Genomic DNA, 57,538 nt, shown 5'->3' with positions numbered 1-57,538 from the left:
CCTGCCCTCGACCTCCAGGTCGCGCTCGGCGGCCCCGGTCACCCACTCGTAATAGCCGTCGGCGGGCACGATGCAGCGCCGCGCGGCGAAGGCCTGCTTGAAGGACGGCTTCTCATGGAGCGTCTCCGCGCGGGCGTTGATCATGCGGGCCGCGCCCTCGGGCGTCTTGGCCCACGACGGCACGAGCCCCCACTTCAGCTTGCGCAGCTGGCGAACCGGCCGGCGGTCCGCGGCGTCTTTGAGGGGACGGTCGAGCACCACGTGGACCTCCTTGGTGGGGGCCACGTTGTAGTCGGGCTCGAGAGCCTCCTCCGGCTCCCACCGCTCGATCTCAAAGACTTCTGCGAGATCCTCGGGCCCACGACTGGATGCATACCGTCCGCACATACGTGCCACAGTGCCAGAACGCCGCAGACGAACGGGAGCCCCACCGAACATGGACGCCAGCCTCTGGGACCGGATCACCGGGACCCAGTCCGACCCGCAGGAGTGGGTGGTGATCGCCGCCGGTGTCCTCGCCCTCGCCGCGATCGTCCCGCACGCCGTGTGGCGCCTGTCCCGCAACGCGATCACGATCGCCCACGAGGGCGGCCACGGCCTGGTCGCGCTTTTGATGGGCCGCCGCCTCGACGGCATCCGGCTGCACTCGGACACCAGCGGCCTCACCGTCAGCCGGGGCAAGCCGACCGGCATCGGCATGGTCCTGACGGCCGCCGCGGGCTACACGGCCCCGCCGCTGCTCGGCCTCGGCGGCGCCGCGCTGCTGGGCGAGGGCCACATCACGCTGCTGCTGTGGCTGGCGACAGCCCTGCTCCTCGTGATGCTGGTGATGATCAGGAACGCGTACGGGGTGCTCACGGTGGTGGTCACCGGCGGCGCGTTCCTGCTGGTGTCCTGGCTGACGGGCCCGCAGGTGCAGGCGGCGTTCGCGTACGTGGTGGTCTGGTTCCTGCTGCTCGGCGGGGTGCGGCCGGCCTTCGAGCTGCAGTCGAAGCGGCGCCGAGGCGGGGCCGGGGACTCGGACGCGGACCAGCTCTCCCGGCTCACGCACGTACCGGCGGCGATGTGGTTCTTCTTCTTCCACGCGGTGTCGCTGTGCTCGCTGCTCGGCGGCGGTCGCTGGCTGCTCGGCCTGTGAACAGGTGGGTCCACGCGGGCCCACTAAAGTAAAGGCATGACGTCGAACCCCGCGCACACCGCCCTGTGGCCCGCCCCTCTCGCGAGCGGAGCCGTCGACGCGACGGTCCAGGTGCCGGGATCCAAATCCGTCACCAACCGCGCGCTGGTGCTGGCCGCGCTCGCCGCCGAGCCGGGCTGGCTGCGCCGCCCGCTGCGCTCGCGCGACACGGTGCTGATGGCGGGCGCGCTGCGCGCGATGGGCGTCGGCATCGAGGAGGGCGTGGGCCCGGACGGCTCCGGTGAGGCCTGGCGGGTCATCCCCGGCCGCCTCCAGGGCCCGGCCACCGTCGACGTGGGCAACGCGGGCACGGTCATGCGCTTCCTGCCCCCGGTCGCCACGCTCGCCGACGGGCCGATCCGCTTCGACGGCGACCCCCGTTCGTACGAGCGTCCGCTGCACGGCGTGATCGACGCGCTGCGCGCGCTCGGCGCCCGGATCGAGGACGAGGGGCGCGGGGCGCTGCCGCTCACCGTGCAGGGCGGCGGGGCGCTCGACGGCGGCACGGTCGAGATCGACGCGTCGTCGTCCTCCCAGTTCGTCTCCGCGCTGCTCCTCTCGGCCCCGCGCTTCAACCAGGGCGTGGAGGTCCGGCACACCGGTTCGACGCTGCCGTCGATGCCGCACATCCGGATGACGGTCGACATGCTGCGCGCGGTCGGCGCCCAGGTCGACACCCCGGAGTCGGGCGGCGAGGCGAACGTGTGGCGGGTCACGCCGGGCGCCCTGCTCGGCCGGGACATCACGATCGAGCCGGACCTGTCGAACGCGCAGCCGTTCCTGGCGGCGGCGCTGATCACCGGCGGCAAGGTCACGATCCCCGACTGGCCCGCGCACACCACGCAGCCCGGCGACGCGCTGCGCGACATCTTCACGCAGATGGGCGGGTCCTGCGAACTGACCGCTCGGGGCCTGGAGTTCACCGGCTCGGGCACGATCCACGGCATCGACGTGGACCTGGGCGAGGTCGGCGAGCTGACCCCGGGCATCGCGGCGGTCGCGGCGCTGGCCGACGGCCCGTCCACGCTGCGCGGTGTCGCCCACCTGCGCCTGCACGAGACGGACCGCCTGGCCGCGCTCACCAAGGAGATCAACGAGCTGGGCGGTGACGTCACCGAGACCGCCGACGGCCTGCACATCCGCCCGCGCCGGCTGCACGGCGGCATCTTCCACACGTACGACGACCACCGCATGGCGACGGCGGGCGCGATCATCGGCCTGGCCGTGGAAGGGGTGCAGATCGAGAACGTGGCGACGACCGCGAAGACGCTGCCCGACTTCCCCGACATGTGGACCGCCATGCTCGGGTCGGACGGCCTCGGGGCCTAGGGACCACTGCGATGCGCCGCTACAGCAAGCACACCGACGAGGACGACATCCGCCAGCGCCCCAACCGCAAGGGGAACCGGCCGCGGACGAACATCCGGCCCAAGCACGAGGACGCGGCCGAGGGCATGGTCCTCACCGTGGACCGGGGGCGGCTCACCGTCCTCATCGACGACATCCCCGTGACCGCGATGAAGGCCCGTGAGCTGGGCCGCAAGGCCGCGGTCGTCGGGGACCGGGTCTCGGTCGTCGGCGATCTGTCCGGCAAGAAGGACACGCTCGCGCGCATCGTGCGCATCGAGAAGCGCAGCTCGGTGCTGCGCCGCACCGCGGACGACGACGACCCCTACGAGCGCGTCGTCGTGGCCAACGCGGACCAGCTCGCCATCGTCACCGCGCTCGCCGACCCCGAGCCGCGCCCGCGCATGATCGACCGCTGTCTCGTCGCGGCGTACGACGGCGGCCTCACGCCGCTGCTCGTCCTGACCAAGTCCGACCTGGCCCCGCCGGACAAGATGCTCGACCTGTACGGCGACCTCGACATCCCGTACGTGGTGACGAGCCGGGCCGAGCTGGAGGACGGGACCGCCGTGGCGCGGGTGCGCGAGCAGCTCGACGGGAAGGTGACGGCGTTCGTCGGGCACTCCGGCGTGGGCAAGACGACGCTGGTCAACGCGCTGGTGCCGGACGACCGGCGGCGTACGACGGGTCATGTCAACGCGGTCACGGGCCGCGGCCGGCACACAACGACCTCGGCGCTCGCGCTGCCGCTGTCGGGCGACGCGGGCTGGGTGGTCGACACTCCGGGTGTGCGGTCGTTCGGCCTGCACCACGTGGACCCCTCGCGCGTCATCCACGCGTTCCCGGACCTGGAGCCGGGCACCGCCGACTGCCCGCGCGCGTGCAGCCACGACGAGCCGGACTGCGCGCTCGACGCGTGGGTGGAGGCGGGGCACGCCGATCCGGCGCGCCTGTACTCGCTGCGCCGGCTGCTCGCGACGCGTGAGCGCCGCGAGGGCGACTGACCTCGCCGTTGTTTGCCGCCCGGCCCGGCCGGTGAAGGCATAATCCCCGTACGGGATCGATCGCCGTACCGGATCAGCGGGACACGGGAGGAAGACTCACATGGCGTGGCTGCTGGTCATCGTGGCGGGGATCCTGGAGACCGGTTTCGCCGTGTGCCTCAAGCTCTCGCACGGCTTCACCCGGCTGTGGCCGACGGTCGCGTTCGCCTCGTTCGCCCTGGGCAGCTTCGGTCTGCTGACGCTCTCCCTGAAGAAGCTCGACGTGGGGCCCGCGTACGCCGTGTGGACGGGTATCGGCGCGGCGGGCACGGCGATCTACGGGATGATCTTCCTCGGTGACGTCGTCTCCACGCTCAAGATCGTGTCCATCAGCCTGGTGATCGCCGGGGTCATCGGCCTCCAGCTCTCGGGCTCGGCGCACTGATCCCCCGTTCCGGGAGCTTCAGGCCACTCTGAAGCGCAGCAGGCGGGCCAGGTCCGCGTCGCCCGCCGGTGCCACCACCCACGACAGCGCGACCCGCACGGCGAGCTCGCACTCGCCCGCGGGTCTGCCGAGCACGGCGGCGGCCCGGTCCCGTACGGCGGCGACGAGATCGGCGGGGCCCGGCAGCGGGCCGTCGGCGCGGCGCTGTGCGGGGACCCCGGAGAGGTGCGGGGCGGCGGCGAGGTCGACCGCGGGCAGCCGCTCGCTCCAGCAGCCGGTGAGCAGGGCCCGTGCCAGGGGGTTGCGCCGGGTCGTCTCGGAGGTCCATGCGGCGAGCGCCTCGAAGCCGCCCTCGCGCAGGGCCCGGTCGGCGCCGGCGAGGTAGAGGTCGGTCTCGCGCCGCACCAGGGCGCGGGCCAGGCCGTCCTTGCTGCCGAACTCGTTGTAGAGGGTCTGGCGCGACACCGAGGCGGCGGCCGCCACGTCCACCATCCGTATCGCCGACCAGGGCCGCCGCCCGAGCGCCGCGCAGGCCGCTTCCAACAGTGATTCCCTGGCTGCGGGCATCGTCGCCTCCCCGGGGCCGCCGGGTCCGTACGGTTCGTTTCGCCAGAGTTGACGGGCTTGTCCGCCCTGTCAAGGGGTTGCGCCCCTTATGTCTGGTACGGGGAGGGGGGCGAGCGCACGTGCGGACCGGGCGCTGTGGCCGGGGGCGCACCTCGATCGATACTGTGCACCCATGCCCGACTACCTCGATGATCTGCGTCTCGCCCACGTCCTCGCCGACGTCGCCGACGCCGCGACGATGGACCGGTTCAAGGCTCTCGACCTGAAGGTGGAGACCAAGCCGGACATGACGCCGGTGAGCGAGGCCGACAAGGCCGCCGAGGAGCTGATCCGCGGCAACCTCCAGCGGGCCAGGCCACGCGACGCGGTCCTCGGAGAGGAGTACGGCATCGAGGGCACGGGTCCGCGCCGCTGGGTGATCGACCCGATCGACGGCACCAAGAACTATGTGCGCGGCGTCCCGGTGTGGGCGACGCTGATCTCCCTGATGGAGGCCGGCGAGGGCGGCTACCAGCCGGTCGTCGGCGTCGTGTCGGCCCCCGCGCTCGGCCGCCGCTGGTGGGCGGCGAAGGGCGCGGGCGCGTACAGCGGCCGCAGCCTGACCTCGGCGTCCCGGCTGCACGTGTCGAAGGTGGGCCGCATGGCCGACGCCTCGTTCGCGTACTCCTCGCTGTCGGGCTGGGAGGAGCAGGGCCGGCTCAACGGGTTCCTGGACCTGACCCGCACGGTGTGGCGCACGCGCGGCTACGGCGACTTCTGGCCGTACATGATGGTCGCCGAGGGCTCGGTGGACCTGTGCGCGGAGCCGGAGCTCTCCCTGTGGGACATGGCGGCGAACTCGATCATCGTGACCGAGGCGGGCGGCTCGTTCACCGGCCTCGACGGCCGTCCGGGCCCGCACAGCGGCAACGCGGCGGCGTCGAACGGACTGCTCCACGACGAGATGCTCAGCTACCTGCGCTGAGCCGGTCCCGCTCCCCGTGCGCCGGAAGTCGCTTCCCGCGCCCCCTTGTTGACTCTCCCTTTACCTGCCACATTGAGAGTCCCCCCACTTGTGAACTTGTGAATCGCTTCTCGTAGCCGCCCCGGACCCCGGCCGGCGGCGCGGGGGCGATGCCGCAGGTGGCTCACACAGGAAGGCGGCTCTCTCCATGCTCGTCCGTGACGCCATGAGCACGATGGTCCTCACCATCGGCCCCACCCACACCCTGCGCCAGGCGGCCCGGCTGATGTCCGCGCGCCGCGTCGGCGCCGCCGTGGTCCTCGATCCCGACGGCTGCGGCATCGGCATCCTCACCGAGCGCGACGTCCTCAACTCCCTCGGCCTCGACCAGAACCCCGACCACGAGACCGCGGGCACCCACACCACCACCGACGTCGTCTTCGCCACCCCGGCGTGGACCCTGGAGGACGCCGCCGAGGCGATGGCGCACGGCGGTTTCCGGCATCTGATCGTGCTCGACGGGCGTGAGCCGGTCGGCATCGTCTCCGTCCGCGACATCATCCGCTGCTGGGCCCCGGCCCGGCGCCTGGCCCACGACCTGGCCTGATCCGCCAAGGCCTCCGGCATGACAAAGAGGGCCGGCTCCCCGTAGGGAACCGGCCCTCCCGTCTCTCGGCGGGCGCCCGGGGGTTCAGCCGCGAAGGGCCATGACCACGGCCTTCACCGGGCGCCTGCCGAAGCGTTCACCCCCGTGGGGGCGGCACGGAGGCGGCGATCAGACCTCGAACCGGTCCAGGTCCATGACCTTGGTCCAGGCGGCCGCGAAGTCCTTCACGAACTTCTCCTTGGCGTCGTCGCTCGCGTAGACCTCGGCGACGGCGCGCAGCTCCGAGTTCGACCCGAAGACCAGGTCGGCGCGGGTGCCGGTCCACTTGACCGCACCGGAGGCGTCGCGGCCCTCGAACTCGTCCTGCGCCTCGGACGTGGACTTCCACTGGGTGTCGAGGTCGAGCAGGTTGACGAAGAAGTCGTTCGTCAGGGTGCCCGGGCGCTCCGTGAGGACGCCGTGCTTCGACTGCCCGTGGTTGTTCCCCAGGACGCGCAGGCCGCCGACGAGGACGGTCAGCTCGGGGGCGCTCAGGGTCAGCAGGTTCGCCTTGTCGAGCAGCAGGAACTCGGCGGGCAGGCGGTTGCCCTTGCCCACGTAGTTGCGGAAGCCGTCGGCGGAGGGCTCGAGCGCGGAGAAGGACTCCACGTCCGTCTGCTCCTGTGTCGCGTCGACACGGCCCGGCGTGAAGCCGACCTCGACCTCGACGCCGCCGTCCTTGGCCGCCTTCTCGACGGCCGCGGTGCCCGCGAGCACGATCAGGTCGGCCAGGGAGACCTGCTTGCCGCCCTTGGCGTTGAACGCCTGCTGGATGCCCTCGAGCTTGCTGAGGACCTGGGACAGCTCGGCCGGGTTGTTGACCTCCCAGTTGCGCTGCGGCTCCAGGCGGATGCGGGCGCCGTTGGCACCGCCGCGCTTGTCGCTGCCGCGGAAGGAGGACGCCGAGGCCCAGGCGGTGGAGACCAGCTGCGCGACCGAGAGACCGGAGCCGAGCACCTCCTCCTTGAGCGCGGCGACGTCGGCGGCGCCGAGCAGCTCGCCCTCGCGCGCCGGCAGCGGGTCCTGCCACAGCAGCACCTCGGAGGGGACCTCCGCGCCCAGGTAGCGGACGACCGGACCCATGTCACGGTGCGTCAGCTTGTACCAGGCACGGGCGAAGGCGTCCGCGAACTCCTCCGGGTTCTCGTAGAAGCGGCGCGAGATCGGCCCGTAGATCGGGTCGAGGCGCAGCGAGAGGTCCGTGGTGAGCATCGTCGGGAGGTGCTTCTTCGACGGGTCGAAGGCGTCCGGGACGGTCGCCTCGGCGTCCTTGGCCACCCACTGGTTGGCACCGGCCGGGCTCTGGGTGAGCTCGTACTCGTACTCGAACAGGTTCTTGAAGAACCCGTTGCTCCACTGGGTCGGGGTGGTGGTCCAGGTGACCTCCAGGCCGGACGTGATCGCGTCCTTGCCGACACCCGTGCCGTAGCTGCTCTTCCAGCCGAGGCCCAGCTGCTCCATGGGAGCGGCCTCGGGGTCGGCGGACACCGCGTCGGCCGGGCCGGCGCCGTGGGTCTTGCCGAAGGTGTGACCACCGGCGATCAGGGCGACGGTCTCCTCGTCGTTCATCGCCATGCGGCGGAACGTCTCGCGGATGTCGCGGGCGGCGGCGATCGGGTCCGGGTTCCCGTTCGGCCCCTCGGGGTTCACGTAGATGAGACCCATCTGGACCGCGGCGAGCGGGTTCTCCAGCTCACGGTCGCCCGTGTAGCGCTCGTCGCCCAGCCACTCGGTCTCGGGGCCCCAGTAGACGTCCTCGTCCGGCTCCCACTCGTCCACGCGGCCGCCGGCGAAGCCGAAGGTCTTGAAGCCCATCGTCTCCAGCGCCACGTTGCCCGTGAGGATCATGAGGTCGGCCCACGAGATGGCCTTGCCGTACTTCTTCTTGACCGGCCACAGCAGACGGCGGGCCTTGTCCAGGGACGCGTTGTCCGGCCAGCTGTTCAGCGGAGCGAAGCGCTGCTGACCGGCACCGGCGCCACCGCGGCCGTCGCTGATGCGGTACGTGCCGGCGCTGTGCCAGGCCATACGGATCATCAGCGGGCCGTAGTTGCCGAAGTCGGCCGGCCACCAGTCCTGGGAGGTGGTGAGCACCTCGGCGATGTCCCGCTTGACCGCCGGGAGGTCGAGGGCCTTGAAGGCCTCTGCGTAGTCGAAGTCCTCACCCAGCGGGTTCGCCACCGCGGGGTTCTTCGCGAGGATCTTGAGATTGAGCCGCTCCGGCCACCACTGACGGTTTCCGCCGCCCTGGGTCGGGTGGGCCGCTCGCCCGTGCGCAACGGGGCAACCACCCGTGCCCTCAGTCTTCGGGTCGGTCACGATCGCTTCATGGTTCTCGGACATTGCGGGCCCTTCCGGAGTTGTCCTGTCGCTTGGCCTGAGCCGAGGTTGATCCTACAATGGACAATGTCTAAGTCAAGCAATACTCCAAGGTTACGCCCGTTCGGGACCTGGTCCCCCGACTGTTAGGCTGGTCTACATGAGTGACCTGTTGGAACGACTGCGCGGACGCGGCTGGCGGATGACCGCGCAGCGGCGCGTCGTGGCCGAGGTCCTCGACGGGGATCACGTGCATCTGACGGCCGACGAGGTGCACTCGCGCGCCGTCGCCAGGCTGCCCGAGATCTCGCGTGCCACGGTCTATAACACCCTGGGCGAGATGGTTTCGCTCGGCGAGGTCATCGAGGTCGCCACGGACAAGCGCGCGAAGCGCTACGACCCGAACGCGCACCGCCCCCACCAGCACCTGGTCTGCGCCCAGTGCGGCCAGATCCGCGACGTCCACCCCAGCGGGAATCCCCTGACCGACCTCCCCGACTCGGAGCGCTTCGGCTTCACGATCTCGGACGTAGAGGTCACGTACCGGGGCCTGTGCCCGTCCTGCACGACGGCGTAACGCTTCACCAGAAAGGGCCCGCACCAACAGGTGCGGGCCTTTTTTGACGCGCCCCGCCAGGGGCACGGGGCCGCATCCATCAGCGACTCCGCCCCCAAGGCCGCACGAAGTGCGCCTCCAGGGGCGCGGGGAACTGCGCGACCAGCCACGACGGCGCGGCAGTCGGGATCGAACCGACCCAGCAACGGCGCGACCGCCCCCGCGCCCCAGCAGACGCACCCCCTTCCGCAATCTGACACCCCGTCATATTCTCGCGGCGCCCACCACAATCCAGCCGCACCCCCGGAGGGCCCCGTGCAACACAAACTCCGCGCCCGAGAACTGACCCGCACCTTCGGCGAGACCCGAGCCCTGGGCCCCGTAGACCTCCAACTGACCCCCGGCGAGTTCGTCTGCGTCGTAGGCCCGTCCGGCTGCGGCAAGTCCACCCTGCTCCGGATAGCCGCCGGCCTGACCCGCCCCTCCACCGGCACCCTGGAGATCAGCACCTCCAGCCCCCGCCCGGCCGCGATGATCTTCCAGGACTACGGCATCTACGACTGGAAGACCGTGCTGGCCAACGTCCGCTTCGGCCTGGACATCCAGAAGGTCCCGCGCCGCGAGGCGAACACCCGGGCCCGCGACTGGCTCGCCCGCATGGGCCTCGCCGACTTCGCGGACGCCTACCCCTCCGCTTTGTCCGGCGGCATGCGCCAGCGCGTCGCGATCGCCCGCGCCCTGGCCGTGGAGCCGGAGATCCTGCTCATGGACGAGCCGTTCGCCGCGCTGGACGCCCAGCTGCGCACGATCCTCCAGGACGAACTGCTCGCCCTCACCCAGTCCACGCGCACCACCACGCTGTTCATCACGCACAGCCTGGAGGAGGCGATCGTGCTCGGCGACCGTGTCCTGGTGATGTCGGCGCGGCCGGGCCGGGTGATCGCCGAGCGCCGCCCGCCGTTCGCCCGCCCGCGCACCGGCGACATCCGCAGCACCCCGGAGTTCACCGCCCTGAAGGGCGAGCTCTGGGACCTGCTGCGCGGCGAGGTGTCCCAGGAACAGCACACCGCGGCGGTGCCCGCATGACGACGACCGTCCCCGAGAAGGGCGACACCGCCGGCCTCCTGGTCCGCGCCCCGGGCCCCCGCGAGCTCCACCCGGTCCGCACCCGGCGCCGCCGCCGCGCCCTGGAACTCTCCCTCGCCGTCGCGGTACCGCTCGCCCTGGTCCTGCTCTGGCAGCTCGCGGCCGCGCAGGAGTGGATCGACGCCCGCGTCTACCCGGCCCCTTCCACGATCCTGGCCGACGGCTGGGACCGGGCCGCGGAGGGCGAGCTGTGGCCCGACGTGTGGGCCACCCTGAAGCGCGTCCTCGCGGGCTATGTGATCGGCACGGTCTCCGGCTACCTCCTCGGCCTCCTCATGGGCTCGGTCGCCCTGGTCAGGGCCGCGCTCGAACCTCTCCTCGACGCCCTCTACGTGGTGCCCAAACTGGCCCTGCTGCCGGTCTTCCTGAACATGTTCGGGCTGGGCGAGGGGCCGCAGGTCGCGCTCGTCGCGGCGACGGTGTTCTTCTTCGTCTGGATCTCGACGATGGCGGCGGTCGTCGCCGTCCCCGCCGGGCACCGCGACGCGGGACAGGTCTTCGGCGCGTCCTCCTGGCAGATGTTCCGCCACGTCCTGCTGCCGGCCTCGCTGCCCGCCGTCCTGGTGGGCGCCCGGATCGCGGCCGGCGTCGCGGTGCTCGTCATCGTCGCCTCCGAGCAGATCGCGGCGACGAACGGCCTCGGCCACCTCATCTTCGACGCGCGCGCCCTCTTCCAGAACGACGTCATGTTCGTCGGCATCGTCTGCGTGGCCGTGCTCGGCGTCGTCTTCTCCGAGCTGGTCCGCCTCGCCGGCCGCCTGCTCACCCCGTGGGCCCCGCGCGACCGCGGCCGCGGCCAGTCGTGACGCCGAATTCGTGACGCCGCCCCCCATCCCCTGAGTCCCTTCCCGGTTACGTGTTACGTATGACGCTGTACGGAGGCTCCCCTTGCGCACGCGCTCCCTCGCACTGCCCCTGCTGCTCACCGGCGCCCTGCTGACCGGCACGGCCGCCTGCGCCAAGAACGACACCGCGTCCGACGCGGCCGCGAAGCCGCGCACGATCAAGGCGGTGGCGGGCTGCGGCAAGGCCGGCTGGACCGATCCCGCCGACCGCGCGCCGGACCGGAAACCGGCCCGCTGCTCCCCCGGCTCCCCCGCCCCGGTCAAGCTCGCCAAGACCCGCAAGCTGACCATCGCGACGGGCACCCTGGCCGCCGAGTACGTGGCCCCGCTCGAAATGGCCGTCAAGAAGGGCGAGTTCGAGAAGGAGGGCCTGGACGTCACCTTGAAGGTGCTGCCCACGCCCGACGCACTGCCTCTGCTCGCCAAGGGCGACATCGACGCCCAGTGGGCGGCCCCCGAGGCCGCGGTCATGAACGGCATCCTCGGCGGCTTCGACATCAAGTGGGTCGCCGGGAACTTCTCCCCCGACCCCGCCTCCAAGAGCGGCCTGTGGGTGCGCCTCAAGAAGGGCGAGAGCCCGGACCACGTCACCATGGCCGGCCGCAAGCTCGGCACGATGATCGGCAAGGGTTCCGTCATCTCGTACCCGATGAACACGGCCCTGAAGAAGCACGGCGGCGGCCTCGACAAGATCCAGTTCCAGCAGCTCGGCTCGGCGGACGTGCTGACCGCGCTGCAGAACGGCGGCGTCGACTCGGCCTGGCTGCTCGACCCGGTGTGGCGCAAGATCGACGGCGACCGGCGCTTCGCGTTCCTCGGCGGCCAGCCCCAGGGCGAGCCACTGGGCGGCATGCTCTTCGGCCCGAAGCTCCTGAAGGACGACCCCGACGCGGGCGTCGCCCTGCTGCGCGCGTACATCCGCACGGTGAACACGTACTTCCCGGGCGACTACAAGACGGACCCCGCGTTCGTGAAGGAACTCGCGGACCTGCTCAAGATCGACCAGGGCGTCCTGGAGTCGACCCCGTCGCTGCGCATGGACTGGGAGATCAGGTCCGGCTCGACCGACCGGCTGCAGGCCGCGTACAAGGCGGCGGGCGTCTCCGAGGGCGATCCGCTGCCCGAGTCGCGGACGGTGGACCGCAAGCTCTACGAGGAGGCCGTGGGGCACAAGTCCTGACCGGCCCCACACATGCGCCGAGGCCCGGAGCTCAATGGCTCCGGGCCTCGGACTTTCAGTAGCGGGGACAGGATTTGAACCTGCGACCTCTGGGTTATGAGCCCAGCGAGCTACCGAGCTGCTCCACCCCGCGTCGGTGAACCCAACCTTACGGGATGCCCCCGACCAGCGCAAATTCCTTTCAGCAGCCCCCGCGCAGCCCCGGCAGAGCCCTTGCGGCGCCTACGCGGAGAGCTCCTGGCGGAGCGCGTCGCGCAGCCGCGCGGCCCGCTCGGCGACCTCCGCCGGGCCGAGCTCCACGGCTCGCGAGGCCCACTTCTGGCCCTCGACGAGGTCGCCGCGACGGGTGCGCAGCAGGGCGAGCCGGAGCGCGGCCCGGCCGTGCCCGGCGTCCGCGGCGCGGCGCCACCACAGGGCGGCCTCCGGCTCGCTGCCCTCACGCGCGAGCAGCAGGCCGAGGTTGAAGGCGCCGTTGCGGGACCCCGCCTCGGCGGCCTCGCGGTACCAGCGCGCCGCCTCCACGACGTCCCCGCGCGCGGCGGCGAGCATGCCGACCCGCACCTGGGCGCGCCGGTGCCCGTGCTCGGCGGCCCGCTCGTACCACTCCTCGCACTCGCTGCGCTGGATCACGGGCTCGCCCAGCTCGTGCCGGGTCTCGGGCGGGCGCCGCACGTCGAGCAGCGAGGCGAGCCGGTACGCCGCCTCCGGGCTGCCGCCGCCGGCCGCGCACCGCAGATGCCGCTCGGCGCTCTGCTCGTCGCCGTCGCGCAGCCGGGCGATGCCGGCCTGCAGCGCGGCCTCGGTGTGCCCGCCGGAGGCGGCCCGCTCGTACCACTCCAGCGCCTTGGCCTCGGCCTCCTCACCGGTGCGACCCGCGTAGAGGATGCCGAGGTTGAAGGCCGCGTCGACGCTTCCGGCCTCCGCCGCCTTGGAGAACCAGGGCTCGGCGCCGGTCGCGTCGCCGTGCTGGAGGAGCAGCACCGCCAGCGCGTTGGCCGCCTCGCGGTGGCCCGCGTAGGCGGCGCGGCGGTACCAGCTCTCGGCCTGCTGGGTGCGCTTCTGCTCGGCGCACAGCAGCCCCAGGTTGTACGCGCCGTTGTTGTCGCCCGCGTCCATGGCGGCGCGGTACCAGCGCTCGGCGGTCTGCGTCTCGCCGCGCTGGGCGTGCAGGGCGCCCAGCGCGTTCGCCGCGTTCCCGTCGCCGTCCTGGGCGGCGCGCAGCCACCACACGGCGGCGCTCTCCTCGTCGCCCGCGTCGCGCAGCAGGAAGGCGAGGGCGCACGCGGCGCGCGGCTCGCCGTCCTTCGCGGACGTCAGGTACCAGCGGCCGGCCTCCTTGAGGTCGCCGCGCTTCTCCAGGATGGAGCCAAGATGCAGGGCGGCCCTGCGGTGTCCGCGCGCGGCGGCCTGGCGGTACCACTGCTCGGCCTCGGCGGCGGGCGTGCGCTCCTCCTCGGCCGCGAGGATGTCGGCGGCGCCCTTGCGGTCGAGGGCGCGCGCGAGCCGGTAGGCGGCCTCGCGGTGCCCGCGCTCGGCGGCGACCCGCATCCAGCGCTCGGCGCCGACGTCGGTGCGGTGCTCGAGGAGGTCGGCGAGCGCGTACGCGCCCAGGGTGTGGCCCTGCTCGGCGGACTGGCGCAGCCAGTACTCGGCGGCGGGCTCGTCGCCGCGCTCGCGGTGGTGGCGGCCGAGCGCGTGGGCGGCCGGGGCGGATCCGGCGACGGCGGCGATGCGCCACCAGCCGGCGGCCTCTTCCGCGTAGCCCCGCTGGTGGAGCAGGACGCCCAGGTTGTTGGCGGCGGCCCGGTCACCCTCACCGGTGGCGGCGCGCAGCAGGGGCTCGGCCCCGTCGAGGTCTCCGCGGCGCAGCAGCATCGCGCCGAGGACGCTCATCGCCTCGACGTCGCCGGCCTCCGCGGCCAGCCGTCGGCGTGCTTCTTCTGCGGCCTCAGCCGGCTCCCCCATGTCCTCGGGACCGGAAGGCTGCACAAACCGCCCTGTCTCCAACAGAGTTGCCTTGTCCCCCATAACGTCCATCGTCGCACCACCTGCAACCTGGGTACACCTGGAATACCGCAGCCCGTGAGGTCACTTCAGCGTTTTGTCGACATGCCCACAGAGAGATAAGTGAAACACAGTTTTGCCAACTGGCCCCGGGCGACGCAGCCTTCGCACAGTCTTCGCACATGCCAGCGGCTCTTGACGTCCTGGGTCATGACGCACCGAAGGCCCGGAAGCTGATGCTTCCGAGCCTTCGATCATCAGTAGCGGGGACAGGATTTGAACCTGCGACCTCTGGGTTATGAGCCCAGCGAGCTACCGAGCTGCTCCACCCCGCGCCGTTGTGTTCACAACCTTAGCACGGCGCGGGAGGGGCTCCGGTCACCCGGCGGTCTGGCCCCCGTCCTTCGCGGTGTCCTTCGCCGTGTCCTTCGCGGAGGCCTTGTCGGCGTTCTTGCCGCCGCCCTTCTCGGTGCCGGCCGCCTTGTCGGCCGCGTCCTGGGCCTTCTCGGCGCGCTCCAGGGCGTCCTGCAGCTTGCCCTGCGCCTCGCCGTAGGCGGACCAGTCGCCTTCCTTCATGGCCTTCTGGCCGTCCTCGAAGGCCTTCTCGGCGTCCGCGAGGGCTTCCTTGACCGTCGAGTTCTCCGGCGGGTTCGTCTTGTCCCCACCGGGCTTCTCCGGCTCCGCGGGCGTCGTGCCGTCCACGTCGAAGGCCTGGTTCAGCGCCTCTGACAGGGAGTCGGCGAAGCCTCTGCGGTCCCCGTAGGAGACCGCGACCTTACGCATCAGCGGGTACTCGGAGCTGCGGCCCTGGGCGTACATCGGCTCCACGTAGAGGAAGCCCTTGCCCAGGGGCACGGTCAGCAGATTGCCGTAGAGGACCGTCGAGTCGGCGCCCTTCATGTCACGCACCCAGTTCGCCACCGGGTCCCAGGAGTTGAGCTTGTTCTGCACCTGCTCGGGGCCCTGGGCGCTCTCCTCGGTGACTCTGAGGAGCCTGATGGTGCCGTAGTCCTTGCTGGTGGCGTCGGCGTCGACCGCCATGAACGCCCGCAGGTTGGGCCGGCCGCTCGGGGTGAACGTCGTCGTCAGCGAGAACTGCTGGGCGTCCTGCCCGGGCAGCTTCATGGACAGGTAGTACGGCGGCACCGCGCTGTTGTCCCGCTTGGTCGGGTCGTTGGGGACCTGCCAGGCGTCCGACGCGTTGTAGAACTGGGTCGGCTTGGTGACGTGATACAGGCTGAGCAGCTCGCGCTGGACCTTGAACATGTCCTGCGGGTAGCGCAGGTGCTCCATCAGGTCCGCCGGGATGGCGCTCTTCGGCTCCACGGTGCCGGGGAACGCCTTCTTCCAGGTCTTCAGGACCGGGTCGGCGGAGTCCCACGTGTAGAGCTTGACCTCGCCCGTGTTGGCGTCGACGGTCGCCTTCACCGAGTTCCGGATGTAGTTGACCTGGTTCTGCTGGGCCACCACGGCGCGCTGGCTGTCGCCCTCGTTGAGCGAGTCGGCGGTGCTGTCGCCCAGCGTCGTGCGCGACGCGTACGGGTACCCGTTCGACGTCGTGTAGGCGTCGACGACCCACTTGATCTTCCCGCCGACGACCGTCGGGTACGGGTCGCCGTCGATGGTCAGCCAGGGCGCGACGGCCTCGACGCGCTCCTTCGGGGTGCGGTTGTAGAGAATCCGCGAACCCTCGCCGATGGCCCCCGAGTAGAGGATCTGCGGCTCGCTGAAGGCCACCGCGTACGCCGCCCGGTTGACCGGGTTGTCGAGGTTGACCCCGCTCTTCTCCTTGTAGCTGGTGGTCTGCTGGGTGCCGTCCTCCTGCTCGTAGTCCAGCTCCTTCTGCGGCCCGCCGACGATCGAGTACTGCGTCGTCTTCTCGCCGTAGTAGATGCGCTGGTCGTACGTGCCGAGGTTGCCGTCGGTCGGCAGTCCGGACTCGGTGAACTGGGGCGCGCCCTGGGACGTCGACGTGCCCTTCGCCGTCACGGCGCCGTAGCCGTGCGTGTAGACGAAGTGGTCGTTGATCCAGTTGCGCTTGTCGAGCTTGCCCAGGTTCAGCTCACGCAGGCCCACCACCGTGTCCTGGCCGTCGTACCGGTCCACGTCCAGGGTGGTCGGGAACTGGTAGTACTTCCGCTGCTGCTCGAGCTGCTGGAAGGTCGGCGAGACCACGTTCGGGTCGTTGAGGCGGTAGCTGGCCGCCGAGTCGGCGTCCGTGCGCTGCTTCTTGGTGTCCGTCGAACCCTTGCCGCTGTAGTCCTCGATCGGCGTGTTGTCGATCTCGTAGGCCTTGCGGGTCGCGTCGATGTTCTTCTGGATGTACGGCGCTTCCTTGGCCTGCTCGTTCGGCTGGACCTGGAACTTCTGGACGATGGCCGGGTACAGGCCGCCGATCAGGATCGCCGAGAGGACCATCAGGCCGAAGCCGATGACGGGCAGCTGCCAGGTGCGCCGCCACAGGGTCGCGAAGAACAGGATCGCGCAGATGACGGCGATGCAGAACAGGATCGTCTTGGCCGGCAGGTACGCGTTCGCGTCCACGTAGCGCAGACCCGTCCAGTTGTCCGTCGCCTTGAAGTCGCTCGACTTCACGGCGAGCCCGTACCGGTCGAGCCAGTACGCGACGGCCTTCAGGGCGACGAACACGCCCAGCAGGACGGACAGATGACCGGTCGCGGCGGCGGTGGCCCGCGCGCCCGGGCTGGTGATGCGCAGCCCGCCGTACAGGTAGTGCGTCAGCGCGGCGGCGACCAGGCCGAGGACCGTGGCGGCGAACCCGAAGCCGAGCAGGAACCGGTACCAGGGCAGGTCGAACGCGTAGAAGGCCACGTCCATGTGGAACTGCGGGTCCTTCTGGTGGAACGGCACGCCGTTCACGTACATCAGCCAGGTGCGCCACTGGCTCGCGGCCGAGGCACCGGCGATCAGGCCCACCAGGGCCGTGATGCCGATGAGGAGCCACTTCTTGAAGGGCGCGATGCCCATCCGGTAGCGGTCCAGGCTCTGCTGCTCCATGGACATGGCGCTCAGCGGCGGGCGCAGCCGGTGCGCCAGCCACACGTTCACCCCCACGGCGACGGCCATGAGGAGGCCGAAGACGAAGAAGAGCCCGATCTTCGTCCACAGAGTCGTCGTGAAGACGGACGAGTACCTGACCGACCGGTACCAGAGCCAGTCCGTCCAGAACCCGGCGAACATGACGAAGGCCATGCCGAGCACGGCCAGGACGCCCAGCGTCAACAGCAGCGTCCGGGCGCGCCGGGAGGGTCGGCCCACTCTGATCCGCGGCCCCGTCGGGCCCCCGCCGCGGTCCGGCATCTGGAAAGCCAAGGTCTGCACCTCGAAGTTCAGTCGATCGGTCAGGCCCCCGAGATCGCGGACCCATCACCTATGCAACTTACTCACGCTTTACTCAGTTCCCGGTTCGGGGGACGAACGAGGCAGGATTGTGACCATGTCCAACACTCCCATGGCAGCGAGCCCCCTCACCCGGGCCGTGCTCGAGATCGACGAGTACGCATCCGGCCTCGGCTGGGACCAGCCCGCTCGCCTCTTCGCCCTTGTCGACACGGCCGCGCTGCGTGCCCAGGAACCCGCTCTCGCCGCCCAGCTCGGTCTCGAGGGCGAGCAGGCGGCCCCCGGCCTCACCCCGATCGAGCAGGACGAGGTTCCTGCCGACAAGCCGCTGGACAAGTTCCTCGGCACCATCGCGTGGCCCGACGCCGTCGTCGGCTGCGCCCTGACCGTCGAGCGGCTGATGCTCCCGCCGTCCGCCGAGGCCTCCGTACCGGAGGGCCTGAGCGACAAGAAGCTCACCCAGTGGGTCGCCGCGCACCCGGACCGCCAGGAGGTCCGGATGACCGTCGCGGTGCTGCGTGACGGCACGCGCGAGTCGGCGCTGCGGCTGCGCGAGAAGGACTCGTCCACGGAGGTCCTCACGGGCTCCAAGCTGGTCCCCGGCCTCGCCGAGGCCCTGTCGGCGACCTTCGCCGACTGAGTCGGTTCCTCACCACCTGCACCGCCTACGGAGAAGGGGCGCACCGGGAGATCCCGGTGCGCCCCTTCTCGCGCGTCTACTTGCCCGCTCGTTCCCGCGCGTCTACTTGGCGGTGCAGGTCGGCAGGTCGGAGGTCCTGCCGCTGCGGATGTCCTTGAGGGCGCCCATGGCGTCGTCGATGGTGTCCACCTTGACGAGCGTGAGGCCGTCCGGGGTCTCCTTGGCCGCCGCTGCGCAGTTGTCCTTCGGCGTCAGGAAGTACTCGGCGCCCTTCGCGCGCGCGCCGACGGTCTTCATCTGGATGCCGCCGATCGGGCCGACCTTGCCGGCGTCGTCGATCGTTCCCGTGCCGGCGACGAACTTGCCGCCCGTGAGGTCCGCGGGCGTGAGCTTGTCGACGATGCCGAGGGCGAACATGAGTCCGGCGCTGGGCCCGCCGACGTCGGCGAGCTTGATGTCGATCTGGAACGGGAAGGTGTGGTCGGTCCCGGCCTGGATGCCGACGATCGCGCGGCCGTCGTCGGCCTTGTCCGTCTTGATCGTCACGTGCTCCGTACGGGTCGCCACCTTGCCCTCCTTCTCGGCGGCGGCGGCCTCCTTGACGGGCACGATCGTGAAGTCGACGTCCTCGCCCGGCTCGTGCTTGGTGACGAGCTTGGCGACGTCGGAGGGCTGGGTGACCTTGGTGCCGTCGACGGCCTTGATGACGTCACCGGCGTGCAGCCGGCCCTCGGAGGGGCTGTCCTTGACGACGGTGGAGACGATCACCCAGGACTTCACCGGGATGTGCAGCTCGTCCAGGGCGGCGACCTTGGCGCTCTCCTGGGACTGGCTGAACTCCTCGGCGTTCTCCTGCGAGGACTGCTCCTCGGTCTGGCCGTCCGGGTAGAGCGTGTCGTGCGGCACCACGATGCTGTCGTGGGCGACCCATCCGTAGACCGCCGACACCAGGTTCATGTTGTAGTCGGCGCTGGTGACGCGGACCGTCGTCATGTTCAGGTGTCCGGACGTCTCGTACGTCTTGTGCCCGGAGATCTGGATCACGGGTTCGCCGTCGTGGTCCGCGAGGGTGTTCACCGTCGGGCCCGGGGACATCTCCGCGTAGGGGACCTTGATGAGCACCCCTGCGCAGAGGAGCGCGATCAGCATCAGGGTCGAGGCGAGCATCGTCGCGGTGCGGCGTGGCATGGAACGACAGTACGGGACGGGTCCCCCGGCGCACCCGTGGGGCCGGGCCGTACGGGGCCCGGCCGGATCACGTACCGGAACGCGACCACGTCACGTACGGGAGTGCGAGTGCGTCAGGTGCCGGAGTGCGGGTGCGTCACGTGCCGGAGTGCGAGTGCGACCGGTCCATGGCCTCTCGGAAGCGTGTGTAGCCGCCGATCTCGCTCACGTCGCCCGCCTTCTTGCGGTTGCGCCCGGCCCACGAGCCCCACAACCCGGCGCCGACCGCAGCGACAACCGGAATGAGCAGCCACATGAGTGCCGCCATGCCGACCTCCCGACCCCATGAGCGTCCGCAACTGACTGATCAGCAGATTAACCATCCGCACTGTCAACGCTCGCCTCAGGGGTGCGGTTACGCAACCGGAACCTCAGCAGGCTCCCACCCACTCTTCCGTACCGTCCGAGAAGGTCTGGTGCTTCCAGATCGGCACCTCGTGCTTGAGGTCGTCGATCAGCTTGCGGCAGGCCTCGAAGGCCTCGCCGCGGTGCGGGCAGGACACGGCGACGACGACGGCGAGGTCCCCGACGCTCAGGTCCCCGATGCGGTGCACGGCCGCGAGCGCCCGAACGGGGTACTCGGCGACGACCTTGTCCGCGATGCGCCGCATCTCGGCCTCGGCGGTCGGGTGACAGGAGTACCCGAGCTTGTCCACGTCGGCGCCGCCGTCGTGGTTGCGCACGGTGCCCACGAAGAGCGCCGTGCCGCCCGCCGCGTCGTCGCCGACGGCCCGGAAGACCTCGTCGACGGAGAGCGGGGTCTCACGGACGGCGAGCAGCTTGATGGGGTCGTGGGCCGCCTGCTCACCAGGGTGGTCGTGCGTCGTGGGTGCCATGCCTCCCATCGTGCCGCACGCCGGTGACAACGGTGAATAGCGCTATCGCCCGGCACGCGCGCGTGGTGGCTTGGAGGCTCCTACAGGAGGAGCCGTCCCGATCGTCGGCAGGAGCGTTTCCGCGGGGACAGGTCCACGGGCCGGGCAGGGCACCCCTGCCGGCCGCGGCCCGCCTCAGATGCGGCGCCGCGCCTTGCGGACCCGGCGCACGGCCGCGGCCGCGCCCAGCAGCGCCACCGTCGCGCCGGCCGCACCCGCCGCCGTCGCGTCCTTGCGGCCGAGTCGCCGGCCCGCCACGGTGTGCCGTCCCGCGACCTCCTCCAGGAGCTCCGCGAGGACCTCCTCGTTGGTCCATCCGGGCCGCCATCCGGCGTCGTGCAGCCGGCTGCCGCTCACGACCCAGGGGTACATCGTGTAGGCGAGGTCCCCGGCGGGCGAGGGCGTCAGGCCGATCCGGTGCAGCCTGGCCGCGGCGCCGAGCGCCACCGCCGAGGGCAGCTCCATGCGCCGGATGCCGCTGAGCTCCTCGACCTCCTCCTGCTCGAGCCAGCCCTCGCAGCCGACCGTGAGCTCCCCCTCGACCTTCTCCAGGACCGCGTACTCCAGGGCGCTGCACAGGTCCTCCACGTGGCAGAACTGCCATGCGGGACGGGAGCCCGCCACCACGAGGAGGCGCGGCGACTCGAAGTAGCGGGTGAGGGCCGTGTCCATGCCGCCGACGAGCACCGCGGGACGCACCACGGTGACGTTGAGGCCGGGGTGCGCGCGGGGGGCGCGCTTGGCGAGCCGCTCGATCTCCAGGAGGTCGCCGACGCCGGTCGCCTCGGCCGTGGCGCGCAACTCGGCGTCCTCGGACAGCGGCAGCTCGTTGTCCTCCAGCGCCCCGTAGACCATGGCGGACGTGCACAGGACGACGCGGTGGACGCCGGCGGCGGCCGCGGCGGTCAGGACGGTCTGGGTGCCGCGCACGTTGTAGGCCGTGCGGGCCGCGGGGTCGGACTCCAGGTCGAGGTCGAGCGCCAGGTGGACGACGACGTCGGCGCCGCGCAGCTTCTCGGCGATCGCCGGGTCGCGGACGTCCAGGATGTGCCAGGTCGCGGCGGCGCACTCGCCCCGCCGCTCGTCGATGGCGAGCACCTGCTTGATCTCGTCCGACGCGGCGAGCCGCTCCGTGAGCAGGGCGCCGACGCCGGACGCGGCACCGGTGACCGCGACGACGGGGCCGCGCGCGGCCGGACTGGTTGAGGGGTTTCGCGCTGCGCGAACCTGCGGATCTGGGGAACTCACCGGGCGTCTCCAGCGGTTGTCTTCAGTACGTTCGTGTATGACGCGTACGTACCAGGAGGCATCCATCCTGCCGCAGGCCATGAGCCGGCGAAGCACTGAGGCCCGATCCCGCCATGGTGTCTACGCTGGGTGTGTAGTCGGGCAGTCGCCGCCGGGCGAAGAAACCGGCGGCCTTAACAGCCGAGGAATCCCGTGAGTGACACCCCATTCGGTTTCGGCCTTCCGCCGGAGGAGCCGGAAGACGGCGACGAGGGCAAGAAGAAGGACCAGCAGGGCGGCGGCGGTCAGGGACCGGCCAACCCCTTCGGATTCGGGTTCCCTGGCGGGCCGGGCGGCGCGGGCGGGGACAACCCGTTCGCGGCGATGTTCGGCTCGATGAATCCGAACGACCTGGGGGCGGCCTTCCAGCAGCTCGGCCAGATGCTCTCCTACGAGGGCGGGCCGGTGAACTGGGACATGGCCAAGGACATCGCCCGCCAGACCGTCTCGCAGGGCACGCAGGACGGTGTGAAGGACGCGAGCGTGGGCCCCGCCGAGCGCACCGCGGTCGAGGAGGCCGTGCGCCTGGCCGACCTGTGGCTCGACGACGCGACGTCGCTGCCCTCGGGCGCCGGCTCGGCCGTGGCCTGGAGCCGCGCCGAGTGGGTCGAGGCGACCCTCCCGGTGTGGAAGGAGCTCGTCGACCCGGTCGCCGAGCGCGTCGGCATGGCCATGGGCGACGTGCTGCCCGAGGAGATGCAGGCCATGGCCGGCCCGCTGATCGGCATGATGCGCTCCATGGGCGGCGCCATGTTCGGTTCCCAGATCGGCCAGGCCCTGGGCACGCTCGCGGGCGAGGTCGTCGGGTCCACCGACGTCGGCCTGCCGCTGATCCCGGCCGGCAAGGCCGCGCTGCTCCCGCTGAACATCGAGTCCTTCGGCAAGGACCTGAGCGTCCCCATGGAGGAGGTGCGCCTCTACCTGGCGCTGCGCGAGGCCGCCCACCAGCGGCTCTTCGCGCACGTGCCGTGGCTGCGCTCGCACCTGTTCGGTGCGGTGGACGGCTACGCGCGCGGCATCAAGGTCGACACGACGAAGCTGGAGGACGTGGTCGGCCAGTTCGATCCGCAGAACCCGGAGCAGATCCAGGAAGCGCTTCAGCAGGGCATGTTCCAGCCGGAGGACACGCCGCAGCAGAAGGCGGCCCTCGCCCGTCTGGAGACGGCTCTGGCGCTCGTCGAGGGCTGGGTCGACGCGGTGGTCCACGCCGCCGCGAAGCCCCGCCTCGCGTCCGCCGACGCGCTGCGCGAGACGCTGCGCCGCCGCCGCGCCACCGGCGGCCCCGCCGAGCAGACGTTCGCGACGCTGATCGGTCTGGAGCTGCGCCCGCGCCGTCTGCGGGACGCCTCGCGCCTGTGGGCCTCGCTCACGGACGCGCGCGGGGTCGACGGCCGTGACGGCCTGTGGGCGCACCCGGACATGCTGCCGACAGCGTCCGACCTGGACGACCCGGACGGCTTCGTGCACCACGAGCAGCTGGACTTCTCCGAGCTGGACAAGATGCTCGGCGACGCCGCGTCCGGCTCCGCCGACAAGCCGAACCTGTCGAAGGACGACGAGCCCGGCAAGGGCACCGACTCCGCGCAGGACGACCAGGGTGAGGGCGACAGCGACAAGTGAGCCTGTACGACGACGCAGTCCTCGTCCTGAAGCGCTACGAGGACCAGCCTGAGCTGCGCCAGGCCTACCTGGACCATCTCGCCGGGCACGGTGACGCGGGGATGTGGAAGCCGTGCACGGCGGGGCACCTGACGGCCAGCGCACTGGTGATCGACCCCACGCGCGGCCGGGTGCTGCTCACGCTCCACAAGAAGCTGCAGATGTGGCTCCAGATGGGCGGCCACTGCGAGCCCGGCGACGCGACGCTGGAGGCGGCCGCGCTGCGCGAGGCGACCGAGGAGTCCGGCATCCCGGGCCTCACGCTGCTGCCCGGCGGCCCGGTCCGTCTCGACCGGCATCCCATCCCGGGCCCGTGCACCCAGCACCTGGACGTCCAGTACGCGGCGCTCGCCCCCGCGGATGCCACGGAGGCGATCAGTGACGAGTCGCTGGACCTTCGCTGGTTCCCGTACGACGAGGTGGCCGGCGTGGCCGACACGTCGGTGGTGCGCCTGGTGGAGGCGACGCGGGCGCGGCTCTGAGCGGCTGACGGACATGTGTAAGGGGCCCCCGCCATGGCGGGGGCCCCTTACACATCGCTACAGGTGGCGCGTCAGCTCCAGACGTTGCCCTGGTTCTGGCCGCGGGCACCCTGCTGGCCCATGCCGTACTGCGCGGCGACGCCCTGGCCGACGACCGCGTTCTGCGGCGGCAGCAGCTCACTGGGCTGGACCAGCGCGTAGCCGGTGCCCATGAAGCTGAGCTCCCAGCCCTCGCCCGTGTTGCCGCGGCGGCGCCAGACGCCCGAGGAGTGCGTCTGGGCCTGCATCTGGACGCGCAGCCCGTTCGACCACGCGACGATGGCGTCCGCGTCGGCGTTGACGTACCGGTCAGGCGTGACCTGGAGCATCAGCGGCTGCCCGGACGTCATCAGGGCGACCTTGCCGCGCCCGGTGATGTTGAGCTGGTACTTGCCCGAGCCGGAGATGCCGAACTGGCTGTCCACGGCGATCACCTCGTGGTGCAGCGAGGAGTCCATGGCCAGCACGTAGCTGCTGTCGACGGTCAGGCCGTCCTGCTCCACATCCACGATGTGGATGTACTGCGCGAGGTTCGCGAGGTAGACGGTGCCCTGCCCGTGGCAGCGCATGAGGTCGAGGCCCTCGCCCGTCCGGGCGCGGGCGCGGCGCTGTCCGGACGTCTGGATCTCGCCGTCGAACTCCATGAGCCCCTGATAGGCGACCATCGCGCCCTTACGGGCGAGGATGTCGTCGTGGCCCTCCAGGGTGACCCGCAGCATCTGCGGGTTCTGCACCGCGTAGCGCTCCTGGGTCTGCTGCTCGTTGTACGCGAAAAGCGGACTCTGCATGGTGTCGTTCCCCCTCAGCCCCGGACTCGGAGGCGGTCGGTGCTGTCCTCGCTGGGCTGTACGACGACGATGCCCTCGCCGGAGAAGCCCATCTGGTAGGCCTCGCCGCTGCCGCGCCCGATGAGGGAGCCGGCCTTGAAGCTGCGCTTGCCCTTCACCTTCAGGTTGGGCGACCAGGCGATGAGCGCGTCCGGGTCCACGTACGTCTCGTCCTCGCCGCGGCCGCAGTCGACCACGATGGGGGTGCCGCGCGAGGTCAGGGCGACGAAGCCCTGCCCGCTGATCTTGATGTTCCACAGGCCCTGGCCGGCGAACTTGGCCAGGCCCTTCACCCGCTCGACGCCCCACTGGAGGTGGGCGTCGAAGGCGAGCAGGTTGGTGCCGTTGACGGAGATCGACTCGCCGCCGAGGTTGATGACGACGACGTCCGCGCCGTAGTCGGCCAGGTAGAGCAGGCCGTCTCCGTGGCACTTCATGAGCGGCGCGCCCTCGCCGGTCATCCATTCACGGGCGACCTGGCGGACGGCGGGCGGGTTGGGCTCGTACTGGACGAACCCTTCGTAGGCGACCATCGAGCCCACGCGCGCGAAGAGGTCGTTGCCGGTCTGCATGGCGACCTTCAGCATGTGGGTGCCGTGGTTCTCCATGCGGGCGGCTACCGGGGTCGGGGCGAAGCCCGCGAGTGGCTGGTTCATGACGGACTCCCTCAGACCTCGTACGGCTGGACGACGATGAAGTTGCCGGGGGCTCCCCGGAACTGCAGGTTCACGCTCTCGCCGCTGTGGCCCGGGTACGCGTTGCGCCGCATCCTGACCTGGCTGGAGACGATCGCCTGGGCGGCGGCGGACCAGGCCACGACCGCGTTGCAGTCGGCGAAGGTCGTCGGCGTCACGGGCAGCACGACGGGCGTGCCGTGCGTCTTGACGACGACCGTGCCGGTGCCCTGGAACTGCATGACGAACAGGGCGCCACCGGGGATGCCGTGTCCCTCGATGCGGCGCACCTCGTACTGGAGGCTCTCGTCGAAGGCCAGCACGTTCTCCGCGGAGACGCAGATCGCGTCGCCCTGGAGCTCGATCGGGTGCACGTGGGAGGCCGCTTCCGCGAGGAAGACCTGGCCGCGGCCGCTGCAGCGCATGAGCTGCATCTCCTGGCCCGTGGCGTTGCCCACGAGGCGTCCGGCGAATCCGGCGCCCTTGTAGCTGAACTCGACCTTGCCCTGGTAGAGCACCATGCTGCCCTGGCGGGCGAGCACCGGCTGGCCGCCTGCGGCGCCGAGGTCGACGCGGATCAGCTTCTTGTTCTGCGGCGTCCAGCGCTGCCCCGTGGGGGCCTCGCGGTACTTCTCCAGCGCGGCGGCCACGCCGGGCGCGGCGGCCTGCTGGGGAATGCCCTGCGGGGCGCCCTGGGGCGCGCCGTACGGGGAGGGCGCGGCGGGCGGCTGACCGTATCCGGGCGGGGCGGACGGCGTGTGGGGCTGCTGCCCGTAGCCGGGCGGAGGGGTCGGCGCCTGCGGCTGCTGGCCGTAGCCGGGCGGCGGCGTCGGCGCCTGCGGCTGCTGCCCGTACCCGGGCGGCGGCGTCGGGGCGTGCGGCGGCTGGCCGTAGCCCGGAGGCGCAGTCGGAGCCTGGCCGGGCGGGGTGCCCAGCGGCGCGACGATGGTCGGCGCCGCGTGCACGGGCGGGGCGGCCGGAGCCGGGGCGGGCGGAGCGAAGTCCTGCGCGGGGACCGGCGCCGGGGCCGGAGCGGCAGGCGCGGGGGCCTGGGCCGCCGGGGCTCCGAAGGCGGGCGGCGCGGAGGCCTGGGCGGGCGGCGCGAAACCGGGGTTCACGGCCGGCTGCGGCGCCGCGGCGGGCTCCTCCTCGGCGACCTCGCCGCCGAAGTTCTTCAGGAGCGCGTCAAGGCCCCCGTCGAAGCCCTGGCCGACGGCGGCGAAGCGCCACACGTCCTTGAGGTAGAAGTCGCCCAGCATCACGGCGCGCTCGGTCGAGAACTCGCCGCCGTGGAAGGCGTACCGCGCGACCTCTTCGCCGCCGGCGACGATGCGGAGGTACCCGGGGGCGACCTGCGACATCTGGCCGGCGCCGTCGATGGTCGCGGTGAACGACAGCTTCTGGATGTGTGCGGGGATCTTTTCAAGTGTGACGCGGAAAGACTCCGTGTCACCCGCCTGCTCGCCCAGCAGCTGGACGGATTCCTCGGGCGTCTTCGGCTGGTTGAAGAAGACGAAGTACCGGTCGTCGGAGAGCCGCTCCTCGGCGTCGAGGCCGAAGCAGCTGATGTCGAAGCTCAGTCCGGGGCCGGTGATCTGCACGCCGACGTACAGGTCCGTGCCCGCGGTGAGGTCACTGATCTTGGCCTTGTGGCCGCGTTGGAATTCCCTGGCCATGCGTAACGACCGTCCCCCATCCCGATGGTGATTGCGTCGCGCCAGGCTAACTGCAAACACCGACAGCGGATGAGGTCGGTACAGCCCTGGTACAGAACCGTCCCAGAAACGCGGTCACTCCTCGCGGGCACCGGGCAGCTGCGGCAGCCGGTCCGCCGCGACCACTCCTTCGAGGTAGCCGCGCGCCCGCTCCGTGCGCGGATAGGCCTCCAGAAGGCTCCAGAAGCGCGGCCCGTGCCCGGGGACCAGCAGGTGCGCCAGCTCGTGGAGAAGCACGTAGTCGACGACGTACTCGGGCATGCCCTGGAGGCGGTGCGAGAGACGGATGCTGCCCTCGGCCGGGGTGCAGGAGCCCCAGCGGGTGTTCTGGTTCGTGACCCAGCGCACGGATCGGGGGCGGGCCCGGCCTTCGAGGTACTGCGTGGAGAGGTGCCCGGCGCGCTCGGACAGCTCGGCGTCGCCGAGGACGCGCTTGCTCTCCTGGGCGGCGAGCTTGTCGAGCATCAGGCCGACCCAGCGCTTCTCCTCGGCCTCGGACATCCGGGCCGGGATGAGGACCACGGTGCGGTCGCCCTCCCGGTACGCGGACACGGTGCGGCGGCGCCGGGAGCTTCTGCGGACCTCGACCGCGCTCGCCACGTGGCCGCCCGACGGCGGTCCGGTCGTGCTGCGCTGCGTCTTCATGGCTCGGTGCGAGGGGTCGGCGGGCACGCCCCGACGTTACCCGCTGTGAAGGGTGGAAGTCCCGCCTCCGGACCCGTTCGGTGTGCTTCAGGAACCCGCTCCGCGCGATTAGTACGACTATCACCCCGTGCCTGTGGACAACGCGAAGCACGCTGCCGGCCGGACGGGCAAGCTGGCGGTCGATCGCCGGGAACGGCACGTCACGTGCGATTTCGATGCGACACGAGCGTTTTCTATGTGAACGGCACACGGGGGGACACAGCGATGCATCCGATCCTGAAACCGGCGCTGCGGCGCGGCTGGCGCGACCTGAACACGGTGCAGTTCGGCATGACGCCGGCACACGCGGTGGTGCTCGGACCGGTCGACACGGCCACGGGGAGTTTCCTGACGCTGCTCGACGGGACCCGCGGCGTCCCGCTGCTGCGCGAGGAGGCCCGCCGGATGGACCTGCCCGACGGGCATGTGGACGCGATCCTGGAGCGGCTGTCCGAGGCCGGACTGCTGGACGACGGGACGGGCGGCGGCCCGCCCGCCGACGCCCTGCGCAAGCAGACCCGCGTCATGGACCGGCTCCGTCCCGATCACGCGGCACTCACGGTGACGACTTCCGATCCCGCCGAGGGGGTACGGCGCCTGGCCGCCCGGCGTTCCCTGCGGGTGCAGGTCAGAGGGGCGGGGCGGGTCGGTGCCGTGGTGGCATCGGTGCTGGCCGCCGCCGGCGTGGGCCAGGTCGACGTACGGGACGGCGGCTGTGTCGAGCCCTGGGACGTGGCGCCCGGCGGCCAGCCGGTCGAGGCGGTGGGCGAGCGCCGCGACGTGGCCGCGCGCCGCGCGGCCCGTGCGATGGCGCCGGACCGGCCGCCGCGCCCCGACCGGCGCAGGACGTCTCCCCGACCGGCCGACCCGGATCCGGGCGGGCCGCCCCTGTCACTGGTGATCGTCGCGCCGCGGGACGGTCTGGCCGTGCACTCCCCCGACCCGGCCTCGGTCGAGGATCTGGTCGCGGCCGGAATCCCGCACCTGTACGCGGGCGTGTCCGAGGCCACGGGGACGGTGGGGCCGTTGGTGCTGCCGGGCGGGACGGGCTGCGCGCACTGTCTGCTGCTGGATCGCACGGACCGCGATCCGACCTGGCCCCGACTGCTCGTCCAGTGGCGCTCGGGGCGGGCCTCCCGTCAGGTGCAGGCCTGTGACGTGGGGCTCGCCACGGCGGTCGCGGGTCTGGCAGCAGCGCACGCACTGGCCTTCCTCGACGGGGAGTTGCCGTCGAGCACCGGGGCCCGCTGGGAGGCGTCCGCCCCGGGGCTCGACTGGCACGCGCGGCCGGTGTGGCCGCATCCGGAGTGCCCGTGCGGGGCGGGTGAGAGACGTAACGGGCAGGAGGTCTCGGTCGACGGAGGGACGCAGGACACAATGGCGGGGTAAGCATCGGCTGACGGCGCTACGACGCCTGGGCATGCGCGGCACGGCTGTCCGGCACTTGGAGGGGTGTATGTCTGATCTTCCCCGGAAGGCGGTTACCCGGACCGCCAAGCTGGCCGCGCTGCCGATCGGCATCGCGGGGCGTGCGACCTGGGGCATCGGCAAGCGGATCGGCGGCAAGTCCGCCGAGATCGTGGGCCGAGAGCTCCAGCAGCGCACGGCGGAGCAGCTGTTCAAGGTGCTGGGAGAGCTGAAGGGCGGGGCGATGAAGTTCGGGCAGGCCCTGTCCGTCTTCGAGTCCGCGCTGCCGGAGGAGGTCGCCGGCCCCTACCGTGCGGCCCTGACGAAGCTCCAGGAAGCGGCGCCCCCGATGCCGACGCGCACGGTGCACAAGGTGCTCGAGGAGCGGCTCGGCGAGCAATGGCGTGAGCTGTTCCAGGAGTTCGAGGACAAGCCGTCGGCCGCCGCGTCGATAGGGCAGGTGCACCGAGCCGTCTGGCACGACGGCCGCGCGGTCGCGGTGAAGGTGCAGTACCCGGGCGCCGGCGAGGCGCTACTGTCGGACCTCAACCAACTTGGCCGTTTCGCACGCCTGTTGGGTCCGCTCATCCCCGGGATGGACATCAAGCCGCTGATCGCGGAGCTGCGTGACCGGGTGTCGGAGGAGCTGGACTACGCGCTGGAGGCGCAGGCCCAGCAGGCGCACGCCGAGGAGTTCGACGGCGACCCGGACGTCGTCGTGCCGCACGTGGTGCACCAGAGCGAGCAGGTCCTGGTGACGGAGTGGATCGACGGGGTCCCGCTCGCGGACGTGATCAGCGACGGGGATCAGGAACAGCGGGACCGCGCGGGTCAGTTGCTGGCCCGCTTCCTCTTCTCCGGCCCGGCCCGTACGGGGCTGCTGCACGCGGATCCGCACCCGGGGAACTTCCGGCTGCTGCCCGACGAGGAGCAGGGCTGGCGGCTGGGCGTCCTGGACTTCGGCACGGTGGACCGGCTGCCGGGCGGCCTGCCCGAGCCGATCGGGCACTCGTTGCGGATGACGCTGTCCGGGGACGCGGTGGGGGTCTACGAGATGCTCCGCGAGGAGGGCTTCGTCAAGGACTCGATCGAGCTGGAGCCGGACGCGGTCCTGGACTACCTGGTGCCGATCATCGAGCCGGCCCGGGTCGACGCGTTCACCTTCACCCGCACCTGGATGCGGAACCAGGCGGCGCGGATCGCCGACATCCGCTCCCCCGCGCATCAGCTGGGCAAGCAGCTCAACCTGCCGCCCTCGTACCTGCTGATACACCGGGTGACGCTCAGCACGATCGGGGTGCTGTGTCAGCTCGGGGCGACGGTGCGGCTGCGGGACGAGCTGGAGGCGTGGGTTCCGGGGTTCGTGGAGTTCGAGGACGAGGCCGAGTTCGAGGCTGGGTTCGAGGCCGACGACATGGTGGACCCGGAGCCGGCCGCCGAGGCCTGAGCCACCACAGATCTGCGGCGTCGTCGGGTCCGCGTCACCACCACTCGGAGTCGAGGCGCCCTTCGATGGCCCGGATGTTCTCGCGGGAGCAGGTGTCGCAGTACGTCCGCCGCACTCCGCCCTCGACGGAACTGGTCCAGGTCAGCGGCATCTCGTCCGCCGTCGTGCCGCATCGGGCGCACACCACGGTGCGCTCCTCGGGTCGCTGCGTGGAGTCCCCGCCGGGAAGAGACGTCACCCGGCGACGATAACTCCGCGGGCTGATGATCGGTGCGCACCACGCACCGCGGGGCCGGCCCTGTCGGACCGGCCCCGCGGGTACAGCCGCTCACTGCGGCGGCTTTCGTCGGCACTGTGGTGCCGCGTGAGCTGTCACTGCGCAGCCGTCGCGGTCACCGCCTGACGGCGTTCCTTAGTGCATGACGGCCATCGCGAGCGCGCGGCGGGCACGCAGCGACGCGCGCTCGGCGCGCCGCTGCATGCGGCGGGCGACCACCAGGCGCATGGCCTGGCGCTCCGCCTCCGCCTCGCTCAGGCGCTCGTGCATATGCGCACGCGCCATGGCTTCTGGGATGAGTTGCATCTGTCGGGTCCTGTTCTGGCGCGAGTCGGTCGCACCGGGCGTGGTGAAGTCTGGGATCGCGGAGCCGGCGGGCTCGCTCGTGGACGGCTTCATCGGGGCCTGCTTCTTGGGGTCGTGCGTCAGGGGGCGGTCGATCGTTCCTCGGGCGTTCATGCCGCGACCGGGTTCTTGCGCGGACGTCCACGCGGCCGCTTGCGGGCCACGACGACACCCTGGACGAACAGCTCGCCACCCCAGACGCCCCACGGCTCACGACGCTCCTTGGCGCCGGCGAGGCAGGCCTCGACCAGCGGGCAGGTGCGGCAGAGCGACTTGGCGTACTCGACGTCCGCCGGGGACTCGGCGAAGAAGACCTCCGGGTCGTAGGCACGGCAGGGGACGGGTACGCCGAGGTTCTCGATGGCGTCGTCGAGCGCGGTGAGCGCGGTGAGGGGGTTCAAGGTGAGGTCCTCCGTGAGGCCGGGCGGGGAAAGAGTGTCTGAAGGCGGTACGGACGGGGCGTGCGCTTCGAGTTGCACGGTGTTTTCTTCCTCGTCTGGTCGTTCCGGCCGGTGGGCCGGGTGGCGGTGGTACCGGGTTCTTTTCTTGTCCCGAGGCCCCTTCGTGCTGGGTCCCCGGAAGGTCTCTGGATCTTCCGGGAAAACAGAAGGGCCGCGGATCCCGGGTGGGGTTCCGCGGCCCTGAAGGCGCCGGTCTGATCGACGATCAGACTGGATCACTCCAGGGTTCGAGCCCACGGAAGGCCCACATCGTGTGGTGGTGCGTCGTCTGCTTCCGGAATCCGGCACCGGCCGCCGCAAAGGCATAGGCCTGAGCCTGTGCCGTCGCTACCGCTTCCGGTGCCTTGGTCGGTCGCTCATTGCCCTCGCGAATGGGAAGACCCGCGAGAGAGGGGCCGGACTCCGGACGCATGGCGCTGGCGCCAGACAGACCGGTGCCCAGGTTCGAGAAACCGAGCAGGCAGGAAGCGACGACCGAGCGATCGGTCATTTTGACGGTGCTGATGGAGCTGCTGGTGATGCTGATCACTGGAATCGCCTCCTCTCGGCGTCTCGGGGACCGGTGCGAACCGGTCCGACGGCTTTCAAGTACAGCACGGAACCAGGGCCTTCGAGAAGGCCGCTGCTTTCGTGCTTTAGAACCTATGGGGATTGCTGGGGCATGCGCAAACTATTTTTTCGACGAGTTTGAATCAGTCGTCCTCGTCGACTCCTCCAAGCTCGTCCTCCACGATCCGACCTGCGCAGATGTCGAGGACGTCGGATCCGTAGGCCCGGAACTTCCGCAGTCCGACCCCGGGGATCCGGGCCAGCTCGCCCTCGTCCTCGGGCGCGGCCTCGGCGATCGCGATGAGGGTCTTGTCGGTGAAGACGCAGAACGCGGGCTGTCCGAGGCCCTCCGCGGTGCGGGCCCGCCACTGCACGAGACGGTCGTGGAGCCCCTCGTCCATGTCCGACGGGCAGTCCTCGCAACGCATCAGCTTCATCTCGGCCGCGTCCAGGGTGCGGCCGCACATCCGGCAGCGGGCCACCTTCCGGTCGGCTCGGCGACGCGCTCCGGCGAGCGGCTCACGGGCGCCCGTCCGCCGTCCCGTCCCGAGCTCGACGCCTCCCGGGCCGCCGCCCGCGCCGCGGCGCCCGGAGCCGCTGGAGCCAGGACGCAGGCCGTCGAGGAAGCGGCTGGCCCTGCGGGTGGGCCGGCCGCCGGGAGAGCGGGAGAGGGCCCACGACAGGCTCAGGTGGTGGCGGGCCCGGGTCACGCCGACGTAGAGCAGGCGCCGCTCCTCCTCGATCTGCTCGTCGGTCTTGGCGTAGGTGATCGGCATCATGCCCTCGGCGACCCCGACCAGGAACACGGCGTCCCATTCGAGGCCCTTCGCCGCGTGCAGCGAGGCCAGGGTGACGCCTTCCACGGTGGGAGCGTGCTGCGCGCCGGCCCGCTCGTCGAGCTCGGCCACGAAGTCGGCGAGGCCGGCTCCGTCGTGGGCCTGTGCGAAGTCCTCGGCGAGGCGGGCCAGAGCGGCGAGGGACTCCCAGCGGTCGCGGACGGCCCCGGAGCCGGCGGGCGGCTCGCTGGTCCAGCCCTCGCCGGACAGGACCGCTCTGACCTGGGAGGGCAGGTCGACGGCCAGGTCGAGCCCCGAGTCGTTCCCCCCGAAGCGGGCCGCCGCGCGCAGGGCGTGGTTCGCCTTGCGCACCTCGGCGCGCTCGAAGAACCGCTCGGCGCCGCGCAGCTGGTAGGGCACACCGGCGTCGGCGAGGGCCTGCTCGTAGATCTCGGACTGGCCGTTGGTCCTGAACAGGATCGCGATCTCGCCGGCGGAGACTCCGGAGGCGATGAGCTCGCGGATGCGGTGGGCCGCGCCCTCGGCCTCGGAGGGCTCGTCGACGTATTCGGTGTAGACCGGCTCGGGTCCGGCGTCGCGCTGCGAGATCAGCTGAAGGCGGTGCTCGGCGGCGCGGCCGGACGCCCGCTCGAGGACGCCGTTGGCCAGGTGGACGACCTGGGGCGAGGACCGGTAGTCGCGCACCAGCTTGACGACGGTGGCGCCGGGGTGGCGGGTGCGGAAGTTGAGCAGGTGGTCGGGGGTGGCGCCGGTGAAGGAGTAGATCGTCTGGCTGGCGTCGCCGACCACGCACACGTTGTCCCGGTCGCCGAGCCACAGGTCGAGCAGGCGCTGCTGCAGGGGGCTGACGTCCTGGTACTCGTCGACGACGAAGTGCTGGTACTGGGCGCGGACCTGGTCGGCGATGTCGTGGCGGTCCTGGAGGATGCCGACGGTGAGCAGCAGCACGTCCTCGAAGTCGATGACGGCGCGGTCCCGCTTCAGGGTCTCGTAGTCGCCGTAGATCTGGGCGATCTCGGCCGGGTGGCGGGGGCTCTCGCGGCCCGCCTTGTGCGCGGCCGCCGCATAGTCCCCGGGGACGGTCTGGGTGACCTTGGCCCACTCGATCTCGGCGGCGACGTCGCGCAGCTCACCGCGGTCCAGGCGGATCCGGCCGGCCGTGGCGGCGTCCGCGACGAGCTGGATCTTGCGGTCGACGATGCGGGGCAGGTCGCCGCCGACGGCCTTGGGCCAGAAGAACTGGAGCTGGCGCAGCGCGGCGGAGTGGAAGGTGCGGGCCTGCACTCCCCCGGCGCCGAGCTGGCGGAGCCGGCCGCGCATCGCGCCCGCGGCGCGGTTGGTGAACGTGACGGCGAGCACCGTGTTGGGCTGGAGGATCCCGGCGCGGACGCCGTAGGCGATGCGATGGGTGATCGCGCGCGTCTTGCCCGTGCCGGCGCCCGCGAGCACGCACACCGGACCGTGCAGGGCCGTCGCCACGGCGCGCTGCTCGGGGTCGAGGCCCTCGAGCACCGCGTCGGCCGATTCCGGGACCTGCGGGAACAGGGTGGAGTGCGTTGCTGCTGTCACCCCGCCATGCTGCCAGGTCGGCGGGGGCGGGTGCGTCGCGTTGTCCACAGGCCGGCATCACTTGTCGTACTAATGCGCCGGGGCGTGCTACCGGTGGACGGGAATGGTCGGCGCCTCGCGTACGTTCGACCGATAGCGAACACGCACTCCCCGCCACGAAGGAGCACAGGACACATGCAGCCGGGCACTGTGACGATGTACAGCACCACCTGGTGCGGCTACTGCCAGCGACTGAAGAAGCAGCTGGACCGCGAGGGCATCGGGTACACCGAGATCAACATCGAGCACGACCCGGAGTCCGCGGCCTTCGTCGAGAAGGCGAACGGTGGGAACCAGACGGTGCCCACCGTTCTCTTCGCGGACGGTTCGACGCTGACCAATCCTTCGCTGGCGCAGGTCAAGCAGAAGGTCGGTGTCTGAGGCCGAGATGTCCCGAGTCCGAGGCGCAGATCACGCCTGAGACTCGGATCACTCAGAGTGCGTCGCTGGGCTTCGGCAGGGGCTTGCCGTACCAGAGCTCGATGAGGCGGGCCGCGATCGAGATTCCGTAGGGAGGCATGACCTCCCCGGTCTCGAACGCGGCCCGCAGGTCGTCGCGGGAGAACCAGCGCGCCTCGTGGATCTCGTCACCGTCCACGTCGATCTCCGTCGACGTGGCGTGCGCCATGAAGCCGAGCATCAGGCTGGACGGGAACGGCCAGGGCTGGCTGGCGACGTACTCGACCTCGCCGACGAGAACTCCGGCCTCCTCGAAGACCTCGCGGCGCACCGCCTGCTCGATGGACTCGCCGGGCTCGACGAAGCCCGCGAGCGTCGAGAAGCGGCCCTCGGGCCAGTGCACCTGGCGGCCGAGCAGCACGCGGTCCTGCTCGTCCGTGACGGCCATGATCACGGCCGGGTCGGTGCGCGGGTAGTGCTCGGCCCCGCAGGCCGGGCAGCGGCGGATGTGGCCCGCGGCGGCGATGACGGTGCGTTCGCCGCAGCGGGAGCAGAAGCGGTGCAGTCGCTGCCAGTTCTCCAGGGCGACGGCGTGCACCATGAGGCCGGCGTCCCGGGGCGAGAGGAGCATGCCCGCCTCGCGCAGTCCCGCCGGGCGCGCGGACTGGTCCATGCGGCCCGGAAGGGTGTCCTTCTGCAGCGCGAAGTAGCTCACGCCGTCCTCGTCGGTGCCCAGGAAGTAGCGGTGGGCCTCGGTGAGGGGGGCTTCGAAGGACGGCGTCATGACCAGTTCGGTCGCGCCGTCCGGTGTCTCGTCGATGAGCGCCTGGCCGCCGGAGACCACGAAGACCCGGGTGCTGGGGTGGCTCCACGCGGCGGCGAGCCATGCCTCGTCGAGGCGGTGGTGCGCCGCGCGGTCGATGCCGCTCGGCGCGGCGAGCGAGAGCGGCCGGCCTGCGGCGAGATCGGCGGTGCGGTCGGTCCAGGTGGTCACGGGTGCTTCCAACTCCCCCGGTGGAATGGGTGGTGCGCGGGCGGTTCAGCAGGACGTACAGCGGAGCGGGTGCGGGGTGCCTCGTTCGGGATGCGGTTCAGGATGCGTCTGCCCAGTTCTCCGCGAGATCGCCCCACAGGTAGGCGGTTGTTTCGACGCCCTTCATCAGGAGGTCGAGTTCGACCTTCTCGTTGGGCGCGTGCCAGCCGTCGGAGGGGACGGAGATGCCCAGGAAGAGCACCGGGGCGTCGAGGACGTCCTGCAGGTCGGCGGCGGGGCCCGAGCCGCCCTCGCGCGTGAAGCGGATCTTCTGCTCGAAGGCCTGGCCCATGGCCCGCACGACGGACTGCAGGGCCGGGTGGTCGAGCGGGGTGAGGCACGGCCGGGTGGCCGCGCCGAAGGTGATCTCGTGGCGGATCCCGGCGGGCACCTGCTCGGCGACCCAGGCGGCGACGGCCTTCTCCACCAGGTCCGGGTCCTGCCCGGCGACCAGCCGGAACGAGAGCTTCAGCATGGCTGAGGACGGCACGATCGTCTTGCCGCCGGGGCCCTGGTAGCCGCCTCCGATCCCGTTGACCTCCGCGGTCGGGCGGGCCCAGATGCGCTCCAGGGTGGTGTGTCCGGCCTCGCCGTGCGTGGCGCGGGACTTGGCCGTGCGCAGCCACCGCTCCTCGTCGAAGGGCAGCTCGGCGAAGAGCTCCCGCTCGCGGTCGGTGAGCTCGACGATCCCGTCGTAGAAGCCGGGGACCGCCACGCGCGCGTGCTCGTCGTGCAGGGCGGCGACGAGGCGGGCGGCGGCCGCCGCCGGGTTCGGCACGGCGCCGCCGAAGGAGCCGGAGTGGATGTCCTGGTCGGGTCCGTACAGCTCGATCTCGCAGTCGGCGAGGCCGCGCATGCCAGTGCACACCGTCGGGGTGTCCTCGGACCACATGCCGGTGTCGGAGACGATCACGGCGTCGGCGGCCAGGCGCTCGCGCTGTGCCTCCACGAGCGCGCGGAAGTTCGGGGAGCCCGACTCCTCCTCGCCCTCGATGAGCAGCTTCAGGTTGACCGCGGGGGCGGTGCGGCCGGTGGCGTGCAGGTGGGCGCGCAATCCCAGTGTGTGGAAGAACACCTGCCCCTTGTCGTCGGCCGCTCCGCGCGCGTGGAGCCTGTTGCCGATGACGACCGGCTCGAAGGGCTCGGTGTCCCAGCCGTCCTCGCGGGCGGCGGGCTGCACGTCGTGGTGGCCGTAGACGAGGATCGTGGGGGCCTGCGGGTCGCCCGAGGGCCACTCGGCGAAGACGGCCGGGGCACCGGCCGTCTCCCAGACCTCGGCGGTCGGGAAGCCCGTCCGCGCGAGCCGGTCGGCGAGCCAGTCGGCGCTGCGCCGGACGTCCGGTGCGTGGTCGGGCTGGGCGGACACGGACGGGATCCGCAGCCAGGCGGCGAGGTCGTCGAGGAAGGCCTCGCGGTGGTCCTCGATGTACGCACGGACGGTGCTGACGGCGCTGTCAACGGGCTTGCTCATGGCCACGAGCCTAATCCCCCACCAGAGTGCGCTCGTCCGGCGGCTCCTCGACGGCCTGCGGCTCCTGCGTGAGCAGCCGCTCCAGCTCGGCCCGGCCGGGCAGCCGCCGAGGCCGTACGGTCTCTCCGCTGCGCACGTACAGGAAGGCGGCGTCGACGGCCTCCAGGGGCACGCCCTGGTGCTCGGCCCAGGCGAGCCGGTAGACGGCGAGCTGCAGCGGGTCGCCGTTCTGCCGGTGGCCGGTCTTCCAGTCGACGATCTCGTACGTGGCCGTCTCGCCGTCGCCCTCCTTGTAGACGGCGTCGATGCGGCCCCGGACGACGCGGCCCGCGACGGCCAGCTGGAAGGGCAGCTCGACCCGGTAGGGCGTGCGGTGCGCGTACGGGGTGCGCTCGAAGGCGTCCTTGAGCGTCTCGAGGTCGCGCTCGTCGGCGATCTCGGCGTCGCTGCCGGGCAGCTCCTCCGGGTCGAGCATGGGCAGCCGCAGCGCTTCGAAGCGCGATTCGATCCAGGCGTGGAAGCGGGTGCCCCGGCGCGCGGCCGGCTGGGGCGGGTGCGGCATCGGGCGGGCCAGCTCCTGGGCGAAGGCGTCCGGGTCGGCCGCCATGCGCATCAGCTGGGACGCGGTGAGGGAGTGCGGTACGGGCACCTCGCGCACGGCGGCGCGGGCGCGCAGCAGCTCGCCGGTGAGGGCGTCCAGGTCGCGGTCCCAGGAGGCGATCGCGCGGGACTCCTCCGGGGTGAGCTCGGGCTCCGGGGCGGCGGCGGGGTGCGGCACCACGGGGGCGTGCCGGGCGGGCACGCGCGCGGGCGGAGCCGCGTCCGGGTACGGCGCGGGGTGCGGGAGCGCGGGCCGTTCGGCGCTCAGGCTGTCCCAGTCGACCGCGTCACCGGCGGCGTCGGCGTCGGCGTCGTCGGCTGGGAACGCCTCGTCCTCGTACGGCGGCGGGGTGTCGTCGAGCTCGTCGTCGGCGGGCGGGGGCGGCCAGTCGGGGTCCTCGAAGGGGGGCTCTTCCTCGGCGGCCCCGTGGGTGCTCCGGGCGGCCGTGGCGCGTTCCAGATGGGCGAGGACCGTGTCGGCGGCGGCCCGGCGGCGGGCGAGGGACGCGTCGTCCAGCGGGAGCGGCCAGGCGTGCTCGCTCGCCGCCTCCTGGAGGGCAGGGTTCTCCTCGTCGTCGGCCGGCTCGTCCGCCCAGGCCTCGATCTCGCCGTACCCGGCGGTGCAGTGGTCGTACAGGGCGTGGAGGAAGTCGGAGGGGCCGCGCCTGCGCTTCTGGGAGGGGCCCCACCAGTGCCCGGAGCCGAGCAGCAGCGAGCGGGGGCGGGTGAAGGTGACGTACCCGAGGCGCAGTTCCTCGGTGTGCTGGTGGTCCTTCATGTCGGCGTGGAAGGCCTTCATGCCCTTGGCGTCCCACGTCTCGATGTCGGGCAGGGTGGCGGCGTCGCCGCGCAGTGTGTGCGGCAGGACGCGGCCCTGTGCCGTCCACTTCTCCCGGCCCTGGCCACTGGGGAAGGTGCCGTTGACGAGCCCGGGGACGACGACCACGTCCCATTCGAGGCCCTTCGATTTGTGGGCGGTGAGGACCTTCACGGTGTTCTCCCCGCCCGGCAGCGCGTTGTCGAGGCCCTTCTCGTACTGGGCGGCGGTGCGCAGGAAGCCGAGGAATGCGAGCAGGGTCGCGGAGCCGTCGTCGGCCGCGAAGGAGGCGGCGACGTCCAGGAAGTTCGACAGCGTCTCGCGGCGGCGGGCCGCCAGGGCGTGCGGGGACGCGGAGAGTTCGACTTCCAGGCCGGTGACCGCCAGGACGCGGTGCAGGACGTCCATGAGCGGGTCGGACAGCGAGCGGCGCAGGTCGCGCAGTTCGGCGGCGAGGCGGGCGAAGCGCACGCGCGCGTCGGCGGAGAACGGCAGCCCGTCGTCGTCCCGGTCGGCCTCCGCGGAGGTCTCCAGGAACGTGTCGAGCGCGTCCGCCAGCGATATCACCTCGGAGGGGTCGACCCCTTCGACGGCCTCGGCGAGGCGGCGGTCCGGGTCGTCCTCGTCGCCTCCGCGCGTGTGCGAGACCAGGAGGCGGGCCCTGCGTCCCAGGAGGGCGAGGTCGCGGGGGCCGATCCGCCAGCGCGGGCCGGTCAGGAGGCGGACCAGCGACGCGTTCGCCCCCGGGTCCTGGAGGACCTCGCAGACGGCGACGAGGTCGGCTACCTCGGGCAGGTGCAGGAGGCCGGAGAGGCCGACGACCTCGACGGGGATGTCGCGGGCGACGAGCGCGCCCTGGATCTCGGCGAAGTCGGACGCGGTGCGGCACAGGACGGCGATGTCGCCCGGCTCCTTGTCGGCGCGCACGAGCCGGTCGACGGAGTCGGCGATCCAGTCGATCTCCTCCTGGTGCGTGCGCAGCAGGGCGCAGCGCACGGCGCCCGCGCCCTCGGCGTCGGGTGCCGGGCGCAGGGCCTCCACGCCCGCGTGCATGGCGCGCAGCGGCTCGGCCAGCCCGTTCGCCAGGTCGAGGAGGCGGCCGCCGCTGCGGCGGTTCTCGCTCAGGGCGAAGCGGGTGGCCGGGCTGCCGTCGGCGTACGCGAAGTGCTGCGGGAAGTCGTCGAGGTTGGCGACGGAGGCGCCGCGCCATCCGTAGATGGCCTGGCAGGGGTCGCCGACGGCGGTGACGGCGTGGCCGGTGCCGCCGCCGAACAGTCCGGCGAGCAGCAGCCGCTGGGCGACCGAGGTGTCCTGGTACTCGTCCAGGAGCACGACGCGGAACTCGTCGCGGAGGATCTCGCCGACCTCGGGGCGGGTGCCGGCCAGCGTGGCGGACAGGGCGATCTGGTCGCCGAAGTCGAGGACGTCACGGGCGCGCTTGGCCGCCCTGTAGTGGCCGACGAGCTCGGCCAGCTCCAGGCGGGCGGCGGCGGCCTCGGGGACCTTGCGCAGGTCCCCGTTGCTGAGCTTGACGTCTTCCAGGGCGCGCAGCAGCTCCCGGTCGTGGGCGCGCAGCCGCTCGGGGGTGACGAGGTGCTCGGCCAGTTCGCCGTCCAGGGCGAGCAGGTCGCTGACGAGGTCGGCGAAGGAGCGGGTGAGCGCGGGGTACGGGCCGGGAGCCTCGCGCAGGACCCGCGCGGCGAGCTGGAAGCGGGTGGCGTCGGCGAGCAGCCGCGTCGTCGGCTCCAGGCCGATGCGCAGGCCGTGGTCGGTCAGGAGGCGGCCGGCGAACGCGTGGTACGTGGAGATCACGGGCTCGCCCGGAGGGTTGTCCGGGTCGATGACGTCCGGGTCGGTGACCCCCGCCTTGATCAGTGCCTTGCGGACGCGCTCGGCGAGCTCGCCCGCCGCCTTGTTCGTGAACGTGAGGCCGAGAACCTGCTCGGGTGCGACCTGCCCGGTGCCGACAAGCCAGACCACGCGCGCCGCCATCACCGTCGTCTTGCCGGAACCGGCTCCGGCCACGATCACCTGCGGGGCGGGCGGCGCCGTGATGCAGGCCGTCTGCTCCGGGGTGAAAGGGATGCCGAGCAGCTCCTTGAGCTGCTCGGGATCGGTGAGGCGTGTGGTCACCTCATCGAGGCTAACGGGCCCCACTGACAGCCCCGGACCGTCGGGGCACGGCCGAGGCGCACGTCACTCGACGACGTGGCGGCCCTCGGGGCGCGCGCTGCACGAGGCGCGGAACGAGCAGTGCGTGCAGTGCTGCCCGGTGGTGGGGGCGAAGCGCTCGTCGAGGACCTTGCCGGCGGCGGTGGCGAGGAGGTCGCCGACCCACTCCCCTTCCAGCGGCTCCTGCGCCTGCACCTTGGGGCGCGTCTCGCCGCCGTCCTTCTTCGCGGCGCCCTGGCGCAGCTGCACCAGCTCGGCCCCGCCCGGCCGGGGACGCGCCCCGTCGAAGGCCTCGTCGACTGCGCCCTCGCGGACGGCCAGCTGGTACACGGCGAGCTGGGGGTGGCGGGCGACCTCGGCGGCACTGGGCGCCGCCTTCCCCGTCTTGAAGTCGACCACGTAGGCGCGCCCGTCGGCGTCCTCCTCCACGCGGTCCATGGAGCCGCGGATGCGTACTTCGTAGGAGCCCGCTTCGAGCGTCACGTCGAAGTCGTGCTCGCTGGCGACCGGGGTGCGGCCTCCGCGGTCGGTGACGTGCCACTGGAGGAAGCGCTCGAGCGCCACGCGCGCGTTCTGCTTCTCCTGCTCCGACTTCCAGGGCGCGTCGAACGCGAGGGCGTCCCATACGGAGTCGAGGCGCTCCATGAGGACGTCGAGGTCGGCCGGGGTGCGCCCGGAGGCGACCTCGTCGGCCAGGACGTGCACGACGTTGCCGAAGCCCTGGGCGGCCGTGGCGGGGGCGTCGGCCTTGACCTCGCGGCCCAGGAACCATTGCAGGGAGCACGTGTTGGCGAGCTGGTCGAGGGCGCTCCCGGAGAGCACGACGGGCTTGTCGCGATCGCGCAGCGGGACCTTGCTCTCGGTCGGCTCGTACAGGCCCCACCAGCGGTACGGGTGGGCGGACGGCACGAGGGGGCGGCCGTCGTCGTCGCTGAGGGCGGCGAGGCGGGCGAGGCGGCGGGCGGCGGCCTCACGCAGCCCGTCGGACACGCGCGGGTCGACGGTCGTGGCGCGCAGCTCGGCGACGAGGGCGACGACGGACAGCGGGCGGCGCGGGCGGCCCGTGACGTCCTTGGGCTCCACGCCGAGCTCGGTCAGGAACCGGGAGGGCTGGTCGCCGTCGTCCGCGGGCGCCTTCACCGCGGTGACGACGAGGCGCTCCTTCGCGCGCGTGGCGGCCACGTAGAAGAGGCGTCGCTCCTCGGCGAGGAGGGCGCCGGGGGTGAGCGGTTCGGCGAGCCCGTCGCGTCCGATGCGGTCGGCCTCCAGGAGGGAACCGCGGCGGCGCAGGTCGGGCCAGAGGCCTTCCTGGACGCCGGCCACGACGACGAGGCGCCATTCGAGGCCCTTGGAGCGGTGCGCCGTCATCAGGCGCACGGCGTCGGGGCGTACGGCGCGGCCCGCGAGGGTGTCGGCGGCGATGTCCTGGGCCTCGATCTCCTCCAGGAAGTTGCGGGCGCCGCGGCCGCCGGTGCGCTCCTCCGCGCGCGAGGCGACGGCGAACAGGGCGCACACGGCGTCGAGGTCCCGGTCCGCGTTGCGCCCCGCCGCGCCGCCGCGCCGGGCGGCCCGTTCGAGTCGCTGCGGCCAGGGCGTGCCGTTCCACAGCTCCCAGAGGGCCTCTTCGGCGGTGCCGCCGTCGGCGAGTCCGGCGCGGGCGCGCGCGAGGAGCTCACCGAGGCGCTGCGCGCCGCGTGCGTAGGCGGGGTCATGGAGGGCGAGCCGCGCGGGATCGGCGAGCGCGCGGGCGAGCAGCTCGTCGGAGGGCGGCGGCACGGCGTTGCCCGCGGTCCGCTCGTCCTCGCGCAGGGCGCGGCCCAGGCGGCGCAGGTCGGCGGCGTCCATGCCGGCCAGCGGGGACGCCAGCAGCGTCAGCGCCGTCTCCGTGTCCAACCAGGGCGGGGGCACGTCGTCGGCGCCGTCCTCGACAGCACCCTCCGCGGACCCGCCGTCCGCGTCCTCGTCCACCGGCCCCTGTGCGACCGCCTTGAGGGCCGCCAGAAGCGGCATGACGGCCGGTTCGTGGCGCAGCGGAAGGTCGTCGCCGTCGATGTCGAGCGGGACGCCGGCGGCCGTCAGGGCGCGCCGGATGGCCGGGATGTTGCGGGCACCCGCACGCACCAGGACTGCCATGTCGGTCCAGGCGACGCCGTCCTCCAGGTGCGCGCGCCGCAGGATGTCGGCGATGTTGTCGAGCTCGGTCCCGGAGGTCGGGTACGTGTAGACCTCGGTCGTGCCGCCGTCGCGGACCGGCGTCAGTTCCCGGTGGGCGCGGACCTTGTCGGCGGGCAGCCGGGTCAGCGGCATCCTCTGGGTGAGGCGTCGGGTCGCCTCCAGGAGGCGTGCGCCCGAGCGGCGTGACGTGGTGAGCACCTCCACGCGCGCGGGCGTGCCGTCGGCGCGGGGGAAGTCGTGCGGGAAGTCCAGGATGCCGTTCACGTCGGCGCCGCGGAACGCGTAGATCGACTGGTCCGGGTCGCCGAACGCGACCAGGGTGCGCCCCTGCCCCGCGAGCGCGTGCAGCAGCCGCACCTGGGCGGGGTCGGTGTCCTGGTACTCGTCGACGAACACGGCGTCGTACTGGGCGGCCAGTTGCGCGGCGACGTCCTGGCGGCGGGCGAGGAGCACCGCGCGGTGGACGAGTTCGGCGTAGTCGAGCACGCCCTGCATGTCGAGGACGTCCAGGTACTCGGCGAGGAAGGTGGCGGCCGCGCGCCAGTCCGGGCGGCCGATGCGGTGTGCGAACGCGTCCAGGGCGGCGGGCCCGAGTCCGAGTTCCCGGCTGCGGGCCAGGACCGCGCGCACCTCGTCGGCGAACCCGCGTGTGGTGAGGCAGGCGCGCAGTTCGTCGGGCCAGCGCACATGGGCGAGCCCGGCCCGCTCCAGGTCGATCTGGCCCGCGAGGAGGTCTCGTACGGTGACGTCCTGCTCGGGGCCCGACAGGAGGCGCAGCGGCTCGGCGAAGAGGTTCGTGTCCTGATGGGCGCGGATCAGCGCGTAACAGAAGGAGTGGAAGGTCGTCGCCTGTGGGGCGCGGGCGGCGCCGATGCGCAGCGCCATGCGGTCGCGCAGCTCGACCGCGGCCTTCCGGCTGAACGTGAGCACCAGGATGCGTCCCGGTGCGGTGCCCTGCTCGATGCGGGCGGAGACGGCCTCCACGAGGGTCGTCGTCTTGCCGGTGCCCGGCCCGGCGAGGACGAGAAGGGGGCCCTGCGCGTGGTCAACCACCGCGCGCTGGTGTGCGTCCAGACGAGGGGGGTCCACCGGGGCCCGCGGCGTGCGCACCAGCCGGTACGCGCCGGGCATCCCCTGTCGAACCTGGTGGTGCGACAGGTGCCGGGGGGACGGGGAGGAGCTCACGTGGATCGCTGGTCCTGGTGGGTGTGCCGGTGGTCGAAGGGCCGTCCGCGCAGGGCGGCGGCCGGGGGGTGAAGGAGGTGGCTGCCATCGACGGTGCCGTCGACGCTACGCCGTCGAGTGTGGCGGAAGCCGGACTTCCGGCGCGCCTCCCGCGTGGTTTCCGGAGCAGGTGTGCCGCGTCTCACGGACGGACCCGTGTCGCCTCCCACGACCGGAGGCACCCGAGGTGTGTCGCGTCTCACGAACGGACGCCGGCCCAGCGAAGTGCCCCGATCGCCCCTTTTCCCTCGTACGAGCCACCGGCGACTCGCTCGCGCGCGGGCCGGCCGAAGCTGTCACCCGGGAGCTTCCGAACGCGTCTCGCCGTCCCAGCGCGCGCGCTTCATGTCGAGGCGCGGCAGGTGCCCTTCGGCCGCTCTGGAGGCCTCGCGCAGCGGCGTTCCCTCGTCCCGGTAGTGGCCCAGCGCGCGCAGTTCGTGGCCCGGGAGCAGGTGTCCGTCGGAGCGCACGACACGCCACCAGGGCACGGCGCCCCCGTAGAGGGACATGGCGCGCCCCACCTGGCGCGGGCCGCCCTCCTCCAGCCATTCGGCGACGTCCCCGTACGTCATGACCCGCCCGGGCGGGATCAGCTCGGCGACCTCGAGGACGCGCTCGGCGTACTCGGGGAGGTCACCTGCCGCATCGCTCTCCTCGCTCATCCGGCCCATCCTGCCGCACGGCACCGACATCCTGGAGGGACGTACGAAAGCCTCGCTGGAGAGTCGTACGAGAAGGCGCTTGCCCACGACTCCGTGCGCGGCGAAAGCACCCTGATACCCCCCTACGACGACGGGGCATGCCACCATCGTGCGGGCGGTGACTGGTGATACGAGATCAAGAAGAGACGACGGAGCAGAGCGTGCACCCCGAGAAGGCGGAGGGCTCCTCTGTGACACCGGCGCGCCCTGAGGACCCGGCCGGGCAGGCCGCGGACGACAAGCACGAGGAGCCGCTCCACGATCCCGGAGCCGACCAGGTGGACGGCGACGAACCGCTGCTCCCCGCGCGCGTGCACCGCCCCTCGGACCTCATGCGGCTCCTGGTGGGGCTGCTCGCGATCGTCATCCTGCTCGCCATCGCGGCGTTCGCCCACGCCACGACGACGGGCTTCGCCCAGGACATCAACAAGGGCACGGGGCAGGCCCCCGACCTGCTGACCAAATTCGCGGGGCTCGCGTCGAGCATCGCGATCCTGCTCGTGCCGGTCGCCTTCGCGATCGAGCGGCTCATCAAGCGGGACGGGCTGCGCATCGCGGACGGAGTCCTGGCCGCCGTGCTCGCCCACGGCGTGACACTGGCCACCGATCTGTGGGTCGCGAAGGCGGCGCCCGAGTCCATCCAGGACGCGCTCACCAAGGTGTCGCCGGGCGACATCCATGCGCTCACCGACCCGGTACACGGCTATCTTGCGCCCGTCATCGCCTACATGACGGCTGTCGGCATGTCCCGGCGACCACGATGGCGGGTCGTCCTGTGGGTGGTGCTGCTGCTCGACGCGTTCGCCATGCTCGTCACCGGCTACACGACACCGTTCTCGATCATCCTCACGATCCTCATCGGCTGGACCGTCGCCTACGGAACGCTGTACGCGGTCGGCTCCCCCAATGTGCGCCCTACGGGGCAGACGCTGCTGGCCGGCCTGCGACACGTCGGCTTCCACCCCGTCAGCGCGTCCCGCGAGGAGGCGCACGAGGGTGCCACGGAGAACGGCGATCGGGGCCGGCGCTACTTCGTCACCCTGGAGGACGGACCGCCGCTCGACGTCACCGTGGTGGACCGGGAGCAGCAGGCACAGGGCTTCTTCTACCGGGTGTGGCGCCGGCTCACGCTGCGCGGCATCACCCAGCGCCGCAGCCTCCAGTCGCTGCGTCAGGCGCTGGAGCAGGAGGCGCTGCTCGCCTACGCGGCGATCTCGGCCGGGGCGAACGCCCCGAAGCTGATCGCGACGTCCGAGCTGGGCCCAGACGCCGTGATGCTCGTCTACGAGCACATCGGCGGCCGGTCCCTGGACGCGATGCCGGACGAGGAGATCACGGACGAGCTGCTGCGCGAGACCTGGCACCAGGTGCAGGCGCTGCAGTCGCGGCGGATCGCGCACCGCAGGCTCGCGGGCGACGCGATTCTGGTGGATCGTTCCGGCACGGTGATCCTCACCGACCTGCGCGGTGGTGAGATCGCCGCGAGCGATCTGGTGCTGCGCATGGACGTCGCGCAGATGGTCACGACGCTCGGTCTGCGCGTGGGCGCCGAGCGGGCCGTCGCGTCCGCGGTCGGCATCCTCGGCCCCGACACCGTGGCGGACTGTCTGCCTCTGCTTCAGCCGATCGCGCTCACCCGCTCCACCAGGGCGACGCTGCGCCGCCTCGGGCGGGAACGGGCCCAGCGCGAGCGCGAGGCCGTCCTGGAGGCCGCCGACCACGCAAGGGAGGCCCGGCAGGCCGCCGCCGCGGAGAACAGCGACGCGCAGCAGTCCGTACGGGCCGGGAAGAAGAACGAGAAGAAGAACGAGAAGGCCGAGCGGCAGGCGCAGAAGCGGGCTATCGACGAAGCGCTCGACGAGGCCCGTGAGGAGGATCTGCTCACCCAGATCCGCCACCAGGTGCTGCTGATCCGGCCGCAGGCACCTGTCGAACCGGCCCGTCTGGAGCGCATCAAGCCGCGCACTCTGATCAGTTTCATCGCCGGTGCGATCGGCGCGTACTTCCTCCTGTCGCAGCTCACCCACATCGACTTCGCGTCGATCGTCGGCGAGGCGGAGTGGGGCTGGGTCGGGCTCGCCGTGGTGTTCTCGGCGCTCAGCTACGTGGCGGCCGCGATGAGCCTTCTGGGCTTCGTACCGGAGCGCGTCCCCTTCATGCGGACCGTCGCCGCCCAGGTGGCCGGCTCCTTCGTGAAGATCGTGGCCCCGGCCGCGGTCGGCGGTGTGGCGCTCAACACGCGCTTCCTGCAGCGCTCGGGGGTCCGCCCCGGGCTCGCGGTCGCGAGTGTGGGCGCCTCCCAGCTGTTCGGCATGGGCAGCCACATCATGTTGCTGCTGACCTTCGGCTATCTGACCGGCACGGAGAAGACGCCTTCCCTGTCGCCGTCCCGGACGGTCATCGCGGGTCTGCTGACGGTCGCTGTGCTCGTCCTTGTAGTGACGTCGATCCCGTTCCTGCGGAAGTTCGTCGTCACGCGCGTGCGGTCGCTCTTCGCCGGTGTGGTGCCGCGCATGCTCGACGTGCTGCAGCGGCCCCGCAAGCTGCTCACGGGCATCGGGGGCATGCTCCTGCTGACGGCCTGCTTCGTCATGTGCCTCGACGCGTCGATCCGCGCCTTCGGGGACGAGACGACGAGCCTGAGCCTGGCCAGCGTCGCGGTCGTGTTCCTCGCGGGTAACGCGCTCGGTTCGGCCGCCCCGACGCCGGGCGGTGTGGGCGCCGTCGAGGCGACGCTGACGGTCGGTCTGATCGCGGTCGGTCTGCCCAAGGAGGTCGCGGCCCCCGCGGTGCTCCTGTACCGGCTCCTGACCCTGTGGCTGCCGGTGCTGCCCGGCTGGCTGTTCTTCAACCACCTCTCGCGCAAGGGCGCCTTGTAGGAGGTCCGGGTCCCGGGCCGCGGTTCCTCACCCGCACAGACCGCAGCCCGAGCGCCCCGCACCGGGCCGCCGCAGGATGGACGCATGCCCATTCCGTCCCGCCCTCGCGCCGCTGCCCTGGCCGTCTCCGCCGCCCTGCTGTCCACGTCGCTCGCGGCGTGCAGCGGCGACTCCAAGGACGACGCGGATCTCCCGTCCCAGACGTTGAGCTGGAAGGACTGCCCCGCTCCCTCGGAGTCCGAGGGGGGCGGCGAGGCGCCGTCCCCGCTGCCCGGCGGAACCGAGTGGCAGTGCGCCACCATGAAGGCGCCGCTCGACTGGGACGACCCCAAGGGCGACACGATCGGCATCGCGCTGATCCGCGCCAAGGCGAGCGGCGCCGAGGACAGGCGCATCGGCTCGCTGATCTTCAACTTCGGCGGCCCCGGCGGCTCGGGCGTCACCACCCTGCCCGCGTTCGGCACCGACTATGCGAAGCTGCGCACCCGCTACGACCTCGTCAGCTTCGACCCGCGCGGGGTGGGACGCAGCGCCGGCGTCGAATGCGAGGACGACGAGCAGCTCGACAAGTACTTCCAGCAGGACTCCACGCCCGACGACGAGGCGGAGCGCCAGAAGCTCGTCGACAACGTCTCGGCGTTCAACGGCAACTGCGAGAAGCACTCCGGCAAGGTCCTCCCCCACGTCCGCACCACCGACGCGGCCCGCGACATGGACCTCATGCGCCAGGTGCTGGGCGACGACAAGCTGCACTACTTCGGCATCTCCTACGGCACCGAACTGGGCGGCGTCTACGCGCACTTGTTCCCGAAGAACGTGGGGCGCGCCGTGTTCGACGGCGTCGTCGACCCCACCGAGGACCCGGAGCAGGGCTCGCTCGGCCAGGCCAAGGGCTTCCAGCTCGCTCTCGACAACTACGCGAAGGACTGCACGTCCCAGGTCGAGGACTGCCCCGTCGGCGACACGCCCCAGGACGTCAAGGACAAGATCGCGAAGCTGCTCCGGGACCTCGACGAGAAGCCGATCCCCGGGATCTTCCCCCGCGATCTGACCCAGACCGCGGCCACGAACGGGATCGCGCAGTCCCTGTACTCGAAGGACTTCTGGGAGTACCTCACCGAGGGCCTGCAGCAGGCGTACGAAGGTGACGGCAAGGTCCTTATGATGCTGTCCGACTCGATGAACGGGCGCAACGAGGACGGGAAGTACAGCAATATCCAGGCCGCGAACGTCGCGATCAACTGCGCCGACGACAAGGCCCGGTACACATCGGACGACGTCGAGGCGAAGCTGCCCGAGTTCCGCGCCGCGTCCCCGCTGTTCGGCGACTATCTCGCCTGGGGCATGCTCGGCTGCACCGACTGGGCGGTGGGCGGAGCCGCCGACCACCCCGACGTGAGCGCCGCCGGCTCCGCCCCGATCCTCGTCGTGGGCAACACCGGCGACCCGGCCACGCCGTACGAGGGCGCCCGCAAGATGGCGCAGGCGCTGGGCTCGGGCGTCGGGGTCGAGCTGACGTACAAGGGCCAGGGGCACGGGGCGTACGACAGCGGGAACAAGTGCGTGTCCGGCGCCGTGAACCGGTACCTGCTCGAGGGGACGGTCCCGAAAGAGGGAACGGTCTGCTCGTGATCGCGGAGTTGTCCACAGGCCGGAGCGGAGGTCGGCGCGAACTCCTAATCTGACGTCGTCGGTTCGCGATCGAGAGCGACCGGCGCAGGTCAGGGCGGTCGAGGGGAGACGACATGCGTGCAGGGACGACAGCCGGAGCGGTGGCCGCGCGGCGACAGGAGTGTCGAATACGGACATGCGAAACGGGCCCCGCGCTCGATGCGCGAGGCCCGTACGTATCGATCAGTGACCCGACCGGTGAACCGGCCGACAGGCCTGCCCATGGGCCGGCCCGGGGACCGGTCAGTAGATCGGCTTCTCCGGCTCGATCTGATTGACCCAGCCGATGACGCCGCCACCCACGTGCACGGCGTCCGCGAAGCCCGCGGACTTCAGCACGGCGAGAACTTCCGCACTGCGGACACCCGTCTTGCAATGCAAGACGATCTTCTTGTCCTGCGGCAGGCTCTCCAGGGCGGTGCCCATGAGGAACTCGTTCTTGGGGATCAGCTTGGCGCCCGGGATCGAGACGATCTCGTACTCGTTCGGCTCGCGGACGTCGATGATCTCGATGTTCTCGTCGTCGTCGATCCACTCCTTGAGCTGCTTGGGAGTGATCGTGGCGCCGGCGGCCGCTTCCTGGGCCTCCTCGGACACGACGCCGCAGAAGGCCTCGTAGTCGATGAGCTCGGTGACGGTCGGGTTCTCGCCGCAGACCGCGCAGTTGGGGTCCTTGCGGACCTTGACCTGGCGGTACTGCATCTCCAGGGCGTCGTAGATCATCAGGCGGCCGACGAGCGGCTCACCGATGCCGGCGAGGAGCTTGATGGCCTCGTTGACCTGGATGGAGCCGATGGACGCGCAGAGCACACCCAGGACGCCGCCCTCGGCGCAGGAGGGGACCATGCCCGGCGGCGGGGGCTCCGGGTACAGGCAGCGGTAGCACGGCCCGTGCTCGGACCAGAAGACCGAGGCCTGGCCGTCGAAGCGGTAGATGGAACCCCACACGTAGGGCTTGTTGAGCAGCACACACGCGTCGTTGACCAGGTAGCGCGTCGCGAAGTTGTCCGTGCCGTCGACGATCAGGTCGTACTGGCTGAAGATGTCCATCACGTTGTCGGCCTCGAGCCGCTCTTCGTGGAGGATCACGTTCACGTACGGGTTGATGCCGAGGACCGAGTCCTTCGCGGACTCCGCCTTGGACCGGCCGATGTCGGCCTGGCTGTGGATGATCTGGCGCTGCAGGTTCGACTCGTCGACCTCGTCGAACTCGACGATGCCGAGCGTGCCCACGCCGGCCGCGGCCAGGTACATCAGGGCCGGCGATCCGAGGCCGCCGGCGCCCACGGCGAGCACCTTGGCGTTCTTGAGCCGCTTCTGCCCGTCCATCCCGACATCCGGGATGATCAGGTGGCGGGAGTACCTGCGGACCTCGTCTACGGTGAGCTCAGCAGCTGGCTCGACCAGGGGTGGCAGCGACACGGGGACTCCGTTGGTCGGTATCTACGTACGGTTGTTCCGTCAGTAACACTGCCACGCCCTCCTTCATTCCGAGACACCCGTTCCGATCCGCGAGACAATTTCGTCCCAGTACCCGGGCATCGACTCCCAGGCCGTGCTCGCGCCGCCCCGTTCCGTGCGGTCGGTGAAGTAGATGGTGCCCGCGCCCTGCCAGCGCGCGATGCGCAGGGCCTCCTCGAGATGGCCGCGCGGCATGCCGTGCACGAGGTGGCAGAAGCGCTCCGGCGGGTACTCCGCCGTCCACTCCGCCACCTGCGACCAGCGATAGTCGCTCCAGGCCCCGGAGAACGTGACCAGCTGGTCGGCGTTCTCGGCGTATCCGGGGTAGGGGTGGGTGCCGTGGCCGAACACGATGTACGCGTCGTCGATCAGGGCGCGCAGGGTCGTGACGGTCCGCCGGACCTCGGGCAGTGCTGCCCGCTCCGTGGGACAGCGGTCCAGATGGAAGCCGTCGACCCGGTACCAGTCGAGGTAGCGGTGGGCGTCGGAGACCAGTTCACCGAAGGACCGGGCCCCGTAGGTCAGGTCGAGGTGACCGAGAACGCGTACGCCCGCGTTCCGCAGCCGGCCCACCGCTTCCAGGCAGTGCGGGTCGGGCCGGGTCCCGGGGCCGTGCGCCACGTTGAGGACGACCCAGTCCAGCGGGGTCGAGGGCCGGGTCAGCTCGGCCCACTCGGCGGGGGCGACCAGCGGGTGGGCGAACCCGGGGATGCCGAAGCCGAGACGTACATCGGTGCTCGACAGGCCGGTCGCGGTCGGAGTCAGATACGGCATGCCGCCTCCATCCAGATGTCGGCGAGGGATTCTTCGAGGTTGATGCGGGGGCGCCAGCCGAGCCGGTCGCGCGCGGTGCGCACGTCGGCCTGCTGCCAGCTGCCGCAGCCGTCGGGGTACGGGTACGCGGCGGGCGGGCTGTGCATCCCGTGCTCGGACTCGCCGCGCGGGTGGCCGACGGCCGGACGCAGCGCGGACGGCGGGCCGTCGAGCTCGTGCAGCGCGCCGCCGAATCCGGCGACGCGGGCGAGCACGGCGGCGGCGTCCCGCAGGCGCACGGCACGGCCCGAGCCGATGTTGATCACACCCTGGGCGGCGGACAGCGAGGCGGCGTGCACGGCGCGGGCCACGTCGCGGACGTCGATGAAGTCGCGCTGGGCGCCGAGGCCGCCGAGCTTCAGTTCGCCGTCGCCGGCCTGCATCGCGCGGCGCATCGCCTCCGCGAGCCGGCCCAGCGGGGACCCGGCGGGGGTGCCCGGTCCGGCCGGCGAGAAGACGCGCAGGACGACGGCGTCGAGGCCGGAGCCGAGGACGAGCTCGGTCGCGGCGAGCTTGCTGACGCCGTACGGGCCGCCGGGGCGGGGCACCGCGTCCTCGGCGGTGGACGAGCCGGGCTGCGAGGGTCCGTACTCGGCGCCGCAGCCGATCTGCACGAGGCGGGCCCCGCAGCCGCTGCGGCGCAGGGCTTCGCAGACGGTGGCGACGGCGACGGTGTTGTGCCGGGTCAGTTCGCGGGCGCCGCCGCGGGTGGCACCGGCGCAGTTGATGACGACCCCTGGGTGGACCGCGTCCAGGAAGCGGGTGAGCGCGCCGGGGCTGCCGGTGGCGAGGTCGAAGCGGACGTCGGCGTCGTCGCCGCGGCCGAGCGCGGTGAGCTGCACGGCGGGGTCGGCCAGCAGACGGTCGGCGACGAAGCGCCCCAGGTACCCGTTGGCCCCGATCAGCAGAACCCTCATCGGTCGCCTCCCGGAGTCCGTGCTCCGTCGTGCGCTCCGCACGCCGCGCGCCGGGCGCTCGGCTCGTGGGGTGCGCGTCGACCGTGAGGTCCGGAGTATCCGGCGTATCCGGCGCCTCCGGGAGGAGGGGTGGTCATCTGGCGTTCTCCTTATACGTGTTGCCGTGGTTCGTCGAGTGAGCCCGCGGTGTCGGCCCCGCGGGCGGAGGGAGGTTCCGGTCATGCGGTGAGCGGGAGGTGCGAGGAGGTCGCGTGCTCGGCAGCAGGCCGGTCCGTGGTCATGGGGCGGCGCCCGCCGTGGCGTCGGGGCCGGCGTGGGCGGAGGCGTGGGTCAGGGTGCGGCCGGCGTGGGCCAGCAGCGCGAGGGCGGCGACGGTGCAGGCGATGGCCGGCACGACGCCGGTACCGGCCCCGTCGACGAGCGTCTCCACGGGCGTGCCGGCGAAGTCGCAGCCGGGCAGCCTGGCCGCGAAGACCGTGGAGACGGCCAGGGTCTCGACGGCCGCGGCGGCACCGAGCACGACGGCGGGGGCGTGCGTGCGGCCGTGCGCGGCGAGCAGTCGGGAGAGGAGGAGCAGGACACCGAGGGAGGTCGTGCCCGCGTAGTCGACGTCCTGGTCGAGCACGGCGCCGGCCACGGCGAGGAGTGCCACCAGGATCAGAGCGAACAGGAGGACACAGCCGAGGAGCAACGGGCGGGCGGACGCGGCGAATTCGGCGAGTCCGCGACTGGTGGCGAGTCGCCGCCGGGCACCGGCCATGAACAGGTAGGCGCACCAGGTGCCGGGCGCGACGCTCACCGCGAGGGCGAGCAGGGGCGCGGTCGCCGGGGCCCAGGCCTCGTCGGGGCCGCCGGCGAGGGCCGCGGAGAGGAGGCCGTCGCCGAGCGTGGCGTAGGTGAGCAGCCACCAGACCCACAGGCCGGTCGACGGGGCGGGCGGTCCGTCCCCGGTGCGGAGCGGGCCACGGCGCAGTGCCGCCTGCAGCGCGGCGCCGACAGCGAGGACACCGGCACAGCCCAATGTCAGCCGGGCCACGCCGCTCGTGTTCTCCACCGCGAACAGGGTCAGCGCGCCCACGGCGCCGGGCAGCAGGGAGAGTACGGCCCAGGTGCCACGCGGGCCGGTGCGGCGGCCGGGCGGGGCCGTGGGGTGCGGCTCGACGGGGTCTCCGTCCCGGGGAGCCCGTGCGTACATCTCCTCGGCGAGGGAGAACACGTCCCTGTGGCGGTAGCGGGCGGCGGTCCGGTCGGTGACGCCGCGGGCCTCCAGGCCGGCGGCGATCTCCAGCGGGTCGACGGCACGCTCGCACAGGTCGCGGTGCCGGTGCATCAGCACTTTGACGGGATCGGCGCCGGAACGGCGTTGAGTGGTACGGGAGTTGGGGGTGGTTGATTCGGTGGGACGCTCGGTGGGCCGGTCTGTGGTGCGGGTCGTCTGGGCGGCACTGGAGCCGCGTGACCCGTCGCGTGGCACGTCCTGGGCACCGGCTGCCGCCTCGGCTCGGGCTGGTCTCGCGGAGGCGCCGGGCTCGGGGGCGGTCTGCGCGGAGGCGCTCGGCACACGGGTACCCGGCGCGGAGGCGCTCGGCGCTGAGGTGGCGGATGGCACGGAAGCGCCCGACGCGGGATCGCTCGGCACGCTGAGCTTTTCGACCTCCGCGGCCTTCTCGACCTCGGGCGCCGTCACGCGGGTGCTCTCGCCCGTCTCAGCCCGAGCACCGACGTCGGCTCGGCCAGTCGCTTCGGCCCCGCCCTCACCCCTGCCCCTGCCCCCGGCTGCGGCATCCGGCGCGGCTGCGGCATCGGGCGCGGCCGGAGAGGAACTCGCCTCGGCGGGGCGGGCACCGGGCCCTCCCAAACTGTCGGCCGACTCGGCCGGGCCACCGGTCGACGCCGGCTCACCCGTCCCGGACTCCGTCCCGGCGGCCCGAGACTCCACCTCAGCCGACCCGGAGTCCACCCCGGCAGCCCCAGGCTCCATGCTGGCAGGCCCAGGACCTGTCCCGGCAGATCCAGGCTCCGTGCCGGCAGACCCACGCTCGGTCCCGGCAGACCCAGGCTCCGGCGCCGCAGGACGGGACTCGCCCATCGCACGCCAAGCCGCATCGACCGCGCCCAGCAACTCACCGTCCTGGCCGACGAGTTCGCCGAGCCCGGCGTCGGCGCTCAGGCCCGCATTCACGCCGCCCTCATCCCCCGACGAGGCGGCCTCGGGCGAGTTGGGCAAACGATCCGCCGCGGCACCAGGGGCCGCGGCAGGCTCGCCGTCGGGCGCCCAGGCGCTGGTCCCGACGGGTGCTTCGGGCACATCGGTTCCGACGCCGCCCGTGGGGGCCACGCCCTCGCGCCCGCTCATGCCTCACCCTTCCCACAGCCGGGGGTGGCCCCGGCCAACTGTTCGTACTGCTCGCGCTCGCGACCCGCGGCGAGGGAGTCGCCCTCCGCCTGGGAGCCGGTCCCGCCCGTCGCTTCGGGCTGCCCCGTGAGCCAGGCCCCGTCGACGGCACCCGCGACCGGGGCCGTCCACCGGCCGGGCACGTGGGCCTCCAGCGGGTGGGCGAAGGGCAGCGGCTCGCCCGAGTCGTCCAGGGCCTCCCGGCGGACGGGGCAGCGCGACACGATCTCCAGGTAAATGCCGCGAAATGCCGCGACGTTCTGTTCGACGGTGAAGAGCTCCAGGGCGCGGGCCCGGGCCGCGGCGCCGAGCCGTTCGCGGCGCTCGGGGTCGCGCAGCAGCGCGATGCAGGCCTCGGCGAGCGCCCGGGGATTGCGCGGCGGCACGACGAGTCCCGTGCCGCCGATGACCTCGACCACGGCGCCCACGTCGGTGGACACGGTGGCGCGCCCGCAGAACATGGCCTCGACCAGGCTGATCGGGAAGCCCTCGACGACGCTGGACAGGACGACGACACTGCCCGCGCCGTAGGCATCGGCGAGGTCGGGGGCCTCGGGACTGCCGAGTTCCTCGAAGGAGACGGGGTTCTCACCGACGGCGTGCAGCCCTTCGGCCTCGTCGGGGAAGAGCTGCGCGGCGAGGGCCTTGCAGTGCCCGAGATAGGTCTCGGCCCCCGTCTCGCCCGCACCCGTGAGCCCCACCTCGGCCCGACCCACACCCCCGGCACCACTCACACCACCCGAGCCACCGAAGCCACCCAGGCCACCCACAGCACCACCCGCGCCAGCCACACCCCCCGCAACGCCCCCAGCCGAACCCCAGGGCCCCGCCCCCGCCCCCGCCCCGACCCCAGCCCCCACCGAAGTCGACATAGCCATCGGCATCGGCATCGCGCCCACGATCCGCAGCCGAGCCTTCGGTTCCTCCTTGCGGATCTCCGCGAAGGCGTGCAGGAGGGAGATGAGGTCCTTGGACGGTTCGATGCGGCCGATCCAGACGAGCGTGTCGGGCTCGCCCGGCTCCTCCCGCTCACCGACCTCGGCGAAGCGCGAGGCCTCCATGCCGGGGTGGACGGTGCGGAGCTTGGCGCGGTCGGCGCCGCAGCGCTCCTGCCAGCGCCGCGCATGAGTGTTGCCGGGCGTGATGAGCGCGGCCTCGCGATAGACCTCGGCGGCGAGCCGGCCGTGGAAGGCCGCGAGCAACGCCCGTACGGGTGCGCTGAGTTCGGCGTCGCCGGCGGCGATGTAGCGGGCCCGGAGCCGGACCCCGTACTCGGTGACGAGCAGGGGGACGCCGAAGAAGCGCTTGGCGACGAGGCCCGGGAGCGCCGCGGAGCCGCCCGAGGTGGCGTGACAGAGGTCGACGGCACCGAGCCCGCCGCCCCCGGTCGAGCCGGCAGCGGAGGCGTCGTCGTACCAGTCGAGGGAGAGCGGCCGCAGCGCGCGCTCCAGGTGTCCGGTGAAGGCGAGCAGATCGGGCACGCGGGCGGCGCGGACGGCGCGCTGCGCTCCGGGCGCACGACAGGCGCGCTCCAGGATGCGAACGGCGGCCTCGGAGCGCAAAGCCGGAGCCAGCACGCCCTCGTCACGGGCCAGCTCGGCGAGCCCGTAGAGCGCGGAGGCGAAACGGTCCGCCTCTACATCAGAGACACCGGCCCCGCCAGAACCGCCGGAGCCGCCAAGACCACTGGAACCACTGGAACCACCAAAACCAACCGAACCACCGGACCCACTCAAGCCACCGGAGCCACCAGCCCCACCGGAGAAGTCGGAGGAGACACCGGCGCCGCCGGAGCGCACGATCGCCGTCACGAGCTCCCCATAGAGCGTGGCGAAGCGGCGACGGGCACGTCGGCCGATGGCCGGACCGAGGGCGCCGTCATCGGCACCGGTCCACAGCGGCGCGGTCCGCACCCGGCTGACCTGCGGGGGGAGTTCGATCCAGCCCGCGTCCTCCTGCGCCTGGCTGCGACTGAGCGCGTAGATGTCGAACTCGTGCTGCTCGAGCCCGCGCACAAGCCGGTCGCACCAGAGTCTGGCCTCACCGCTCACATACGGATAGCCACCCTCGGTCAGCAGTCCGATGCGCACGCGCACACCCCCGATCTCCCTCTCGGTGAGCCGCCGTTGACCCGGCGGCTCGCAGCGGGACGAACGTATGCGGACATGCCGGTGGGGGGGGGGGGGGGGGGGGGGGGGGGGGGGGGCGCGCCGCGGGGGGGGGGGCGGGGGCGGGGGACGCAAAAAACAAACAGGGAAAAAAAGAACAGAGAGAGCAAGAACCAACCTCGGA

General features: G+C 72.0%; 46 protein-coding genes and 2 tRNA genes (1 of these 48 running past the window's edge). 18 read left to right on the top strand and 30 right to left on the bottom strand.

All coding sequences use genetic code 11. The annotated features are described in order from the left end of the window. Nucleotides 1-387: the start of an SOS response-associated peptidase gene (locus ACIBTU_RS22055; protein WP_399128007.1), read on the bottom strand. The gene continues 429 nt to the left of window position 1, outside the view; only the first 387 of its 816 coding nucleotides appear in the window; its start codon is at nt 385-387; its stop codon lies off the left edge, out of view. Nucleotides 388-436: 49 nt separating this feature from the next. Here ACIBTU_RS22055 and ACIBTU_RS22050 point away from each other — a divergent pair, with 49 nt between their 5' ends. From ACIBTU_RS22050 to ACIBTU_RS22035, 4 genes are all read left to right on the top strand, one after another. Then, nucleotides 437-1,138 (top strand): M50 family metallopeptidase, encoded by a 702-nt coding sequence (locus ACIBTU_RS22050; protein WP_399128006.1) that lies wholly within the window; start codon nt 437-439, stop codon nt 1,136-1,138. Nucleotides 1,139-1,174: 36 nt separating this feature from the next. Then, nucleotides 1,175-2,506: a 3-phosphoshikimate 1-carboxyvinyltransferase gene (aroA, locus tag ACIBTU_RS22045; protein WP_399128005.1), complete on the top strand. Its 1,332-nt coding sequence runs from the start codon at nt 1,175-1,177 to the stop codon at nt 2,504-2,506. An 11-nt stretch (nt 2,507-2,517) separates the two neighbouring features. Beyond that, nucleotides 2,518-3,528, top strand: a complete 1,011-nt coding sequence (gene rsgA, locus ACIBTU_RS22040; protein WP_399128004.1) for a ribosome small subunit-dependent GTPase A — start codon at nt 2,518-2,520, stop codon at nt 3,526-3,528. A 100-nt stretch (nt 3,529-3,628) separates the two neighbouring features. Further along, nucleotides 3,629-3,952, top strand: coding sequence for a multidrug efflux SMR transporter (locus ACIBTU_RS22035; RefSeq protein WP_161302440.1), 324 nt, complete (start codon nt 3,629-3,631; stop codon nt 3,950-3,952). An 18-nt stretch (nt 3,953-3,970) separates the two neighbouring features. On the opposite strand, the gene ACIBTU_RS22030 is transcribed toward ACIBTU_RS22035, so the two are convergent. Further along, the gene (locus ACIBTU_RS22030; RefSeq protein ID WP_399128003.1) at nt 3,971-4,519 is read right to left on the bottom strand and encodes a TetR/AcrR family transcriptional regulator; all 549 of its coding nucleotides are present in this window, start codon (nt 4,517-4,519) and stop codon (nt 3,971-3,973) included. Nucleotides 4,520-4,691: 172 nt separating this feature from the next. Between ACIBTU_RS22030 and hisN the strand changes: the two genes are divergently transcribed. After that, a complete protein-coding gene (gene hisN, locus ACIBTU_RS22025) occupies nt 4,692-5,483 on the top strand; it encodes a histidinol-phosphatase (RefSeq protein ID WP_399128002.1) in 792 nt (263 codons plus the stop codon). Nucleotides 5,484-5,670: 187 nt separating this feature from the next. After that, nucleotides 5,671-6,069: a cyclic nucleotide-binding/CBS domain-containing protein gene (locus ACIBTU_RS22020; protein WP_399128001.1), complete on the top strand. Its 399-nt coding sequence runs from the start codon at nt 5,671-5,673 to the stop codon at nt 6,067-6,069. A gap of 168 nt (nt 6,070-6,237) precedes the next feature. Here the strand turns inward: ACIBTU_RS22020 and katG are convergent, their stop codons facing one another. Next, nucleotides 6,238-8,451, bottom strand: a complete 2,214-nt coding sequence (gene katG, locus ACIBTU_RS22015; protein WP_399128000.1) for a catalase/peroxidase HPI — start codon at nt 8,449-8,451, stop codon at nt 6,238-6,240. Between the two features lie 136 nt (nt 8,452-8,587). Here katG and ACIBTU_RS22010 point away from each other — a divergent pair, with 136 nt between their 5' ends. The 4 genes from ACIBTU_RS22010 to ACIBTU_RS21995 all read left to right on the top strand — a co-directional run bounded on the left by ACIBTU_RS22010 (nt 8,588) and on the right by ACIBTU_RS21995 (nt 12,154). Further along, nucleotides 8,588-9,004 carry a Fur family transcriptional regulator gene (locus ACIBTU_RS22010; protein WP_399127999.1) on the top strand — a complete coding sequence of 139 codons (417 nt, stop codon included), beginning with the start codon at nt 8,588-8,590 and terminating at the stop codon, nt 9,002-9,004. A gap of 294 nt (nt 9,005-9,298) precedes the next feature. Next, nucleotides 9,299-10,069, top strand: coding sequence for an ABC transporter ATP-binding protein (locus tag ACIBTU_RS22005; RefSeq protein WP_399127998.1), 771 nt, complete (start codon nt 9,299-9,301; stop codon nt 10,067-10,069). Beyond that, nucleotides 10,066-10,935: an ABC transporter permease gene (locus ACIBTU_RS22000; RefSeq protein WP_399127997.1), complete on the top strand. Its 870-nt coding sequence runs from the start codon at nt 10,066-10,068 to the stop codon at nt 10,933-10,935. The genes ACIBTU_RS22005 and ACIBTU_RS22000 overlap by 4 nt, the downstream gene beginning before the upstream one ends. 82 nt (nt 10,936-11,017) lie before the next feature. Continuing rightward, nucleotides 11,018-12,154, top strand: a complete 1,137-nt coding sequence (locus ACIBTU_RS21995; RefSeq protein WP_399127996.1) for an ABC transporter substrate-binding protein — start codon at nt 11,018-11,020, stop codon at nt 12,152-12,154. Between the two features lie 59 nt (nt 12,155-12,213). On the opposite strand, the gene ACIBTU_RS21990 is transcribed toward ACIBTU_RS21995, so the two are convergent. The 4 genes from ACIBTU_RS21990 to ACIBTU_RS21975 form a co-directional block, all read right to left on the bottom strand. Beyond that, nucleotides 12,214-12,287 (bottom strand) — tRNA-Met (locus ACIBTU_RS21990). A gap of 89 nt (nt 12,288-12,376) precedes the next feature. Beyond that, a complete protein-coding gene (locus tag ACIBTU_RS21985; RefSeq protein ID WP_399127994.1) occupies nt 12,377-14,191 on the bottom strand; it encodes a tetratricopeptide repeat protein in 1,815 nt (604 codons plus the stop codon). A 228-nt stretch (nt 14,192-14,419) separates the two neighbouring features. Then, a tRNA-Met gene (locus ACIBTU_RS21980) sits at nt 14,420-14,493 on the bottom strand. Nucleotides 14,494-14,536: 43 nt separating this feature from the next. Then, nucleotides 14,537-17,479 (bottom strand): UPF0182 family protein, encoded by a 2,943-nt coding sequence (locus ACIBTU_RS21975; RefSeq protein ID WP_399128068.1) that lies wholly within the window; start codon nt 17,477-17,479, stop codon nt 14,537-14,539. A 136-nt stretch (nt 17,480-17,615) separates the two neighbouring features. Here ACIBTU_RS21975 and ACIBTU_RS21970 point away from each other — a divergent pair, with 136 nt between their 5' ends. Further along, nucleotides 17,616-18,158 carry a PPA1309 family protein gene (locus tag ACIBTU_RS21970; RefSeq protein WP_399127993.1) on the top strand — a complete coding sequence of 181 codons (543 nt, stop codon included), beginning with the start codon at nt 17,616-17,618 and terminating at the stop codon, nt 18,156-18,158. 102 nt (nt 18,159-18,260) lie between these two features. On the opposite strand, the gene ACIBTU_RS21965 is transcribed toward ACIBTU_RS21970, so the two are convergent. The 4 genes from ACIBTU_RS21965 to ACIBTU_RS21950 form a co-directional block, all read right to left on the bottom strand. Next, nucleotides 18,261-19,346, bottom strand: a complete 1,086-nt coding sequence (locus tag ACIBTU_RS21965) for a PDZ domain-containing protein (protein ID WP_399127992.1) — start codon at nt 19,344-19,346, stop codon at nt 18,261-18,263. A 136-nt stretch (nt 19,347-19,482) separates the two neighbouring features. Next, nucleotides 19,483-19,653 (bottom strand): hypothetical protein, encoded by a 171-nt coding sequence (locus tag ACIBTU_RS21960; RefSeq protein WP_188336971.1) that lies wholly within the window; start codon nt 19,651-19,653, stop codon nt 19,483-19,485. Nucleotides 19,654-19,756: 103 nt separating this feature from the next. Continuing rightward, complete coding sequence (locus tag ACIBTU_RS21955) at nt 19,757-20,221, bottom strand: molybdenum cofactor biosynthesis protein MoaE (RefSeq protein WP_399127991.1); 465 nt, start codon at nt 20,219-20,221, stop codon at nt 19,757-19,759. Nucleotides 20,222-20,395: 174 nt separating this feature from the next. Beyond that, nucleotides 20,396-21,508, bottom strand: coding sequence for an SDR family oxidoreductase (locus ACIBTU_RS21950; protein WP_399127990.1), 1,113 nt, complete (start codon nt 21,506-21,508; stop codon nt 20,396-20,398). Between the two features lie 192 nt (nt 21,509-21,700). On the opposite strand from ACIBTU_RS21950, the gene ACIBTU_RS21945 reads away from it, so the two are divergent. Next, the gene (locus tag ACIBTU_RS21945) at nt 21,701-23,167 is read left to right on the top strand and encodes a zinc-dependent metalloprotease (protein ID WP_399127989.1); all 1,467 of its coding nucleotides are present in this window, start codon (nt 21,701-21,703) and stop codon (nt 23,165-23,167) included. Next, on the top strand, nt 23,164-23,688 hold the full coding sequence (locus tag ACIBTU_RS21940) for an NUDIX hydrolase (protein WP_399127988.1): 525 nt from the start codon (nt 23,164-23,166) through the stop codon (nt 23,686-23,688). The genes ACIBTU_RS21945 and ACIBTU_RS21940 overlap by 4 nt, the downstream gene beginning before the upstream one ends. Before the next feature lie 71 nt (nt 23,689-23,759). Here ACIBTU_RS21940 and ACIBTU_RS21935 read toward each other — a convergent pair whose 3' ends face one another. From ACIBTU_RS21935 to ACIBTU_RS21920, 4 genes are all read right to left on the bottom strand, one after another. After that, nucleotides 23,760-24,515: an AIM24 family protein gene (locus ACIBTU_RS21935; RefSeq protein ID WP_399127987.1), complete on the bottom strand. Its 756-nt coding sequence runs from the start codon at nt 24,513-24,515 to the stop codon at nt 23,760-23,762. Nucleotides 24,516-24,529: 14 nt separating this feature from the next. Then, nucleotides 24,530-25,210 (bottom strand): AIM24 family protein, encoded by a 681-nt coding sequence (locus tag ACIBTU_RS21930; protein WP_188336977.1) that lies wholly within the window; start codon nt 25,208-25,210, stop codon nt 24,530-24,532. Between the two features lie 11 nt (nt 25,211-25,221). Then, on the bottom strand, nt 25,222-26,904 hold the full coding sequence (locus tag ACIBTU_RS21925; RefSeq protein ID WP_399127986.1) for a TerD family protein: 1,683 nt from the start codon (nt 26,902-26,904) through the stop codon (nt 25,222-25,224). A gap of 114 nt (nt 26,905-27,018) precedes the next feature. Further along, nucleotides 27,019-27,615, bottom strand: coding sequence for a M48 family metallopeptidase (locus ACIBTU_RS21920; protein WP_399127984.1), 597 nt, complete (start codon nt 27,613-27,615; stop codon nt 27,019-27,021). A gap of 237 nt (nt 27,616-27,852) precedes the next feature. Here ACIBTU_RS21920 and ACIBTU_RS21915 point away from each other — a divergent pair, with 237 nt between their 5' ends. Together ACIBTU_RS21915 and ACIBTU_RS21910 are read left to right on the top strand one after the other, a co-directional pair. Next, nucleotides 27,853-29,016 carry a TOMM precursor leader peptide-binding protein gene (locus ACIBTU_RS21915; RefSeq protein ID WP_399127983.1) on the top strand — a complete coding sequence of 388 codons (1,164 nt, stop codon included), beginning with the start codon at nt 27,853-27,855 and terminating at the stop codon, nt 29,014-29,016. A gap of 67 nt (nt 29,017-29,083) precedes the next feature. Further along, nucleotides 29,084-30,481 carry an ABC1 kinase family protein gene (locus ACIBTU_RS21910; protein ID WP_399127982.1) on the top strand — a complete coding sequence of 466 codons (1,398 nt, stop codon included), beginning with the start codon at nt 29,084-29,086 and terminating at the stop codon, nt 30,479-30,481. A 34-nt stretch (nt 30,482-30,515) separates the two neighbouring features. On the opposite strand, the gene ACIBTU_RS21905 is transcribed toward ACIBTU_RS21910, so the two are convergent. From ACIBTU_RS21905 to ACIBTU_RS21885, 5 genes are all read right to left on the bottom strand, one after another. Then, nucleotides 30,516-30,719 (bottom strand): hypothetical protein, encoded by a 204-nt coding sequence (locus ACIBTU_RS21905; protein ID WP_399127981.1) that lies wholly within the window; start codon nt 30,717-30,719, stop codon nt 30,516-30,518. A 174-nt stretch (nt 30,720-30,893) separates the two neighbouring features. Then, nucleotides 30,894-31,217 carry a hypothetical protein gene (locus ACIBTU_RS21900; RefSeq protein ID WP_399127980.1) on the bottom strand — a complete coding sequence of 108 codons (324 nt, stop codon included), beginning with the start codon at nt 31,215-31,217 and terminating at the stop codon, nt 30,894-30,896. After that, nucleotides 31,214-31,582, bottom strand: coding sequence for a WhiB family transcriptional regulator (locus ACIBTU_RS21895; RefSeq protein ID WP_188336983.1), 369 nt, complete (start codon nt 31,580-31,582; stop codon nt 31,214-31,216). The genes ACIBTU_RS21900 and ACIBTU_RS21895 overlap by 4 nt, the downstream gene beginning before the upstream one ends. 187 nt (nt 31,583-31,769) lie before the next feature. Next, the gene (locus tag ACIBTU_RS21890) at nt 31,770-32,093 is read right to left on the bottom strand and encodes a hypothetical protein (RefSeq protein ID WP_399127979.1); all 324 of its coding nucleotides are present in this window, start codon (nt 32,091-32,093) and stop codon (nt 31,770-31,772) included. Nucleotides 32,094-32,256: 163 nt separating this feature from the next. Continuing rightward, on the bottom strand, nt 32,257-34,479 hold the full coding sequence (locus ACIBTU_RS21885; protein WP_399127978.1) for an ATP-dependent DNA helicase UvrD2: 2,223 nt from the start codon (nt 34,477-34,479) through the stop codon (nt 32,257-32,259). A 174-nt stretch (nt 34,480-34,653) separates the two neighbouring features. Between ACIBTU_RS21885 and ACIBTU_RS21880 the strand changes: the two genes are divergently transcribed. Further along, a complete protein-coding gene (locus tag ACIBTU_RS21880) occupies nt 34,654-34,899 on the top strand; it encodes a mycoredoxin (protein WP_399127977.1) in 246 nt (81 codons plus the stop codon). Between the two features lie 52 nt (nt 34,900-34,951). Here the strand turns inward: ACIBTU_RS21880 and nudC are convergent, their stop codons facing one another. The 5 genes from nudC to ACIBTU_RS21855 all read right to left on the bottom strand — a co-directional run bounded on the left by nudC (nt 34,952) and on the right by ACIBTU_RS21855 (nt 45,071). Next, nucleotides 34,952-35,911 (bottom strand): NAD(+) diphosphatase, encoded by a 960-nt coding sequence (nudC, locus tag ACIBTU_RS21875; RefSeq protein ID WP_399127976.1) that lies wholly within the window; start codon nt 35,909-35,911, stop codon nt 34,952-34,954. 97 nt (nt 35,912-36,008) lie between these two features. After that, entirely contained in the window at nt 36,009-37,421 is a 1,413-nt protein-coding gene (locus tag ACIBTU_RS21870; protein ID WP_399127975.1) for a dipeptidase, read from the bottom strand. Nucleotides 37,422-37,431: 10 nt separating this feature from the next. Next, nucleotides 37,432-40,971, bottom strand: a complete 3,540-nt coding sequence (locus ACIBTU_RS21865; protein ID WP_399127974.1) for an ATP-dependent DNA helicase — start codon at nt 40,969-40,971, stop codon at nt 37,432-37,434. Nucleotides 40,972-41,034: 63 nt separating this feature from the next. After that, a complete protein-coding gene (locus ACIBTU_RS21860; RefSeq protein WP_399127973.1) occupies nt 41,035-44,370 on the bottom strand; it encodes an ATP-dependent helicase in 3,336 nt (1,111 codons plus the stop codon). A 335-nt stretch (nt 44,371-44,705) separates the two neighbouring features. Further along, on the bottom strand, nt 44,706-45,071 hold the full coding sequence (locus tag ACIBTU_RS21855; protein ID WP_399127972.1) for an MGMT family protein: 366 nt from the start codon (nt 45,069-45,071) through the stop codon (nt 44,706-44,708). A 164-nt stretch (nt 45,072-45,235) separates the two neighbouring features. Between ACIBTU_RS21855 and ACIBTU_RS21850 the strand changes: the two genes are divergently transcribed. Together ACIBTU_RS21850 and ACIBTU_RS21845 are read left to right on the top strand one after the other, a co-directional pair. Further along, on the top strand, nt 45,236-47,989 hold the full coding sequence (locus ACIBTU_RS21850) for a lysylphosphatidylglycerol synthase domain-containing protein (protein ID WP_399127971.1): 2,754 nt from the start codon (nt 45,236-45,238) through the stop codon (nt 47,987-47,989). A gap of 84 nt (nt 47,990-48,073) precedes the next feature. After that, nucleotides 48,074-49,621, top strand: a complete 1,548-nt coding sequence (locus ACIBTU_RS21845; protein ID WP_399127970.1) for an alpha/beta hydrolase — start codon at nt 48,074-48,076, stop codon at nt 49,619-49,621. A 282-nt stretch (nt 49,622-49,903) separates the two neighbouring features. Here ACIBTU_RS21845 and moeZ read toward each other — a convergent pair whose 3' ends face one another. The 5 genes from moeZ to ACIBTU_RS21820 all read right to left on the bottom strand — a co-directional run bounded on the left by moeZ (nt 49,904) and on the right by ACIBTU_RS21820 (nt 57,336). Further along, entirely contained in the window at nt 49,904-51,082 is a 1,179-nt protein-coding gene (moeZ, locus tag ACIBTU_RS21840; protein ID WP_399127968.1) for an adenylyltransferase/sulfurtransferase MoeZ, read from the bottom strand. A gap of 63 nt (nt 51,083-51,145) precedes the next feature. Continuing rightward, the gene (locus ACIBTU_RS21835) at nt 51,146-51,895 is read right to left on the bottom strand and encodes a spherulation-specific family 4 protein (RefSeq protein ID WP_399127967.1); all 750 of its coding nucleotides are present in this window, start codon (nt 51,893-51,895) and stop codon (nt 51,146-51,148) included. Continuing rightward, on the bottom strand, nt 51,883-52,851 hold the full coding sequence (locus ACIBTU_RS21830) for an NAD(P)-dependent oxidoreductase (RefSeq protein ID WP_188336996.1): 969 nt from the start codon (nt 52,849-52,851) through the stop codon (nt 51,883-51,885). Before ACIBTU_RS21830 ends, ACIBTU_RS21835 begins: the two co-directional genes overlap by 13 nt. Nucleotides 52,852-53,128: 277 nt before the next feature. Then, nucleotides 53,129-54,181, bottom strand: a complete 1,053-nt coding sequence (locus tag ACIBTU_RS21825; protein ID WP_399127966.1) for a hypothetical protein — start codon at nt 54,179-54,181, stop codon at nt 53,129-53,131. Nucleotides 54,182-55,203: 1,022 nt separating this feature from the next. After that, on the bottom strand, nt 55,204-57,336 hold the full coding sequence (locus tag ACIBTU_RS21820; RefSeq protein WP_399128067.1) for a DUF3492 domain-containing protein: 2,133 nt from the start codon (nt 57,334-57,336) through the stop codon (nt 55,204-55,206). Nucleotides 57,337-57,538 lie beyond the last annotated feature (202 nt).

Origin of the sequence: Streptomyces sp. NPDC050145, from assembly GCF_044460245.1 — a bacterium.
In the GTDB taxonomy this organism is placed as follows: Bacteria; Actinomycetota; Actinomycetes; order Streptomycetales; family Streptomycetaceae; genus Streptomyces.
This window is presented reverse-complemented; position numbering and strand designations above follow the sequence as displayed.

Coding starts and splice junctions, on each gene's coding strand:
- ACIBTU_RS21915 (WP_399127983.1), top strand. CDS start 27,853: ATGCATCCGATCCTGAAACCGGCGCTGCGGCGCGGCTGGCGCGACCTG.
- ACIBTU_RS22030 (WP_399128003.1), bottom strand. CDS start 4,519: ATGCCCGCAGCCAGGGAATCACTGTTGGAAGCGGCCTGCGCGGCGCTC.
- ACIBTU_RS21955 (WP_399127991.1), bottom strand. CDS start 20,221: ATGGCACCCACGACGCACGACCACCCTGGTGAGCAGGCGGCCCACGAC.
- ACIBTU_RS21975 (WP_399128068.1), bottom strand. CDS start 17,479: ATGCCGGACCGCGGCGGGGGCCCGACGGGGCCGCGGATCAGAGTGGGC.
- rsgA (WP_399128004.1), top strand. CDS start 2,518: ATGCGCCGCTACAGCAAGCACACCGACGAGGACGACATCCGCCAGCGC.
- ACIBTU_RS21930 (WP_188336977.1), bottom strand. CDS start 25,210: ATGAACCAGCCACTCGCGGGCTTCGCCCCGACCCCGGTAGCCGCCCGC.
- ACIBTU_RS21900 (WP_399127980.1), bottom strand. CDS start 31,217: ATGAACGCCCGAGGAACGATCGACCGCCCCCTGACGCACGACCCCAAG.
- ACIBTU_RS22035 (WP_161302440.1), top strand. CDS start 3,629: ATGGCGTGGCTGCTGGTCATCGTGGCGGGGATCCTGGAGACCGGTTTC.
- ACIBTU_RS21925 (WP_399127986.1), bottom strand. CDS start 26,904: ATGGCCAGGGAATTCCAACGCGGCCACAAGGCCAAGATCAGTGACCTC.
- ACIBTU_RS21825 (WP_399127966.1), bottom strand. CDS start 54,181: ATGCACCGGCACCGCGACCTGTGCGAGCGTGCCGTCGACCCGCTGGAG.
- ACIBTU_RS21870 (WP_399127975.1), bottom strand. CDS start 37,421: ATGAGCAAGCCCGTTGACAGCGCCGTCAGCACCGTCCGTGCGTACATC.
- ACIBTU_RS22000 (WP_399127997.1), top strand. CDS start 10,066: ATGACGACGACCGTCCCCGAGAAGGGCGACACCGCCGGCCTCCTGGTC.
- ACIBTU_RS21845 (WP_399127970.1), top strand. CDS start 48,074: ATGCCCATTCCGTCCCGCCCTCGCGCCGCTGCCCTGGCCGTCTCCGCC.
- ACIBTU_RS21910 (WP_399127982.1), top strand. CDS start 29,084: ATGTCTGATCTTCCCCGGAAGGCGGTTACCCGGACCGCCAAGCTGGCC.
- ACIBTU_RS21985 (WP_399127994.1), bottom strand. CDS start 14,191: ATGGACGTTATGGGGGACAAGGCAACTCTGTTGGAGACAGGGCGGTTT.
- ACIBTU_RS21965 (WP_399127992.1), bottom strand. CDS start 19,346: ATGCCACGCCGCACCGCGACGATGCTCGCCTCGACCCTGATGCTGATC.
- ACIBTU_RS21880 (WP_399127977.1), top strand. CDS start 34,654: ATGCAGCCGGGCACTGTGACGATGTACAGCACCACCTGGTGCGGCTAC.
- ACIBTU_RS21970 (WP_399127993.1), top strand. CDS start 17,616: ATGTCCAACACTCCCATGGCAGCGAGCCCCCTCACCCGGGCCGTGCTC.
- aroA (WP_399128005.1), top strand. CDS start 1,175: ATGACGTCGAACCCCGCGCACACCGCCCTGTGGCCCGCCCCTCTCGCG.
- hisN (WP_399128002.1), top strand. CDS start 4,692: ATGCCCGACTACCTCGATGATCTGCGTCTCGCCCACGTCCTCGCCGAC.
- ACIBTU_RS21835 (WP_399127967.1), bottom strand. CDS start 51,895: ATGCCGTATCTGACTCCGACCGCGACCGGCCTGTCGAGCACCGATGTA.
- ACIBTU_RS21960 (WP_188336971.1), bottom strand. CDS start 19,653: ATGGCGGCACTCATGTGGCTGCTCATTCCGGTTGTCGCTGCGGTCGGC.
- ACIBTU_RS22020 (WP_399128001.1), top strand. CDS start 5,671: ATGCTCGTCCGTGACGCCATGAGCACGATGGTCCTCACCATCGGCCCC.
- ACIBTU_RS21855 (WP_399127972.1), bottom strand. CDS start 45,071: ATGAGCGAGGAGAGCGATGCGGCAGGTGACCTCCCCGAGTACGCCGAG.
- katG (WP_399128000.1), bottom strand. CDS start 8,451: ATGTCCGAGAACCATGAAGCGATCGTGACCGACCCGAAGACTGAGGGC.
- ACIBTU_RS22010 (WP_399127999.1), top strand. CDS start 8,588: ATGAGTGACCTGTTGGAACGACTGCGCGGACGCGGCTGGCGGATGACC.
- ACIBTU_RS21935 (WP_399127987.1), bottom strand. CDS start 24,515: ATGCAGAGTCCGCTTTTCGCGTACAACGAGCAGCAGACCCAGGAGCGC.
- ACIBTU_RS21830 (WP_188336996.1), bottom strand. CDS start 52,851: ATGAGGGTTCTGCTGATCGGGGCCAACGGGTACCTGGGGCGCTTCGTC.
- ACIBTU_RS22050 (WP_399128006.1), top strand. CDS start 437: ATGGACGCCAGCCTCTGGGACCGGATCACCGGGACCCAGTCCGACCCG.